The sequence below is a fragment of the Trinickia symbiotica genome (assembly GCF_003028655.1).
GTDB lineage: Bacteria > Pseudomonadota > Gammaproteobacteria > Burkholderiales > Burkholderiaceae > Trinickia > Trinickia symbiotica_A.
Genome location: NZ_PYUC01000007.1, coordinates 55,994 through 113,310 on the forward strand (window position 1 = coordinate 55,994; position 57,317 = coordinate 113,310).

Sequence of the window (57,317 nt, forward strand, 5' to 3'; positions counted from 1 at the left end):
CGCGTGATCGGTACATCGCCGAGTCGCGCCGTTTGCTCAACGTGCTGGAAGGTAGGCTCGAGGGGCGCGCGTGGATCATGGGCGAGCAATACACGATCGCCGATATGGCGACCTTTCCGTGGGTGCGGAATCTCGTCGGTTTTTACGGGGCGGGTGATCTCGTCGGCATCGCCCATTTCCCGAACGTGACGCGCGCGCTGAATGAATTCGTCGCGCGGCCCGCCGTGACGAGAGCGATTGACATCCCCAAGCGCGGTTGACCGGCAGCGGTTGCCATCATTCGGGACGCCGTACGCTTGCGAGCGCCCCGAGGTGCTCGCTATGGAGCGGCCTCGTCAGTCGCGTCCTTCGCTACCCTATCTGGAATGCACCCCATGGAGCGAAGCGTGGCATCGACCGCTTCGTTCCACGCCGTATGAGGTTCCGCGCCGAGTATCCGTATGAGTCTGGCGTTATCCATATGGATCGGCGTTTGCCAAAGGTAGCGCATCTCGCGTAATTCACTCAGGAGTACCGAGAACTTCGATAGCAGCGGCAACGCCCACCAGGGGAACGGGCGTACCTTTGCCGGTCGGCCGATTACGTGCCGGATCGCTCCGAGCATCCGCGTGCCGTCGTCGTCCCAGTGGCCTTTCATGTGGAAGACGGCAAACTTGTCGAGGGCGTCTTCACGCTCGATCAGCCTCACGATCGTCTCCGCTACGTCCGGGATGTAAGCCCATTGATGCCCGATGCCTTCAGCGCCAGGATAGGTGATCGTGCGCACTGGTTTGCCAGGTTTGAGCATTGCTCCGGAAAACCAATTGCTGCCGGAGTTCGGCCCGAAGAAATCGCCCGCGCGCACGACGAGGCTGCGCACGCCTTCCTCGGCCGCCGCTCGCAAGCGGGCTTCCAATTCGACTCGAATTCGGCCCTTGCGCGTGACAGGCCGCTGTGCCGATGCCTCAGTCGGAAGCGGAAAAGCGTCGGGGCCGAAGTTATAGACGGTTCCCGGCAGCACGATGCGCGCGCCCGACCGACGCGCGGCCGCGATGGTGTTGTCGATCATCGGCAGCACTAGTCGATCCCAATCCCGATAACCGGGCGGATTGACGGCGTGGACGATCAGCGCCATGCCGTCGGCTGCCATCGCGACGTCGCAAGCGCTCATCGCGTCGCCGCGCCGCCAATCGAACCCCTTGTTGCGCACCGGTAGCGCTTCGGGGTTGCGGTGCAGGGCGCGCACTTGCCAGCCCTGCGCTGATAGACGCCGCGCGAGTTCGCCGCCAATTCCGCCTGTTGCGCCGAGTACGAGCGCGGTTCGCTTCAAGTCTGCCATTTCGGTCTCTCCGCTGATGAACGGGATGGATGGCGGGCATTTTGGCTTCGCGTATGGTTAAATGGAATTGTTTATCATGTGCGTCTGCTATTCATTTTTGTATGGATAACTCGGATCCTGGCTGGGAGCTCTACCGCAGCTTTCTCGAAGTCATCCGTGAAGGCTCGTTGTCGGGCGCGGCGCGCGCTCTTGGGCTCACGCAGCCCACTGTCGGCCGGCACATCGATGCGCTCGAGCGGGCGCTCGGCTTTTCATTGTTCGTTCGGACGCAGCAAGGTCTGAGTCCGACTGAGGCCGCTCTCTCGTTGAGTCCCTATGCCGAATCGCTCGAGGCCGCGAGCGCGGCGCTTCTGCGTGCCGCGTCGGGCCACGGCGCCGGGATACGCGGCACGGTGAGAATCACGGCAAGCGAAGTCGTTGCCGTCGAAGTTCTGCCGCCTATCCTTGCCGACCTAAGGGGCTCGCATCCCGAGCTCGACATCGAGCTGGTGCCATCGAACCGCTTGACGGATCTGCTGCGGCGCGATGCCGATATTGCCGTGCGGATGCGGCGGCCCGAACAAGGCGTTCTGATCGCGCGCCACATCGGGGGAATCGAGCTTGGCGTCTACGCGCATCGCCAATATTTGCGCCGCAAAGGCACGCCTGCGACGCTGGACGATCTGGCCGGGCATGCGCTGATCGGCTACGACAGGGAAACGGCCTTCCTCCGCAGCGTAAAGGATCAGCTTCCCTGGATTCGGCGCGATCGCTTCGCATTGCGGACCGACAGCGATCTGGCCGGGCTCGCCGCGCTGCGCTGCGGCTTTGGCATTGGTTTTTGCCAGGTTGGGTTGGCCAAGCGGGATCGGGCGCTCGTGAGGCTCTTTGGCGACCAAGTCAGGATGGAGCTCGATACATGGGTGGCCATGCACGAGGACCTGCGAGACAGCCCTCGCTGCCGAGTGACTTTCGATGCGCTCGTGGCTGGGCTCTCGCGATATGTGAATGAGGACTGAACGACTGCGTCACCTGCGCAAAAACACGGGTAGCTGTGTCCGGACCGCAGTCGTTCGCTGCTCGCAATGCGAAATCAGCCGCGCAGCAAGCCCCGTCGACCCAGGTTCCGATAAAGCGCTCTGACGCCGAACGTCCAATGCGGAATTTCGGTCGAGCGCTGCACGGTGTTGACGAGCGCACCGAGCGTCGGTGTCGAAATCGTCACGACGTCGCCGAGATGATGGGTGAATCCGGCGCCGGGCGCGTCGCGATCCTTGATCGGCGAAAACATCGTGCCGAGAAACAGCATGAAGCCGTCCGGGTACTGATGGTGAGGGCCGCAAGTCTGCGCGACGAGGTCGGCCGGATCGCGGCTGATCTCGGTCATATGGCTCACGCCTTCGAGCACGAAGCCGTCGTCGGCGCCGTCGATCCGCAGGGACAGGCTCGCACGGCGCACGGTATCAAGCGTGAACCGCTCGTCGAAGAGGCGAACGAACGGGCCGATCGCGCACGAACCGTTGTTGTCCTTCGCTTTGCCGAGCAGTAGTGCGGAGCGACCCTCGATGTCTCTCAGGTTCACGTCGTTGCCGAGCGTCGCGCCGACGATCCGTCCCGCGTGATTGACGGCGAGCACGATCTCGGGCTCAGGGTTGTTCCATACCGATGTCGGATAAAGTCCCACCGCCGCGCCGAGTCCGACAGACGACATCGGCTGCGATTTCGAGAATACTTCGGCATCCGGCCCGATGCCGACCTCCATATATTGCGACCATGCGCCGCGCCGCTCGAGCTCAGCCTTGAGCTTCCCGGCGGAGTCGGAGCCCGGTTTGATCTTTGCGAGGTCCGTGCCGATGAGCTCGACGAGGAGCCTCCGAACCTCCTCTGCCTTGGCCGGATCGCCGCCTGCCTGCTCCTCGATCACACGCTCGAGCAGACTGACGGCGAACGTCACGCCGCAGGCCTTGATCGCTTGCACGTCGCAGGGCGCAAGCAGACGGAGGCCTTCCTGCGTCTCGCCGGCGGCAAAGCTCGCATTTACCCAGTCGGTGACGGGGCCAAGCGCTTCTCCGCGCGCGTTACGCGCGATATCGAGCGCGTCGTCGCGATCGAAGAGATCGGCGGTGGTCGGCGTGATGGCCGTGATGTCGAAAACTTCACCGCCGCGGACGACGACGACGGAAGGACCATCGACAGGGGCGGGGCGCCAGGCGCGCCCCACCAAAATCGCTTGGTCGAGGTCGTCCGGCAGGCATGAAAGAGGTGCGGGTTGCATGGCGTTGGCAATCGAAATGAAGAAGATTCGACGATCCTAGCCATGCGAGTGCACGGTGTCCACGATATTGATAAGTTATCCAATATGCTGGACACTCACGCGATCAAGCGGCCTGCGAGAGCAAACGATGACGACGAGGAATACCTATGATGTCCCGGCGCTGCGGCGCGCGCACGATGTGCTGATGGTGCTCGCGCGGGCGTCGAAGCCGGTGCGTGCCTCGACGCTCGTGCAGGCGACGGGTTTATCGCGCAGCACGCTCTACTTGCTGCTCGACTCGCTCGAGAGCCGTCATTGGGTCGAAAAGCGTGGCGACGGCTACATCGTCGGCGTGAAGCTTTTCGAGCTCTGCAGCGCCTATGTACGGCACGACGGGCTGCAGGCCGCGTTCAGAGACGAGGCGAGCGCCTACGTCGCGGCCCATAACGAGGTCGTGCAGCTTGCCGTGCTCGATGGCGCCGAAGTCGTCTATATCGCGCGCGAAGACGCGCAACGTCCGGTGCGGCTCGTCTCCGACCTCGGCTCGCGGCTACCCGCGCATTGCTGCGCGCTCGGCAAGGCGTTGCTCTCGAGCCTGCCGGATCAGGAAGTGTCTTCATTGCTGCCGGATCGCCTCGCGGCGATGACGCCGAACACGACGACTCGCCGCGGCGCATTACTGCGCGAGCTCGCGGGTATCCGCGCGTGCGGGCTTGCAACGGAGCGCGAAGAGGTCAGCCTCGGCCTCGCGTGCTTCGCGGCCTATGTGGGCGTGACGCCGCTCGGGAAGCGGGTCGCGGTCAGCACGAGCGTGCCGCTCGAGCGGCTCGATGCACGCCGCGAAAAGCAAATCGCCACGGCGATAGCGCGCGTGGCGAGTCGGATTGCCGCGACGTTGCAGTGAATAGGGCAGGGCGGCTGCGGTGAGCCGCCGTCGCCCGTCAAAATCACTTGTAGAGAACGGCTGCGATCTTCGGATCGTCGATGTTGGACTTGTCGTACCAGTAGAAGCCCGTATCGATCTTCTTCGGCAGCTTTTCTCCCTTCAGCGCCTCGACGGCCGCTTTCACGGTTTCATACCCGATGCCGATCGGATTTTGCGTGATGGCGCCGGCTTCGACGCCGTCCTTGATGGCATCGATTTGCTGCTGGCCGGAGTCGTAGCCGATCACGACGACCTTGCCCTTCATGTTCATTTCAGTAACGCCCTTCACGACGCCGATCGCGGACCCTTCGTTCGTGCCGAAGATGCCCTTGAGATGCGGATGCGAAGCGAGGATCGACTTCGTCAGATCGTCCGATTTCAACTGATCGCCGCCGCCGTACTGAATGGTGACGATCTTGATCTTCGGATACTTCTTCTTGATCTCGTCGACGAAGCCGTCACGACGATCGATGCCGGTGCGGCTCGTCTGGTCGTGCGCGACGACGGCGACCTCGCCCTCGTTGCCGATCAACGCAGCCATCTTATCCGCGGCCAATGCGGCTGCTGCCTTGTTGTCCGTGGCGGCGGTGGTCAGCGGAATATTGCTGTCGACACCCGAGTCGAATGCGATTACCGGAATTTTCTGCGCTTGCGCCTTCTTCAAAAGCGGAATGGCGGCCTGGCTGTCGAGCGCGGCAAAGCCGATCGCGTTCGGCTTGCGCGCAAGGGCGGCAGACAACATATCGATCTGCTTGTCGACCATTGCCTCGGTTTCGGGGCCTTCGAAGCTCACTTTGACGTGGTATTCCTGCCCGGCTTTTTCGGCGCCTTGCTTCACGGCTTGCCAGAACTGATGCTGAAACCCTTTCGAGACCAACGCGACATACGGCTCGGCCGTTTGCGCCCACGCGCCGCTCGTCATGCCAAGCGCGAGCGCCATGCCGACCGCCGCGCCAATCAGTGTTCGCTTCTTCATCTTCATGTCTCCTCTGGTTAAAACGAATTTCGCCTTACCGCTGCTTGCGCCGGCGCAGCATGTCCATATAGACGGCCGCGATGATGATGGCACCGGTCACGACGATTTGCCACTCCTGCGCGACCGACATCACGCGCAATCCGTTGACGAGCACGCTCATGATGAACGCGCCGATCATCGTCCCCGTGATCGTGCCCGTGCCACCCGAAAGCGAGGTGCCGCCGATCACCACGGCCGCGATCGCGTCGAGCTCGTAGCCCTGTCCGAGCGCGGGCTGCGCCGAGTTCAGCCGCGACGCGATGAGCAGGCCCGCGACGCCGCAAATGCAGCCGCCCACGCCGTAGACCGCGATCTTCCACCCGTCGACGTTGACGCCCGACAGTCGCACCGCTTCTTCGTTGCTGCCGAGTGCAAAGGTATAGCGGCCGAACAGCGTCTTGTTGAGGACGACGGAGGCGGCAATCGCGAGCAGAAACAGAATGAGCACGGAGTTCGGAATCGGCACCGAGGGGATCAGCATGCCGATCAGCGAATCCTGCGAGATGCTCGTGAATCCGGGCGTGTCATTGAAGTAAATCGGCCGCGTGCCCGAGATGACGAGGGCGAGGCCCTTCGTCAGCATCATCATGCCGAGCGTCGCGATGAAGGGGGGAATCTTGAGCTTCGCGACGAGAAAGCCCGACGTCGAGCCGACGAGCGCACCGAAGAACAGCGCGGCGAGCACGCCGAGGTACAGGGGCATGCCCCAATTGGTCAGCACGACGCCCGTCATGACGGCGCAAAACGTCATCAGCGTGCCGACGGACAAGTCGATGCCGCCGGTGATGATGATGAACGTCGAAGCGATCGCGAGCACGCCGTTGACGGCGGTTGCCTGCAGGATGCTGACGAGGTTGTCGGTTTGCAGAAAGTCGGGCGACGCTATGCCGAAGAAGACCATCAGCAAGACGAGGCTCGCGAATGCAAGCAGCTTTTGCCGCGCGCCTGCATGGAAGAGTTTGCCGGCGATTGCCGTGACGCTTCGCCCGCGGCCGATCGGCATGGTCTGATCGGCGGGGGGCAGTGGATTCGGTGTGTTTCCCATGTTCGATACCGTGGAGTTACTCGGTGACTAATGACTCGCGTTGGGTGGCGAGCTGCATGATTTTTTCCTGCGTCGCTTCGCCGGCGGCAAGCTCGCCCGTGATGCGGCCTTCGCACATGACGAGCACGCGGTGGCTCATGCGGAGGATTTCGGGCAGTTCCGACGAAATCATCACGATAGCCTTACCTTCCGCCGCCAGGGCGTCGATGAGCTTGTAGATTTCGCTTTTCGCGCCGACATCGATGCCGCGCGTCGGCTCGTCGAAAAAGAGAATGTCGCAGTCGCGCAGCAGCCACTTCGCGATGACGATCTTCTGCTGATTGCCGCCTGAGAGCAGTCGTACTTGCTGATGGATCGAAGGCGTCTTGATGCGCAACTGGCTGACGTAGCGCTCGGCCGCTTGCTGGATCGCCCGCTGATCGAGGAACATGCCGAGCGAGACGAATTCGTTCATGCTCGATAACGCGACGTTGGCCTTCACGTCCATGCCCGTTGCGAGGCCGAATTGCTTGCGGTCCTCGGAAAGATAGCCGATGCCGTGACGGACGGCGTCCTTGGGCGAGCCGATCGAGACTTTGCGGCCGCGCACGTAAATATCGCCGCTGTCCCTTGGGTCGGCGCCGAACACCGCGCGCGCAAGCTCGGTGCGGCCCGCTCCCATCAAGCCGGCGAGCCCGAGGATTTCTCCACGGTGCAAGCGGAAGCTCGCGTCCCTCAGTGTCGTCCCGCGCGTGATCCCCTTGACCTCGAGCAAGATCGCATCGTCGGACTTTTCCGCGACATGGCTCGGATGCCTCGGCGCGGTATCGAGCTGGCGTCCGACCATCATGCTGATGATCGTTTCGACAGGCGTGCTTTCGGCGGGCACGGTCGCCACGTACTGGCCGTCGCGCATGACGGTGACGCGGTCCGCGATCCGCTTGAGCTCGTCCATCTTGTGGGAGATGTAGATGATGCCGACGCCCTCGGATTTGAGTTGGCGGATGATCCGAAAGAGGTCTTCGATTTCGGCATCGTTGAGCGCGGCGGTGGGCTCGTCCATGATCAGCACGCGCGAATGGAACGAAAGCGCCTTCGCGATCTCGACCATCTGCTGCTTCGCCACCGTCAAATCCCCGACCAGCGTGCGCGGATCGAGCTTCAGCCGCATGCGCTCGAAAATTTCGGTGGCTTGGCGATTGAGCTCGCGCTCGTCGATGAAGACGCCGAGGCGTCCTCTCGGCTCGCGGCCGATAAAGATGTTCTGCGCGGCCGACAGATGGTTCATCAGGTTCAATTCCTGATGAACGATGCCGATGCCGAGCGCCTGCGCGCTGCGCGGATCAGGGATATCGACGGGTTTGCCGTCGACGAGAATCTCGCCTTCGTCTTTCTGATAGACGCCTGCGAGCACTTTCATCAGCGTCGATTTGCCGGCGCCGTTTTCGCCCATCAGCGCATGGACTTCGCCGGAACGCAGCTCGAACTGGCAGTTGTCGAGCGCACGCACGCCCGGAAACGACTTGCTCAGGTTGCGGATCGACACCAGCGGACGGCGAGAGCGATCGCCCTCGCGGTTTACTGCCTCCTCAGTCATCTCTCTCTTCCTGTTCTGGACCGTGTTCAGCGTGATCCGAGAGTTTGGATGAAACGTTTCAACAAACGTTCCGGCGTGAGACTAGTTGGCGGGCTTGTCGATGTCAACGTTCCACGACTTAGGATTACCACTAGTGTTGTGCCCCACGAAGACTTGGCTTGGCGACCGCGGCCCCCCTTCTTGCGGCATCGGGGTATCGGTTCAAATATAAACAAAATATTTATAGATGAAGCATCGGGTGTCAAGCGCGACGACGTCCGGGTTTTCCCGGCCAGCGCTTCGAAGCGGAGCAAGGCGGCGTGCTAACTCAAATTGCATTGCGCGCTTCGCCGATTCGCTCTTTTTCGCTGTAGGGGCAGATAGAGAAGCCTGTCGTCACCAGCACGAGCGGTTCGGCGCCGACCCCGGAGATCGCGACGGCACACATGGCGATCGCCGCGAGCGCCGCCACGACAGCGAGGCTGCGGCGCTCGGGACGAGAGTTCGAGCGATGGCTGCGCAGCCGGCTGCCGATTCTGCGCGGGGAGGATAGTCGTTATACTCCGCGGCTGCTCACAACATGGTGTCAGCAACGTCAGGAGACGAGGCCGTGGCGGCGTGTTGGGCCGATTGCCGCGCCCGGTCCCTGATCGGAAGCACGTCGCCTCGCGCAGGCGTCAAGTCATGGAAATCCCGGATGACGAGGCGCTTCGTGTGAAAGCGTGAAGAAGGATTCGGCTCTCTAGAATCCAGCCATCAATCCCCGGCCGCACGCTCAAGGCCTCGATAACAAAGGAGACGTTAGATGTATCCGACCTTCAAGAAAATGCGCACCCTCGCTCTCGCCTCGATGGTCGTCGCCGGCCTCGCGTCGCAGCACGCCGCCGCGGCCGACGATGGCAAGATCACGATCATGGTCGGCGGCATTACGAAGCTCATCTATTTGCCGGCGAAGCTGACCGAGCAACTGGGCTACTTCAAGGACGAGGGGCTCAATGTCGAACTGCTTTCTCAGCCGGCCGGTGTCGATGCCGAGAATGAACTGCTGGCGGGCGCCGTCCAGGGCGTCGTCGGCTTCTACGACCACACCATCGACCTGCAGACGAAGGGCAAGGACGTCGAGGCGATCGTCGTATTCGGCCAGGTGCCGGGCGAAGTCGAAATGGTCTCGACAAAAGCCGCCGATTCGATCAAGTCGATGGCCGACGTCAAAGGCAAGACGCTCGGCGTGACGGGCCTCGGCTCCTCGACGAGCTTCCTTACGCAGTACCTCGCGCACAAGAACGGCATCGAGTCCTCGCAGTACACGATGCTGCCGGTGGGCGCCGACGCGAGCTTCATCGCGGCCGTCAAGCAAGGGCGCATCGATGCAGGCATGACGACGGAGCCGACCGTGTCGAAGCTAGAGAAGACGGGCGACGCGAAGGTGCTCGTCGACATGCGCAGCGTCGACGGCACGAAAGCGGCGCTCGGCGGTACCTATCCCGCGTCGAGCCTTTACGTGCAGTCGGAATGGGTGAAGAAGCACCCCGACGACGCGAAGAAGCTCGCCCATGCGTTCGTGAAGACGATGCAGTTCATCCATTCGCACAGCGCGGAGGACATCGCCGCCAAGATGCCGGCCGACTATCAGAAGGACAAGGACCTTTACGTCGGCGCATTGAAGGCTTCGCTGCCGATGTACACCGCCGACGGCAAGATGCCCGCCGACGGCCCCGAGACGGTGCTGAAGGTGCTGTCGGCTTTCAATCCGTCGGTGAAGGGCAAGCATATCGACCTCGCGCGCACGTACACGAACGAGTTCGTGAGCGCGAAGTGACGTAACAGGGTGGCGCGGGCGTCTCGCCCGCGTCGCCGCCGCGGTGCCGCGTTCGTCGGCACCTCTTATTTCGCTGGGTTTTCTATATGAACCACGTTACCAAAGACGCACCGGTCATCGAGTTCCGCTCGGTCTCGTGCCGGTTCATCTCGCCCGACGGCAAGGCGACGATCGCGCTGCGCGATTTCAGCATGTCCGTCGCCAAGGGTGAATTCATTGCCATCGTCGGCCCCACGGGCTGCGGCAAGTCCACGACGCTCAGCATGATCACGGGCTTGCTCAAGCCTACCTCCGGCGAGGTGCGCGTCATGGGCTCGCCCGTCAACGGCATCGACCCGCGCATCGGTTTCGTGTTTCAAGCCGACGCCGTGTTTCCGTGGCGCTCGGTGCTCGACAACGTCGCGGCGGGTCCGCTCTTTCGCGGGCGCTCCAAGGCCGCCGCGTATGACGAGGCGCGCGATTGGCTGCGCCGCGTCGGTCTCGAGAAGTTCGAGCGCCACTATCCGCACCAGCTCTCGGGCGGCATGAGAAAACGCGTCGCACTCGCCCAGACTTTCATCAACAAGCCCGAAATCCTGCTGATGGACGAGCCTTTCTCGGCGCTCGACATGCAAACGCGCACGCTGATGCAGGACGAATTGCTGCAACTCTGGTCGGCCAACGCCGGCTCGGTCGTCTTCGTCACGCACGATCTCGAGGAGGCGATCGCGCTTGCCGACCGCGTCTTCGTGCTGACCGCGCGCCCCGCGACGCTCAAGAAGGTCTACGAGATCGACCTGCCGCGTCCGCGCGTGACCTCCGAGATCCGCTACGATCCGCGCTTCATCGAAATCTCGCGCGACATCTGGCACGATCTGCGTGAAGAGGTGCAGATCGCATGACCCGACTCGACTCAACTGGAACATTGAAGATGGCAACCCTTGATCATGCTCGGCCGGCAAAGAACGATGCATCGCTCGCCGAAGTGGAACGCATCGCGCAACGCAAGCTCAAGCTACGGCATGCGCTCGTGATCGCGCTGCGAATTCTCGTGCTCGTCGTCGTGCTCGGCGGCTGGGAACTCGGTGGGCGCTTCAAGTGGATCGACCCGTTCTTCTTCTCGATGCCCTCGCTGATCTTCGCGCAGATCGTCGACTGGTTCGTCAACGGCACCTCGCAGGGGCCTTTGCTGGTGCAAGTCTGGGTCACGCTCGAAGAGACGATGCTGGGCTTTCTGATCGGCGCGGTGGGTGGTATCGTCTGCGGCGTCGTGCTCGGCCGCAATCAGCTGCTCTCCGACGTATTTAGCATTTACATCAAGATCGCCAACTCGATTCCGCGCGTCGTGCTCGGCTCCGTGTTCGTGATCGCGCTCGGCCTCGGCATGGCCTCGAAGGTGGCGCTCGCCGTCGTCATGGTGTTCTTCGTCGTGTTCGGCAATGCCTTCCAGGGCGTCCGCGAAGCGGACCGCTACATGATCGCGAATGCGCAGATTCTCGGTGCTTCGAAGCGGCAGCTCACGACGTCGGTCGTCATCCCCTCGGCCCTGTCGTGGATTCTCGCGAGCCTGCACGTGAGCTTCGGCTTCGCGCTCGTCGGCGCCGTCGTCGGCGAGTTCCTCGGCTCGAAGCAGGGTATCGGCCTCTTGATCTCGACGGCGCAAGGCGCGTTCAATGCGAGCGGCGTCTTCGCGGCGATGATCGTGCTTGCCGTCGTGGCACTTTCGACCGACTATCTGTTGACTGCACTAGAGAAGCGCCTGCTGAAATGGAGACCCGCCGCCTTCTGAGTTTGTCCGGCGACGCTGAGAAAACGATCGGCCCGCGCGCGATGGCACCACGGCAACCTGCCGGCCACGCGCGCGGCCGTTTGCATATGCGCGCGAGGAGGGCACGATGATGCCGAGCCTGCGCGCGCGCCTGCTGCTATGGGTGTTGTTGCCGCTTGCCGCGTTCGTTTTCTTGACGGCGTCGCAGGCGTACGAAGCGGCGCGGGAAACCGCAAGCCTCGTTCAGGACAATGCGTTGCTCGCCTCGGCGCGGACGATCGGCGAAGACGTCGGCTGGCAAGACGGAGTGCTGGTCTCCGACATTCCGCCCGCGGCGCTCGAGATGTTCCAATCGCCGTATGGCGATCGGGTCTTCTACAAGGTGGCCACGGTAGACCGTCTGCTCGGCGGCTCGCCCGATTTGCCGCTGCCTGCGCGCGCGACGGGCTTTCCCGTGTTCTACGACACGACGATAGACGGAGAGCCGATTCGCGCCGTGGCCTACCAGAGGCATCTCTACGACTCGGGGAGGGCGTACCCGGTGACGGTCGTCGTCGGCAAGACGGAGGCCTCGCGTGAAGCCATGGTGCGAACGCTCTGGCGTCCGCAATTGATCCGTCAGGCGACGATGCTCGCCCTCGCTGTCGCGCTCGTGCTGATCGGCCTGACGAAGGAGCTCCGCCCGCTGATGAAATTGAAGGACGATGTCGCGGACCGCGAGCCGATGGAGCTGGAGCCGATCCGCGTTGCTCATCTGCATTCGGAGTTGCGGCCGATCGTCGATGCCATCAATCGATGCATTGCGCGCCTGAAGCTGCATGCGACGCGGCAGCGCCAGTTCATCGCCGATGCGGCGCACCAATTGCGCACGCCGTTGACACTGCTCGAAACGCAGGTGCAGTACGCGTGCCAGCGCGAACCCGTCGACCCGGCCGTCGCCGAAGCGCTTTTGGGCATTCGCCGCACGAGCCGCAACATGATCGATATGACCAACCAGTTGTTGCTGCTCGCGCAGGTGGAGTCCGATGCGCCTGCCGCCGCGCAGCAGCCTGTCGATATGGCCGCCGTCGTTTCCGCCGTGCTCGAGGAGCTTCTGGCGGCCGCGCTTCGGCGCGGCATCGATCTCGGCGCCGAGCTCGGTGACGGGCTGCTCGTCGCCGGCAACGAAAATTTGCTCGGGGCGCTCGTCGCGAATCTCGTCGACAATGCGATTCGCTATACGCAGGAGGGCGGTCGCGTAACGGCGGCCTGCCGACGTGAGGACGATACGGTGATGCTGGAAGTGATCGACAATGGCCCCGGGATTCCCGCGGAGAACCGCGAGCATGTCTTCGAGCGTTTCTATCGCGGGCGGACCGATGTGGAAGGCACGGGGCTCGGGCTCGCGATCGTGCGGCACATCGCGCAATCGCATGGGGGAAGCGTGACGCTCGCGCCGGGACCGGGACGCGTCGGGCTCGTCGCGACGGTCCGCTTGCCGGCGTGGCGCGAGGCGGACGCCGCGGCGGCGGAGGGATCGGCTTGAGACTTTTACTCGTTGAAGACAGCGCCGAGCTTGCGCATTGGATCGTCAACCTGCTGCGCAGCGAAAACTTCGCGGTCGATTGCGCGCCCGACGGCGAAACCGCCGACGCGATCCTCTCGACTCAGCGTTACGACGTCGTGCTGCTCGATATGCGCTTGCCGCGCATGAGCGGCAAGGACGTGCTCGCTCGTTTGCGGCGGCGCGGCGACAATGCGCCGGTGTTGATGCTGACGGCGCACGGCTCGATCGACGACAAGGTCGATTGCTTCAGCGCGGGAGCCGACGACTACGTCGTCAAGCCGTTCGATGCGCGCGAGCTCGTCGCGCGCATCAAAGCGTTGATCCGCAGGCAGTCGGGCGGCAAATCGAAGGCGCTCGTCTGCGGCGATCTTCACTACAACACCGATACGCGCGAATTCAGCCACCACGACGTACCGCTCGTGCTGCGCCGCCGCGAACACGCGATCCTCGAGACGCTGATGCTGCGCCACGGCAAGACCGTGTCGAAGTCCGATCTGATGGAAAGCGTATACAGCCTGGAAGACGAGGCGAGCACCGACGCGATCGATATCTACATCCATCGGCTGCGCAAGCACCTCGCTTCGTCGTCCGCGCAGATCATGACGCTGCGCGGGCTCGGCTACATCCTGCGCGCGAAGGAAGATGCGTAGTCGAACGTCGCCGTTAGCGACATCAGTGATATCACTTAGTTGTACTAACGATCCGCGAAAGCGGCGTGAAGGATTCACCCCCGTAGCATCGTCTCCGTTCCGTTCCTAGCCGGGACCGGCGGTCACTCGAAGCTCAGTGCCGCCGCTCAAACAAACAGAAGTTTCCATCGAATGGTTGAGGAGACGAAGGTGAAGAAGACCTATCGTACTTTGGCGGTCGCAGCGGGTGCGTTGGCGACGGCAAGCGTCGCGCACGCGCAGTCGAGCGTGCAGTTGTATGGGCTCATCGATATGAGCTTCCCCACTTATCAGTCGCACGCGGACGCGAACGGCAATCACGTTGTCGGCATGGGATTCGGCGGTGAGCCGTGGTTCAGCGGCAGCCGGTGGGGCTTGAGGGGTGCCGAGGATATTGGCGGCGGCTCGAAGATCATCTTCACTCTCGAGAGCGAATACGTCGTCGCGAACGGGCAGGGAGAGGACCTCGACAAGAACCAGTTGTTCGACCGCGACGCGTGGGTGGGTATCGAAAACCCGACGATCGGTAAGCTGACGGCCGGTTTCCAGAATACGATCGCGCGCGACGCCGCGGCGATCTATGGCGACCCTTACGGCAGCTCGAAGTTGCGGTATGAAGAGGGCGGCTGGACGAATTCGAACAACTTCAAGCAGATGATCTTCTACGCGGCGGGGCCGACCGGCACTCGCACGAGCAATAGCATCGCGTGGAAGAAGTTGTTCAACAACGGCATTTATGCGAGCGCGGACTACCAATTCAGCAACTCGACGCAGTTTGCCAACGGTTCCGCTTATCAGGTCGCACTGGGTTACAACGGCGGCCCTTTCAATGTGTCGGGGTTCTATAACCACGTCAATCACCTCGGGTTCACGAATCAGACTTGGTCGATCGGCGGCAACTATACGTTCGGCATCTTCCGGTTCAACACGGGCTACTTCCACTACCTCGGAGAGCAAGGCGCGCTCGCCGACCGGCACGACGACGCCTGGACCGTTTCGTTCAAGATTGCACCGAAGGGCGCGCTCGACTACGAGCTCGGCTACCAGCAGATGCGCGTGCATGACGCCGCTTACACCAGCGACGGCTTCATCCCGAACGCGAACATGGGCACGCCCGATCTGACCACGGGCCTCCATAACGGCTTCAAGGAAACGCTCTACGGTTCGATCTTCTATCACCTTTCGAAGCGCACCGAGCTCTATCTCGCCGGCGACTACATGAGGCTGCACGGCGGCTACACGGTCAGCTCGACGAACGGCGCGACGAACCAGGTCGAGCTCACGACGGGTATCCGTACACGGTTCTAACCGGCCAGGCAGACTTCGAGACGAGCTGTCGAAAGACGGCAATGACAGGCGGCGGCGAACCTATTCGCCCGCCGCCTTTTTTTCGGGGAGCGGCATGATGGGCAACATCAGCATTCGGAGCGCATTGGCTTCGACGATCGCGGGATATACGGGCGCGCTCGTGCTCGTGATCGCGGCGTCCGTCACCGTGTTGAACGAGTCCAACAGTGCGCTCGAAAAGATCTACAGCGACGAGACGGCCGCGCTCACGCATCTCGGTAACAGCAACGAGGCGCTGCTGCAGGCGCGCGTGGACCTCGGCGCTTACGAGACGCTCGTCGCGCAGGGCAAGCCGACGGACGCCGTCCTCGCGCGGATCCATGGCTTGATTTCCGAAAGCGACCGGGAATATGCGGCATATGGCTCGCGGCCGATCTCGGGCGATGTCGAGGCAGCGCTCGCAAAGGCACTTGCCGCCGTGCGCGAGCAGTGGATGCGGCAGGTGCTGAAGCCGGAGGTCGCCGCGCTCGATCAGGATGACTTCGCCTCGTTCCGGTCAGTCGAGCGCGCGGAGCCGGAGGCGCTCTTTGCCGACTACAAGAAGGCGGTGCACGCCATGCAGGCGTTTCAGGTGCAAGAGCAGCGCGTGCATTTCGAAGACGCGCAGCGGCGCTTCGGCGCATTGCTGTGGCTCTTCGCCGCGGTCGGCGCCGCATCGATCGCTATCGGCTGCGTCGCATTGCGCCTTCTGAGCCGATCCGTCATCAAACCGATCGACGGGGCCATTCTTCATTTCGAGAGAATCGCGTCAGGCGATCTGTCGTCGACGGTCGAAACCTCGCGATTCGGCGAGACCGGCCGGCTGCTCGCCGCGCTTGCGCGCATGCAGGCAAGCCTCGTCGTGACGGTCAAGCGAGTCCGCGAGGGCACCGCGGAGATTCGGCACGGCGTGCACGATATCGCGAGCGGCAACGCGGATCTGTCCGCACGAACCGAGCAGCAGGCCGCCACGCTCGAGGAGACCGCGGCAAGCCTCGAAGAGTTGACGAGCACGGTTCGACAGAACGCGGAGCATGCCCATCATGCGAGCGCACTCGCCGATACGGCATCGACAACGGCGGCGCGGGGCGGCGAGGTAGTCGGCGAAGTCGTCGAAGCGATCGCCGAGATGGCAGCCGAATCGGAGCACATCGTCGACATCATCGGCGCGATCGAAGCGATCGCGTTTCAGACGAACATTCTCGCGCTCAACGCGGCGGTCGAAGCTGCGCGCGCGGGCGAGGAGGGGCGCGGCTTCGCCGTGGTCGCCGGCGAGGTCCGCGCACTGGCGCAGCGCTCCGCGGCCGCCGCGAAGGAGATTCGTGCGCTGATCGGCAGGTCCGTCTCGAAGGTGCAAAACGGCACCGAGCTCGCGGCGCGCGCACGCGTCACGATGGACGAGATCGTGCAAGCCGCTCGCGAGGTGACAGCCATCATCGGCGAAATCAGTGCCGCTTCCGAACATCAATCGAGAGGCATCGAGGAAATCAATCGCGCCGTCGCGCAAATGGATCGCGCGACTCAGCAAAATGCCGCGCTCGTCGAGCAAGCGGCCGCGGCGGCTCAATCGCTCGAAGAGCAAGCTCGTCTGCTCGATGAGACGGTGGCCGTTTTCCGCTTGCACGCCGAGGGCGGCGACGTGACCAGCGGCCACCCGGCAGAAGAGCCGCTCGCGATCGCGCCTTCGGTGGCGCACGCATGAATATGACGATGGGCGTGAGCGCGAGCACCAGCACGATCGATGGTCGAGCCGCTTTCCACCTGATACGCGGGGTGACGCAGGGCGGCAAGGTGTTCCGCCCCAGCGACTGGCCGGAGCGTCTCGCCGGCGTCATTGCGCTCTTCGTCCGTGAGAAGAAGCCCGCCGTCGGGCTTGCGGCCTATTCGTTCGCCGTGCCGCTCGTCGAGGAGGGCGTCAGAGGTTTGAGTGTGGCCCCGGAGCTGGCGTCGGTTTGCCCGGAAGCGTTTGATTTCGTCATTCGATTCGCCGCCGATAACGCATTGCCCGTGCAAACGCGTCATCGGGCGGGCAGCGACGGCGCTGACAAGGCCGATCAGGCCCCGGCGCAGACCACGTGCGGCGCGGTGTAAGAGGTCGGGTAGCCGGATGTCGGGCCGCTCAAAAGGCGCAGAGGCTGCGTGGCCAGAACGTCGGCTTGACGCTGCTCGGTCGTGCTGAGCGCGGCAGCGGCGACACCTTCGGGCAGCGGCTGGTTGACGGCGCAAGAGAGGTTCTTGCCGTCGGGGAGCTGAACCGTCGTCGTATAGACGGAATCGGGCGCGGGTCCGGTGAAGGCGAAGTTCGGGTCCGTTGCGGTATAGCTGTAAGCGGGGGGCGTCTCGGCGAACGCTAAGTTCGCGTCAACGCAGACGAAAGCGGCCGCGGCGGCGAAAAGAGTCAAGGATCGAGTTGACATGATGCGTCCTCCTGATGGTGGATACGCATCGGTTAGACCCGGGCCCGCCAGCCCGATTGCGCCGAGTCGGGAAAGACTGCGTTGTGAGATGCGGCGCCTCGCCCCCGGTCGCTCGGCGCAAAAAATGCGTTTCACAAGTCGCCGATCCGCTGCTAGAGTCGATATCCCTTTTTCTTCCGACGAGAGGTATCGATGCAGCTGATCGGCATGCTGGATTCCCCGCCGGCGTTCGTCGCCACGCCGCTCGAGTGATTCGATGCGTCGTTGATCGATCTACATGTACTCCGTGGCAACGGCGGCGCCATAATGTTGGCATGAACCCCGCTCGCGCCACGGTCCGGATCGGCCTCATCTCGGACACGCACAACCTCTTGCGGCCGGAAGCCCTGGAATGGCTTGCCGGTTGCGAGGCGATCGTGCATGCCGGCGATGTCTGCACGCCCCACGTTCTGCAGGCGCTGACTTCCATCGCGCCTGTGACGGCCGTGCGCGGCAACAACGACATCGGCTCCTGGGCGGATGTCCTGCCCGGCGAAACGACCCTCGCTGTCGCAGGAATCGCGATCCATATCGTTCACGACCTCGCTGATCTCAGCGTCGATCCGCGCGCGGAAGGGATCGACGTCGTCGTGACCGGGCACTCCCATAAGCCGTGCGTCGAAATGCGCGACGGCGTGCTCTTTGTCAATCCCGGCAGTGCAGGTCCGCGCCGCTTCAAGCTGCCGATATCAGCGGGGATGCTGCTCGTCGAAAGCGGGCGGCCGCGCGCCGAGCTGCGAACGCTCGTCGGCTGAAGGCGAAAAAGCAAAGCCGGCGCGCGGAGGCTCCGCGAACCGGCTTACGTTCGATCTGATGCGTTTCGGATGCTTGCCCGTCAGCCTTGCGTCGGCGGCACGTAACCCGATGCCTGGTCGGCGCCTTCGCCGAAGAAAAACTTTTCGGTCTGCTTCATCAGATACTGTCGCGCGCGAGGATCGGCCATGTTCAGCCGGTTTTCGTTGATGAGCATCGTCTGATGCTTGAGCCAGGCCTGCCACGCTTCTTTCGAGACGTTCTCGTAGATGCGCTTGCCGAGCTCGCCCGGAAGCGGCGGAAAATCAAGGCCTTCGGCTTCCTTGCCGAGCTTTGCGCATTGAACCATGCGGGTCATCGTCAGTTTCTCCTGATCCTGATAGTCGATTGTGTGGGGCGGGCGCTGCGTGTCAGAGCTGTTTCATCAGCACGAGCGACTTGCGCTGCCAGTTGTAGAGACGCCGGCGATCCTCGGGCAGATCGTCCACGCTGGCCTTCATGAAGCCGCGCTTCAGGAACCAGTGCTCCGTGCGCGTCGTCAGCACGAAAATGCGCGTCAAGCCGCGTGCCCGCGCGCGTTGCTCGATGCGCTTGAGCAATCGCTCGCCGTCGCCCTGGCCCTGCGCATCGGGCGCGATCGTCAGGCACGCCATCTCGCCGATGCGCTCCTGCGGATAGGGATAGAGCGCCGCGCAGCCGAATAGCACGCCGTCGTGCTCGATGACCGAGAAGTGGTCGATGTCGCGCTCGATCTGGTGACGGCCGCGCTTGACGAGCGTGCCGTCGGACTCGAGCGGCTCGATCAGCGTCAAGATGCCGCCGACGTCGTCCGGTGTCGCTTCGCGCAGGCTCTCGAGGTTCTCGTACGAGATCATCGTGCCGACGCCGTCGTGCAGGAAGAGCTCGAGCAGCAAGCTGCCGTCGAGCGAGTAGGGGATCAGGTGCGCGCGCGGGACGCCGCCGCGGCATGCACGCACGGCATGCTTCAGATAGAACGCCGCATCGCCTTTGATTTCGCCGCTGTCGTTGAGGCGGTAGGCGTCGTCGAGCGACATCTCGCGCACGAGCTCGCCGCTTTCATCGAGAATGCCGGCCGTTTCAGTGAGGAAGATGATCTTGTCGGCGCGCAACGCGATCGCGGCGGCCGACGCGACGTCCTCCATCGACAGATTGAACGCTTCGCCCGTCGGCGAGAAGCCGAGCGGCGAGAGCAGAACGATCTTGCGGCTCGCGAGCGAGTGGCGGATCGATTCGGCATCGATCTTGCGCACGAGGCCCGTATGAGCGAAATCGACGCCGTCGAGGATGCCGACGGGCCGCGCCGTGACGAAGTTGCCCGACACGACGCTGATGTGTGCGTGAGCCATGGGAGTGTTCGGCAGCCCCTGGCTGATCGCCGCCTCGATATCGAGCCGCACTTCGCCCGCGGCTTCCTTCGCCGATTCGAGCGCGCGCGCATCCGTGATGCGCATGCCGTGCGAGAACTCCGAGTTCACGCCGTGCAGGCTCATCTGCTCTTCGACCTGCGGCCGCGATCCGTGCACGAGCACGATCTGGATGCCCATCGCCTGCAGCAGGGCGACATCGGACACGAGCGCGTTCAAGAGACCCTGATGAACGACCTCGCCGCCAAAGCCGACGACAAACGTCTTGTTACGGAACGCGTGAATGTACGGAGCGACGGAGCGCATCCAGTCGACGAACTGCGCGTGGTCGGAATCGGGCTGCGCCGCCGCGGGCCGGTTGGCGAGGGGCTCCTGCGGCGCGTCCTGTGGGGAGACGAGGTCGGTTTGAGCATTCATGCCGGGATTATAATGCGCCCCCATGTCGAACGTACCCAATAGTCCGGCCGCGGCCGACGGGAAACCGCCGCGCGCTTCGCAGCGTTCGCGTCCGGACCGCGCACCCGGCCCGCGCGCCGCGCAGATTCCGCCCAATCCCGTCCCGCCGATCGAGTTTCCCGCCGAGCTGCCTGTTTCCGCGCGGCGCGACGAAATCGCGCGCGCGATCCGCGACAATCAGGTCGTGATCGTGTCCGGCGAGACGGGTTCGGGCAAAACGACGCAACTGCCCAAGATCTGTCTCGCGCTCGGGCGCGGGCGCGGCGCGGGCGGCGCCGGTCTCATCGGGCACACGCAGCCGCGCCGCATCGCGGCCTCCGCGACAGCGAGGCGCATTGCGGAAGAGCTCGGCACGGCGTTCGGCGAGGTGGTCGGCTACAAAGTCCGCTTCACGGACAATCTGGCGCCCGGCGCGTCGGTCAAGCTGATGACCGACGGCATTCTGCTCGCTGAGACGCAGACGGACCCGCTGTTGCGGGCTTACGACACGATCATCATCGACGAGGCCCACGAGCGCAGTCTCAACATCGATTTCCTGCTCGGCTATCTGAAGGAGATTCTGCCGAAGCGGCCCGAGCTCAAGCTCATTGTGACTTCGGCCACGATCGACGCCGAGCGTTTCGCGCGCCACTTTGGCACGGGCGACCGGTCCGCCCCCATCATCGAGGTGAGCGGGCGCCTTTACCCGGTCGAGATTCGCTATCGTCCGATCGACGATGGCTCGGCATCGACAAAGACGGCCGATGCCGGCTCGCCGCGCGCGGCCAAGGCGGCGGGCGAGGGCGCGAGAAGCGAGCGCGCGGCGGCTCGCGAAGCGCAGCGCGAGGCGACGGAAGCGATCGTCGACGCCGTCGACGAGCTCACGCGCGAAGGAGGGGGCGACGTGCTCGTCTTCCTGCCGGGCGAGCGCGAGATTCGCGACACGGCCGAGGCGCTGAGAAAGCACCATCCGCCGCATACGGAGATTTTGCCGCTCTTCGCGCGGCTATCGGCCGCCGAGCAGGCGCGCGTGTTCAAGCCGTCGAACGTGCGCCGCATCGTGCTGGCGACGAACGTTGCCGAGACGTCGCTGACGGTACCGGGCATTCGTTATGTCGTCGATACGGGGCTCGCGCGCGTGAAGCGCTATTCCTACCGGAACAAGGTCGAGCAGCTTCAGGTCGAGCCCATTTCGCAAGCGGCCGCGAACCAGCGTGCGGGGCGCTGCGGCCGCGTGGCCGACGGCATCTGCATTCGCCTTTACGACGAAATCGACTTTCAGGCGCGCCCGCGCTTCACGGATCCCGAGATTTTGCGCTCGTCGCTCGCATCGGTGATTCTGCGCATGAAGTCGCTGCACCTCACGGCGATCGAGACGTTCCCTTTCATCGAGCCTCCGCCGGGACGCGCCATCGCCGACGGTTATCAGCTCCTCAACGAGCTCGGCGCCGTTGACGACGAGAACGCGCTGACGCCGCTCGGCAAGGAACTCGCGCGGCTGCCGCTCGATCCGCGCGTCGGCCGCATGATCCTCGCCGCGCGCGATCTCGGCTCGCTGGCCGAGGTGCTCGTGATCGCGAGCGCGCTTTCGGTGCAGGATCCGCGCGAACGCCCTGTCGACGCCCAGGAGCAGGCCGACCAGGCCCATAAGCGCTTTGCCGACGAGCGTTCCGAGTTCTTGCAATGGCTCAAGATCTGGCGTTGGTTCGGCGAAGCCGTCGAGCACAAGAAGTCGAACCGCCAGCTCGCAGACGCGTGCCGCGAGCATTTCCTCTCGCACGTGCGGCTGCGCGAGTGGCGTGATGTCCACTCGCAACTGCTGACGGTGGTGCGCGAGCAGGGTTGGCGCATCGGTGAAAGCGAAGCGACATACGAGCAAGTGCACCTCGCGCTGATGACGGGGCTCTTCGGCAACCTGGGCTTGAAAGCGGACGACGAGCCGCACTATCTCGGCGCGCGCGGCATCAAATTTTTCCTCTGGCCCGGCTCGACGCTCGCGAAGAAGGCGGGGCGCTGGGTCATGGCGGCCGAGCTCGTCGAGACGAGCCGTCTTTACGCGCGCTGCCTCGCGAAGATCGAGCCGGAATGGATCGAAAAAGTCGGCGCGCACCTGCTGAAGAAATCGCTGTCGGAGCCGCATTGGGAAAAGCGCGCGGCTCAGGTGACCGCGTTCGAGCGGGCGACCTTGTATGGATTGCCTGTCTACCAGCGCCGGCGTGTCGCGTTCGGTTCACAGGATCCGGCCCGCGCGCGCGAACTCTTCATTCGCGGGGCGCTCGTCGAAGGCGAGTTCGAAACGAAGCTCGCGTTCTTCGCGCACAACCGCAAGCTGCTCGCCGACATCGAGCAGCTCGAGCACAAATCGCGTCGCCAGGACGTCCTTGTCGACGACGAGCTCATCTTCGCCTTCTATGACGAGGTGCTTGCGCCCGGCATCTACACCGGAGCGGCATTCGAGCGGTGGTATCGCAACGAGGTCGAGAAGAGCGGGCAGCCCGAGGACAAGCTGCGTCTGCTTTACCTGTCCCGCGACGATCTGATGCGGCACGAAGCGGCCGGCATCACGACCGACCTTTTTCCGAAGCGCCTCGCGATGGCGGGCGTCGAGATGGGCGTTTCCTATCATTTCGAGCCAGGCTCCCCCCGCGACGGGGTGACGCTCGCCGTGCCGCTTTACGCGCTGAATCAAGTCGACGCGCGGCGGACCGAATGGCTCGTGCCGGGTATGGTGAAGGAGAAAGTGCAGCTGCTCTTGAAGTCGCTGCCGCAGAAGTTGCGCCGGCATTGCGTGCCGCTGCCCGAGTATGCGGCGGGTTTTGTCGAGCGCAATGAGACGCGTTTCGGAGCGGCAGGGCTCGTCGATGCGCTCATCGCTGACGTGAGAGAGACGACGCAAGTCGCGCTGAAACCGACCGACTTCAAGCTCGAGACGCTGCCCGCGCATCTTTTCATGAACTTCAAGGTCGTCGACGAGCACGGCAGGCAGCTCGCGATGGGGCGCAATCTCGCACAACTGCGCGGCGAGCTCGGCGCCGAAGCGCAGCGGCAGTTCCAGAAACTGGCGGCGCGAGCCTCGGTCGTCGCGGGGGCAGACGTTGCGGCCCCGCAGCCAGGCGCACGCGCGCAGGCCGGCGGAAGGGCGGCAGCCATTCAAGAGGGCGGCGGCGCCGCGCGCCCGACTGGCGCCGCAACGGATGCAGCGCCGGGCCGCTTGGCACCTGGAGCGCGGCCGACGGGAGTCGGCGAAGGCGGCGAAAGTGGCGGCGCCGCGACAGCGCTTTACGAGAACCTGACGACCTGGAACTTCGGCAAACTGCCCGAGCTGCTCGAGATCCGGCGCGGTGGCCAGACGCTTTTCGGCTATCCGGCCCTCGTCGACCGGACGACGCACTGCGATGTCGAAGTGTTCGACTCGCCCGAGGAAGCGGCGCGCATCCATCGCGCCGGCCTGAGGCGGCTGTTCGCGCTGCAATTGCGCGAGCCGATCAAGTATCTGGAAAAGAACCTGCCCGGCCTGCGTGAAATGGCGCTCCAGTTCATGCCGCTCGGCACGCAAGAGATGCTGCGCGATCAATTGATCGACACCGCGCTCGATCGCGCATGCCTGCGGGAACCGCTGCCCGACGACGATACGAGCTTTCACGCGCGCCGCGATGAGGGCAAAAGCCGGCTGTCGCTGCTTGCGCAGGAGATCGCGCGTCTCGTCGGGCAGATCCTCGCCGAGTATTCGGCGGCGACCAAAAAGCTCGCCCAAGCGAAGTCTCAAGCCGCGGCGCACGCCGATATGCAGCAGCAGCTTCAGACGCTTATCGGCAAGCGCTTCATCGTCGACACGCCTTACGCGCAGCTCGCGCACTTCCCGCGTTACCTGAAGGGGATTGCGCTGCGCATCGACAAGCTGAAGGCGGACCCGGCCCGCGACGCGCGCCAGCTCGCCGAGTTGCAGCCGCTGCTCACGCAGTATCAAAGAGCGCAGTCGGCGCGTGGCGGCGTGGCCGACGCGCGGCTCGCGGAATTTCGCTGGCTGCTCGAGGAATTGCGTATTTCGCTTTTCGCGCAGGAACTGCGGACACCGATGCCGGTCTCTGTCAAACGTCTGCACAAAGTCTGGGAATCGATGCAGCGTTGATATGGGTCATATCGGCGCTCGATTTTGCGTTTATGATTCGCCGTTGCCTGCGCCCGCGTTTTTCTCGCGCTGCGGTCAACCGCCCGGACCGCGCAAGCGTTTTAGCATGAGCGTCGGCCTTCTCATCGAGTTCACATGCACAAGAATTTCCTCTCCCGCGCGAAGGGCGCGAGCGGCGTGCTCGCCGCGGCGCTTTTTGCCTCGCTCGCCGTCGGGTTTTCTCCGGCCGCACGCGCCGATAATGTCATCGTGCTCAATTCGGCCGAAGCGACGCTCTCGCTCGTGAACGAAGCGACGCACCAGGTGATCGGCACGATTCCGACGGGCAAGGAGCCGCACCATCTGATGGCGACGCCCGACAACAAGTTGCTGATCGTCGCGGATTCCGTCTCGAACGACCTGATGTTCCTCGATCCGAAGACGGGCAAAGTCCAAAACAGGCTGGAAGGAATCGAGGATCCGTATCAGCTTGGTTTCTCGCCCGACGGCAACTGGTTCGTCACGACGGGGCTGCGGCTCGATCGGCTCGACGTCTATCACCGCGACCCGCGCACGAACGCGCTGACGCTCGCGAAGCGCCTGCCGCTCGCGACGATGCCGAGCCACATGGCGTTCAGCAACGACAGCCGGACCGTCTTCGTCACGCTTCAGATTTCGGGCGAGGTGGCCGCCGTCGATCTGCCGACGCAAACCGTGCTTTGGAAGATGCACGTCGGCAAAACGCCCGCGGGACTCTGGATGACGCCCGCCGACAAATATCTGCTCGTCGGCATGACGGGCGAGGACGATGTCGCCGTTGTCGACTGGCGTCACCAGACCGTCGTCAAGCGCATCCATACGGGTGCCGGCGCGCACAACTTCCGCTCGCTCGACGACGGCCGCCACGTTGCCGTGACGAACCGCGTCGCGAGTACCATCAGCATCCTCGACGAAGACACGCTGACGAACGTCGGCGACATCACGGGCCTGTTGCCCGGTCCGGACGATATGGAGCTTTCGGCCGACAAGCGCTATCTGTGGGTCACGTTCCGCTTCGCGAAACACGTCGGCATCATCGACCTGACGACGAAAAAGCTCGTGCAGACGATCGCGGTCGGGCGCTCGCCGCACGGGATCTATTTCTTCGATCGCGCACCGGTGACGGCGCCCAACGGCGCATAGCGTCGAGACGGTCGAAAGTCGAAAGGTTGCAAGATCGAAAGACGAACGACGAGAGAAAAACGGATACGAGGCGCACGATTTCATGCTTCATCTGATCACGGCTCCGCTCGATACACTGGTCTCGACGCTGCAGACCTGGGTCTACATTCACGCGGTGCAGCCGCTTCTTTTCAAGTTCGGCTGGATGGACTACGACGAAGATTCGTACGATGCGCTCTATCCCGTCATCGTCGGTTTCCTGACCATCGTCGCGATGTACTTGCTGCTGAGGCCGCTCGAGGCGCTGCGGCCCGTCGAGCGCTGGGAAACCCGCAAGGCCGTGCGTGTCGACATCTTCTATACGTGGATCAGCAAGCTCGGCCTCTTCAACCTGTTTTTCTTTCTGGCGTTCCAGCCCCTTTTCGATAACCTGCAGGTCTGGCTGCGCTACCGCAACATCGACAATATCAACCTCGACAACCTGTGGCCGGGCGTGACCTCGCAGCCGCTTGTCGCATTCGCGATCTACTTCGTCGTGCTCGACTTCGCCGGCTACTGGTATCACCGCTGGCAGCATCGATTCGGCGTCTGGTGGGAGCTGCATGCCGTGCATCACAGCCAACGCCAGATGTCGCTCTGGTGCGACGATCGCAATCACCTGCTCGACGATGTGATCCAGGCCGGCTTTTTCGCCGCGATCGCGCTTGCGGTCGGCGTGGCGCCGACGCAGTTCGTCGTGCTCTCGGCCGTCACGAACTTCCTGCAGAGCATCCAGCACGTCAACGCGCGGCTCGAGTACGGGTGGCTGCTCGAACGCTTCATCGTGAGCCCGACATTCCATCGGCGCCACCATGCCGTAGGCTACGGGCATGAGGGTACCGCATACGGCTGCAACTTCGGCGTCGTCTTTCCGTGGTGGGATATCCTGTTCAAGACGGCCTCGTGGAATCGCACGCCGGAGCCGACGGGTATTCGCCAGCAGATCGAAGGTGAATCGTATGGAGAGGGTTTTCTATCGCAACATTGGCTTGCCTTCGTGCGGATCGCCCGGCGGCTTTCTTCCGCGCGCGGCGGCGACGCGGCGGCGCTTTGAGCGCGGCGTTGGGAACCGCTTCGAGAACCGCTTTGAGAATCCTTTGACGGACCCCGGGCCAGCCAGCCGGAAACGACGATGAACGACCTGCTGCGCGCATTCGTTCGGGCCGTCGCGAGCATGCTCCATCCGCGCATGCTCTGGCTCACGTTCATGCCGTTTTTCGTCGCGGCGCTCGGGTGGGGCGTCGTCTTCTGGTTTACGTGGCAGGACCTCGTCGGAATGGTGCGTGCCTGGCTCGCCGGCTCGACGTTCGGCACGACGCTCTTTCATGCGTTCGATTGGGTGGGATTCACGGCGCTTCATGCGGCGATCGCGCCGTTCATCGTCATCGCCATGGCGATTCCGCTCATCGTCGTGACCGTGCTGCTTCTCATCGCGACGATCTCGATGCCGCTCGTGGTGCGCCAGTTATCGGCGCGTCGTTTCGCCTCGCTCGAGCAGCGCCGGGGCGGCACTTGGTACGGCAGCCTCGTCTACGCGCTCGCGACGACTTTCATCTGCCTCACGCTGACGATCGTCACGCTGCCGCTCTGGCTGATACCGCCGTTGTTCGCCTTCATTCCTCCGCTCCTCTGGGGATGGCTCACTTACCGGGTGATGACCTACGACGCCCTCGCGCTGCATGCGAGCCGCGCGGAGCGCATCGCGTTGATGCGCCGCCACCGGTGGCCGCTCCTTGCGATCGGCGTCGCGAGCGGATTGATGAGCACGTTGCCGACACTGATTTGGGCCTGGTCGCTCTGGCTCATCGTGCTCTTTCCCGCGATCGCGGCGGTGACGATCTGGATCTATGCGGCGATCCTCGTTTTCTCGGCACTCTGGTTCGGCCACTATTGCCTGCACGCACTGCAGGTCATGCGCGACGAAGCCGGCCATGGCATGTCCGGCCCCACGAGGCACTTGCCGTCGTCACAATCATCGACGACCATGAACGATCTTCATTCCTCTTGAGGCGGCGGCCATGGCATTTGGCGTCATCATCATCGGCGACGAGATCCTGTCCGGCAGGCGGAGCGACAAGCATCTGCCGAAGGTCATCGAGCTCTTGAACGCTCGCGGGCTTTCGCTGGCCTGGGCCGAGTATGTCGGTGACGACCCCGAACGGATCACGGCCACGCTCGCACGCACGTTCGCTTCGGGCGACATCGTCTTTTCGACGGGAGGCATCGGCGCGACGCCGGACGACCACACGCGCCAATGCGCGGCGAAGGCGCTATCCGTACCGCTCGAGCTGCATCCGGAGGCGGCGGAGCTCATTCGCCAACGGATTCTCGAGATGCATGCGGCGGCGGGAACGCCCGTCGATCTGGAGGCGCCCGACAACAAGCACCGATTCAACATGGGCGTGTTTCCGCGCGGAGCATCGATCATTCCGAACGGCTACAACAAGATCCCAGGGTTTTCCGTCGGCGATCACCACTTCGTGCCGGGTTTTCCCGTGATGGCTTGGCCGATGATCGAATGGGTGCTCGATACGAAGTACGCGCACCTGCACCATCAGGTGCCGCGTGCCGAACGCTCGCTGCTCGTCTTCGAGCTGATGGAATCGACGCTCACGCCGTTGATGGAGAAGATTGAGGCGGACTTTCCGGGCGTGCGCGTGTTCAGCTTGCCGAGCGTCGGCGACGCCGAGCGCGGCGGCGTGTTTGCGCGCAGGCACATCGATCTCGGCGTGAAAGGCGAGCCCGAGGCCGTCGCGGCCGCCTACGTCAAGCTACGCGAAGGCGTTCACTTGCTCGGCGGCGATATCGTCGAGCCGGAAACGCCGCCGTTCGAAGGGCAATAACCCGGCAAGGCGGCGCGCCGTTACGCGCCGATCCAGGGCAGGCCGCGGTGGCACCATCCTTCGAACGTCTTGCGATGACCGCTCCCGTCCTTGCCGCCTTCGAATCCTTCGAGGACGTCGAATGCTTTCGTGAAGCCGGCATGATGTGCCGCAACGGCGGCCAGCTTCGAGCGCGCCGCGCTGCGGCACAAGAAGAGTACGGGGACATCGGCTGATGCGAACCCTCGCAGTTGCTCGATGAACTCGGGGTTCGGGATGCCGCCCGGGTAGCGCGTCCATTCGACGTGAACGTATTGGCCGTCGCCGACGATGGGCCGGCCTACCCAGTCCAGTTCCGCGCGCGTGCGCACGTCGACGAGCCGCGCCGCCGGATCGAGTTGCATGAGCTCGAACGCTTCGGCGGGCGAGAGCGCCCCCGCATAGGGCAACTGGCTTTCGGTGCGGCGCTTGTCGGCCTGCGCCAGGATTTGTTCGAGCGTGCTCATACCACGGGTTCCTCCACGAGAAAGACACATTCTAGCGCCACCCTTTCACGGCGGACCCTCGGCACGAGAGGGATGCACGAAATCGCGCCGGCGTCCCAAAACGGTGCAAAATGTGGTGCGGTGCACCGTTTCGGCTCGCTGTGAGTCGGCTCGTATCTGGTGTGCACCGTTTATGTGCATCTCGCGTGAAAGCGGCGAAGCCGGTATGCCTGGCGGTGCACGGCCGCGTTCCACCAAGGGGCGCGCGCTCGCCGACGCTCGAGAGTGCCCGCTACCCCGAATGTGGGTGGTTGAGCAATTGGCATGAAAGATGCTCTAATCGCCCGCGTTTCGCTCGAACGCCGGCTTCCGGTATCGGCAGTCAGCCGAAGCGGGCACGAAGAAGCGAAGAACCGCCGAACCTATCAAATGGAGAAGAGGATATGAGTAAAACCGTGGCCGACGTCATGCAGCTCGTCAAGGACGAGGACGTCAAGTTTGTGGACTTTCGCTTCACCGATACGCGCGGCAAGGAGCAGCACGTCTCCGTTCCGCTGTCGGCGTTCGAAGAAGACAAGTTCGAAAGCGGCCATGCGTTCGACGGTTCCTCGATTGCCGGCTGGAAGGGCATCGAAGCCTCGGACATGTTGCTCCTGCCGGACCCCAACACGGCATTCATCGATCCGTTCTACGAAGAGCCCACGCTGGTTCTGACCTGTGACGTGATCGAGCCGTCCGACGGCAAGGGCTACGAGCGCGATCCGCGCTCGCTCGCGAAGCGCGCCGAAGCGTACCTGAAGAGCACGGGCCTCGGCGACACGGCCTTCTTCGGTCCGGAGCCCGAGTTCTTCATTTTCGACTCGGTCCAGTGGAGCGCCGACATGTCGGGCTGCTTCGTGAAGATCGGCTCGGACGAGGCATCGTGGTCGTCGGGCAAGGAATTCGAAGGCGGCAACCCGGGTCACCGTCCGTCCGTGAAGGGCGGCTACTTCCCCGTCGCTCCGGTCGATTCGTTCCAGGACATGCGCTCGGAAATGTGTCTGCTGCTCGAGCAGATCGGCATTCCCGTCGAAGTCCATCACCATGAAGTGGCCGGCGCCGGCCAGAACGAAATCGGCACGAAGTTCTCGACGCTCGTGCAGCGCGCCGACTGGACGCAGCAGCTCAAGTACATCGTCCAGAACGTCGCGCACACGTACGGCAAGACGGCGACGTTCATGCCGAAGCCCGTCGTGGGCGACAACGGCTCGGGCATGCACGTGCACCAGTCGATCTGGAAGGACGGCCAGAACCTGTTCGCGGGCAACGGCTACGCAGGCCTCTCCGAGTTCGCGCTGTTCTACATCGGCGGCATCATCAAGCATGCTCGCGCGCTCAACGCGATCACGAATCCGGGCACGAACTCGTACAAGCGTCTCGTGCCGCACTTCGAAGCGCCCGTGAAGCTCGCTTACTCGGCGCGTAACCGTTCGGCTTCGATCCGTATTCCGCACGTCTCGAATCCGAAGGGTCGCCGTATCGAAACGCGCTTCCCGGATCCGCTCGCGAATCCGTACCTCGCGTTCTCGGCGTTGATGATGGCCGGCCTCGACGGCGTGCAGAACAAGATCCATCCGGGCGAAGCCGCGGACAAGAATCTGTATGACCTGCCGCCGGAAGAAGACGCGAAGATCCCGACCGTCTGCGCAAGCCTCGATCAGGCGCTCGACGCACTCGACAAGGATCGCGAATTCCTCACGCGCGGTGGCGTGTTCACGGACGGCATGATCGACGCTTACCTGGAGCTCAAGGAAGGCGAACTGCAGCGATTCCGCATGACGACGCACCCGGTCGAGTTCGACATGTACTACTCGCTCTAAGCTGTGCGATGCGCTTCGCCTTCGACAGTCGGCGGAGCGGATACGCCGCTTACGAACGGTAGTCTCGAAGGGACGGCGGCGCCGTCCCTTTTTTGTGAATCTCGTTCATTGCTCTTCATTGCAGCCCCTGCCCGATAGGCCGGACTCCACGATGGTTCTCAAGAATCTGATCAAGCCGAAGAAGGGGCATGCCGAACCCCTCACCGACGATGCGGCGCTCGCGTCATCGGGGCTGTTGCCAGGGCTGGAGGCGTTGCCGACGGTTGCGCTCGTGCTGGAAAAGCGCACGTTGCGCGTGGCGTTCGCAAACCCTTCGGCCGAGTCGATGCTCGACTTGTCGCGGCGTCAGCTCATGCAGATGTCGTGGCCCGACATCTTCGCGAACGGCGACGAGCTCGTCGAAACGATCGCGGCCATCGCCGAGCAGCGTTTTCACGCGACGCACCTCGATGCCGTGCTCGAGCGGCCGGGACGCGAGGCACTGCACGTGCATGTCGTCGTCGGATTTCTCGAGAGCGCGTCGGATTACGTCCTCCTCGAGCTGTTCGAGAACGAGCGCCACTTGCGCACCGATCGCGAGGAGCGCATTCACGACCTGGCAACCGCGAACAAGCAACTGATTCGCAACCTCGCGCACGAGATCAAGAACCCGCTCGGCGGCATTCGCGGCGCCGCGCAACTGCTCGAGCTCGAGCTCGGTGCGCGCGAGCGTCATGAGCTGCGCGAGTACACGCAGGTCATCGTGAAGGAATCGGACCGCCTGCAAACGCTCGTCGATCGTCTGCTGGAGCCGCACCGGCATCCGCATATTGTCGGCGACGTCAACATTCATGAAGTCTGCGAGCGGGTGCGCGCCGTCATCATGGCCGAGTTTCCGCGCGGGCTCACGATCGAGCGCGACTATGACGTGAGCGTGCCCGAGCTGCGCGGCGATAAGGAGCAGTTGATCCAGGCGCTGCTCAACATCGTGCGCAACGCGGCGCAAGCCCTGCGTGCACGCATCAGCGAAGGCGATGCGCGCATCGCGCTGCGTACGCGCGTGGCCCGCAAGGTCACCATCGCGAAACGACTTTGCAAACTGGCATTGGACTTGCGTGTCATCGACAACGGTCCGGGGATTCCCGAAGAGATTCGCGATCGCATCTTCTATCCGCTCGTGTCCGGGCGCGAGGACGGCAGCGGATTGGGTCTTACGCTCGCGCAGACTTTCGTGCAGCAGCACGACGGGATGATCGAGGTGGAAAGCCGGCCCGGACACACGGAGTTTCAGATTTTGTTGCCGCTCGATAATTGACTAACGACCACTCTATGAAGCCGATCTGGATAGTAGACGACGATCAATCGATCCGCTGGGTGCTCGAGAAAGCCCTTGCGCGCGAGAGTCTCGCTACACGCAGTTTCGCCAATGTGCGCGAGGCGCTTGGCGCACTCGATCACGAGACGCCTCAGGTGCTCGTGTCGGACATCCGCATGCCGGGCGCCTCCGGGCTCGAATTGCTGCAGTCGATTCGCGAGCGGTTGCCGGAGTTGCCCGTCATCATCATGACCGCCTACTCCGATCTCGACAGTGCTGTCGCGGCCTTTCAGGGCGGCGCGTTCGAATATCTCGCGAAGCCTTTCGATATCGATCGGGCCGTCGAGCTCATTCATCGCGCGGTCGACGAAAGCCTGCGCGGCACGCATGCGGCCGACGTATCGCTGGCCGATGCGCCCGAGATGCTTGGCCAGGCGCCGGCGATGCAGGACATGTTTCGCGCGATCGGCCGTCTCTCGCATTCGTCGGCGACGGTTCTCATCACGGGTGAGTCGGGTACGGGCAAGGAACTCGTTGCCCGCGCGCTGCATCGACACAGCCCGCGCGCGAACGGCCCGTTCATCGCGCTCAATACGGCCGCGATTCCGAAGGATCTTCTGGAGTCCGAACTATTCGGCCATGAGCGCGGTGCGTTCACGGGCGCCCAGGCGATGCGGCAGGGCCGCTTCGAGCAGGCCGAGAACGGAACGCTCTTTCTCGATGAAATCGGCGACATGCCGTTCGATCTGCAAACGCGGCTGCTGCGCGTGCTGTCGGATGGACAGTTTTATCGCGTCGGCGGACACAACCCGTTACGCGCGAACGTGCGCGTGATCGCGGCCACGCACCAGAACCTCGAGTCGCGCGTGCGACAAGGGCTCTTTCGCGAGGATCTCTATCACCGGCTCAACGTCATCCGGCTGCGCCTGCCGCCGCTGCGCGAGCGCAAAGAGGACATTCCGCTGCTCACGCGGCACTTTCTGCAAAAGAGCGCGCGCGATCTCGGTGTCGAGCCCAAGCGCGTCTCCGAGGCGACGCTTGCCTACCTCGCCTCGCTGCCGTTTCCGGGCAACGTGCGTCAGCTCGAGAACCTCGCGAACTGGCTGACCGTCATGGCGCCCGCGCAAACGATCGAGATCAAGGACCTGCCGCCCGATCTCGTGCCGCCCTCGGGAGAAGGGGCCGGCGAGATTGTCGCGGGACCTGCCGCCGTGCCGCAGGCTGCCACGGGCGTCATGTCGTTCGATGGCGGCGGCAGCAATGGTGTCGCAATCGCGGCGCCTCCATCGGCCGGCGCCTTGAGCGGCGTATCGACTGCAGTGCCCGTGAGCGTCTGGGAAAGCGGATTGCGCGCCGAAGTCGCGCGGATGCTGCGCGAAAACACCGCCGACGTGATGGACGAGCTGGCGCGCCGATTCGAGGCCGCGGTCATTCGCGAAGCGCTCGATTTCACGCGCGGCCGCAAGGTCGAGGCGGCCGAGCGGCTCGGCATCGGGCGCAATACGATCACGCGCAAGATCCAGGAGCTGCACCTCGAGCCGTGATGCATCGTTGACTGGGTTCCGGAGCGTTTCCTCGCTCGTTGCTCCGGTCCAGTCGCTCGTTGTGTCGCCTGCGTTAGCCGATCTGCGCGATCACGGGCGCGTGATCCGATGGCTGGTCCCACTTGCGCGGCGTCTTGTCGACTTCACAGTGCGTACAGGTGGCGGCGAGCGCTGGAGACAGCAGGATATGATCGATGCGCAGGCCCGCGTTGCGTCTGAACGCGAGCATTCGATAGTCCCACCATGTGAACGTCTTCTCGGGTTGTTCGAATTGGCGAAACGAGTCGACGAAGCCGAGCTCGATCAACTTCGAGAATGCCGCGCGCTCGTCCGGCGAGACGAGATTCTGCCCCTGCCATGCTTGCGGATCGTGAACGTCGCGATCTTCGGGTGCGATGTTGTAATCGCCCAGTAGCGCGAGCGACGAGTAACGCGTGAGTTCGCCGGCGAGCCAGCCGGCCAGCGCCTCGAGCCAGCGCAATTTGTAGGCGAATTTCTCGGTGCCGGGTGCTTGGCCGTTCGGGAAATAGGCCGACACGATCCGCTTGCCGCCGACGGTGGCGGCGATGACGCGCTGCTGCGGATCGTCGAAGCCCGGAATGTTGCGCACGATGTCGGTTTCGTCGACTTCGATCCCTTCGCGCACGAGAATACCTACGCCGTTATAAGTCTTTTGTCCGGCGCACCAACTGCGATATCCCTTGGCCGCGAATTCCGCGTGCGGGAATTTCTCGTCGGGCAGTTTCAGCTCTTGCAGACAGAGCACATCGGCATGGCTCAACTCGAGCCAATCGATGACATGCTGCTGGCGCACCTTCAAGGAATTGACATTCCAAGTTGCGATTTTCATGTTTGGAGTGATGCGGTCGGTCTTGTCGGCGAGCCGCGACGGGTCGTATTTTCGCGAGAAGCGTATCACAGTCCCTTGAGCCAACAAGGTTTTGAAGTCGGGACTACAATGGGTTCGTGACGCCGATGTCGAGCGAATTGGGGCGACGAGCACGGGATTCAAAGGCTGCATTGCCGCCCGAAAGACGCTGAAGTCCGCAATGTGATTCCTGTCGGTTCTTGTTTTTGGGTGCGGATCGTCGGCAGCTCAATCAGGACCTTTTGGGTACTGATTAGGAGTACTACGTAATGCTGCGAATGAGCAAGCTTGCCGATTACGGCACGGTGATCCTGGTCGCGATGGCACGCGACGTCGAAGTCGTGCAAAGCGCCGGCAGCCTGGCGGGCGCGACGGGCATCCCGCTGCCGACCGTCGCCAAAGTTATGAAGATTCTCACGCGCGGCGGCCTGACGAGAGCACTGCGGGGCGCGAGCGGCGGCTATCTGCTTCAGCTCGCGCCGCGGAGTATCACGCTCGCCGACGTCATCATTGCAATGGACGGCCCATTTGGCATGACCGAATGCAGCGCGGCGCCGGGCCTCTGCATGCAGGAGGCGATGTGCGGTGCACGCGCGAATTGGCAAAAGGTCAATCGTGTCGTGCTCGAAGCATTGAGGCAGGTATCGCTTGCCGATATGGCCGGCCCGGTGTTGTCCGAGGCCGACCTCGGCGCCATTCGGACACGGGCTCCACGCAGCGAAGGCGTTCAGTTTGCCGCGCAGCCCGCGCGCAACCCGAAGTCCACACGAGACGCACTCTCGACGTCGCGCGCGACACCGCGCCCGCGTTGACATAGCGGAGGTCACGCATGAGTTCACCGATGACTTCACCCTCGACAAGCATCGATCAATTGATTCGTCGCGAATATCGGCACGGATTCGTCAGCGACATCCTGTCCGATACGCTGCCGCGCGGATTGTCCGAAGACGTGGTTCGGCTCATCTCGGCGAAGAAGAACGAGCCCGAGTTCATGCTCGAATGGCGGCTCGCCGCCTACCGGCACTGGCTCACGATGAAGGAGCCCGGCTGGGCCACCGTTCGCCACCCGCCGATCAACTATCAGGACATCGCCTACTATTCTTCGCCGCTCTCGGGCAAAGAGCGCCCGAAGAGCCTCGACGAAGTCGATCCGGAGTTGCTGCGCACGTACGAAAAACTCGGCGTGCCGCTCGCGGAGCGCGAACTTCTTGCTGGCGTGGCAGTCGACGCTGTGTTCGACAGTGTATCGGTCGCGACTACGTTTCGCGAAAGACTCGGCGAGCTCGGGATTATTTTCTGTTCATTCTCCGAAGCGGTCGAGCGGCATCCCGACCTGGTACGCCAGTATTTAGGCTCGGTCGTTCCGCACACGGACAACTTCTTTGCCGCGCTGAATTCGGCCGTCTTCAGCGATGGGTCGTTTTGCTACATTCCGCCCGGCGTACGCTGCCCGATGGAGCTGTCGACGTACTTCCGCATCAACGCGCGCAACACCGGCCAGTTCGAGCGCACGCTGATCATCGCGGACAAAGGTTCATACGTCAGCTACCTCGAAGGCTGTACGGCGCCGATGCGCGACGAAAATCAGCTGCATGCGGCGGTCGTCGAACTCGTCGCGCTCGAGGACGCACAGATCCGTTACTCGACTGTGCAGAACTGGTACCCGGGCGACGAAGAGGGTCGTGGCGGCATCTACAACTTCGTGACGAAGCGCGGCGACTGCCGCGAGGCCAACGCAAAGATCTCATGGACGCAGGTCGAGACGGGGTCCGCCATCACGTGGAAGTACCCGAGCGTCATCTTGCGCGGGGACAACTCGATTGGCGAGTTCTATTCCGTCGCGCTGACGAATCACTATCAGCAGGCCGACACCGGCACGAAGATGGTGCATCTCGGACGCAACACGCGCAGCACGATCATCTCGAAGGGGATCTCGGCGGGGCGCGGCAAGAATGCGTACCGCGGCCTCGTGAGAATCGGACGCGGCGCCGAGGGCGCGCGCAACTATACGCAATGCGATTCGCTGCTGCTGGGCGAGCGTTGCAGCGCACATACGTTTCCGTACATCGAGGTCAAGAATCCGACTGCCAACGTGGAGCACGAAGCATCGACTTCACGCATTGGCGAAGATCAACTGTTCTACTGCAGACAGCGCGGCCTTTCCGAGGAAGACGCCGTTTCGATGATCGTCAACGGCTTTTGCAAGGAAGTGTTCAAAGAGCTGCCGATGGAATTCGCCGTCGAGGCGCAGAAGCTGCTCGGCGTGAGCCTCGAAGGCAGCGTCGGGTGAGATGGAACGTGGCTGAAAGGACGACAATGATGCTCGAGATCAGCAATCTGAACGTCGAAGTCGAAGGCAAACCGATTCTGCGCGGCCTGGACCTCAGCGTCGGCGCAGGCGAAGTGCACGCGATCATGGGCCCGAATGGGTCGGGCAAGAGCACGCTCGCCCATGTGCTGGCAGGGCGTGATCACTACGTCGTGACGGGCGGAACGGTTCGTTATCGCGATCGCGATCTGCTCGCGCTCGCGCCCGAAGAGCGTGCGAAAGAGGGGCTCTTTCTTGCATTTCAGTATCCCGTCGAAATACCGGGTGTCAGCAACGTCTATCTGCTGAAGGCCGCGCTCAACGCGCAGCGCCGGCATCGCGGCGAGCCCGAGCTCGATGCGATGGAATTCCTCCAGATCGTCAAGGAGAAGATGGCGCTGATGCAGATGGACGAGAGTCTGCTTTATCGTGCCGTCAACGAAGGATTCTCGGGCGGTGAGAAAAAGCGCAACGAAATTCTTCAATTGGCCGTGCTCGAGCCCAAGCTTGCGATCCTCGACGAAGCGGACTCAGGTCTCGATATCGATGCGCTGCAGACGGTCGCGAACGGCGTGAACCGGATGCGCAGTCCGGAGCGCGCGATCGTGATCGTCACGCACTATCAGCGGCTGCTCGACTACGTCGTGCCCGATCGTGTCCATGTCCTTTCGCAGGGCCGCATCGTCAAATCGGGTACGCGCGAGCTCGCGCTCGAGTTGGAGAGCAAGGGTTACGGTTGGGTGGCGGAGGCTGATGCCCGGCGGGAGGCATCGCAATGACCGACTCGACCCTCGACCTCTATCGCCACGCGTTCCGTACGCTCGCGAAGACGCTGCCGGGCGCGGAGCTCGGGTGGCTGCGCAGCGCGCGGCGCCACGCGTTTGAACGGTTCGAGGCGCTGCGCTTTCCGACCACGCACGCCGAGGAATGGAAGTACACGAACGTCGCGCCGATCGAGCAGCACGCTTGGCATTTCGCATCCCCGCGCGGTGACAATGTCGACGTATCGTCGATCGTCGACGATCTGGTGTTGGAGAAATCAGCGGTACGCCTCGTGTTCGTCAACGGACGGCACGCGCCCAAGCTTTCGCAATTGCAAGGCTTGCCCGAAGGCGCTTTCGTCGGCAGCCTCACGCGCGCGCTCCGTGAATTCCCCGAACGCATGGAGCCGTTGATCGCGCGCGTGATGCCGCACGACGGATTCGCCGCGCTCAATACCGCCTTTCTCAGCGACGGCTACGTCGTCGTGTTGCCGCCGGATTGCCGGATCGAGCGACCGATGCAGATGCTGTTCATCGCGGACGAAGCGGGTCTCGCCACGCATCCCTTCAATGCGGTGCTCGCCGCGCGAGGCTCGCGCTGTTCCATCGTGGAACAATTCGTCGGCATCGCGGACGACAGCTATCTGACGAACGCGGTGACGCATATCGCCGCGGCCGTCGGTGCCGAGGTCGAGCACTGCCGCGTCCAGGAAGAGGCGCGCCGCGCGTTTCATGTCGCTCGTGTCGACATCGCCGAGGAGCGCGCGAGCCATGTCGCATCGCATTCGTTTGCATTTGGCGGCACGCTCTCGCGAGTCGAAATCGATGTCCGCTTTGCCGGAACCGACGCGCGCACGGAGTTGACGGGGCTCTACTTCGCCGGTTCGCGCCAGCACCTCGATCATCACACGCGCATCGACCATGAGGTGCCGCGCTGCACGAGCCGCGAGCACTACCGGGGCGTGCTCGACGGCGCATCGCACGGCGTATTCGATGGACGCGTGATCGTCCACCAGGGCGCCCAGCAGACCGATGCGCATCTCGAGAACCAGAATCTGCTGCTTTCGCGCGATGCCGAGATCGACACCAAGCCGCAGCTCGAAATTTATGCCGACGACGTGAAGTGCACGCACGGCGCGACGGTTGGCCGGCTCGACGATAACCAGCTCTTTTATCTGCGGGCGCGCGGAATCGACGAGCCTGTCGCGCGCGCGACGCTCGTCTGGGCGTTCGCGCGCGATGTCATCGATCGCGTCGGCGCCGATTCGGTGCGCGCGCGGCTCGCGAAGCTGCTGCTGGCGCGCACGCCTGAAGCCGAACGTATCCGCGAATTGACATGAAGCTGATCGAACCCTTGACGACGAGTCCCGACCGCGACGCGGTGGCGCGCTGGCGTGAAGATTTCCCGATCCTGCGCGAACGCGTGCACGGCAAGCCGCTCGTCTACCTCGACAACGGTGCAACGACGCAAAAGCCCGCGACCGTCATCGCAGCGGAGCGCCGCTACTACGAGCATACGAATTCGAATGTCCATCGCGGCGTGCACCTGCTCTCGCAGCGGGCGACGGAAGCTTATGAGGCGGCGCGCGCGCGCATTGCGCGCTTCATCAACGCGGCGCGGCCGGAAGAAATCGTCTACGTGCGCGGTACGACCGAAGCCATCAATCTCGTCGCGCAAAGCGACGTCCGGCCGCGCGTCGCGCCCGGCGACGAGATCCTGATCAGCGCGATGGAGCATCATTCGAACATCGTGCCATGGCAGATCGTCTGCGAGCAAACCGGTGCCCGGCTCGTCGTCGTGCCGATCGACGACCGGGGCGTGCTCGACATGGCCGCATATGAGCGCATGATCGGCGAGCGTACGCGCATCGTCGCTCTGACCCATGTATCGAACGCGCTTGGCACGATCAACCCGGTCGGGCGGCTCATCGAGATCGCGCACGCCCGCGGCGTGCCGGTGCTGCTTGACGGCGCGCAGGCCATCGCGCATCTGCCGGTGGATGTCCGGGCGCTGGACTGCGATTTCTACGCGTTTTCAGGGCACAAGGTCTACGGTCCGACGGGCATCGGCGCGCTGTACGCCAAAGCGGACCGGCTCGAGGCGATGCCGCCGTGGCAAGGCGGCGGCGACATGATTCGCTCGGTGACGTTCGAGCAGACGGCCTACAACGCGATCCCGTGGAAATTCGAGGCGGGCACGCCGAATATCGCCGGCGCGATCGCGCTCGCGGCGGCGCTCGATTACGTCGACACGATCGGCGCGGATGTCATCGGTGCGCACGAGGCCGCGCTGCTCGCCTACGCGACGGACGCGATGGGTGCTTTGCCGCGCGTTCGGCTGATCGGGACCGCGGACGACAAAGCCGGGATTGTCTCGTTCGTTCATGAGGACGTTCATGCACACGACGTGGGGACGATTCTCGATCACCACGGCGTGGCGGTGCGCGCGGGGCATCATTGCGCGATGCCGGTCATGCAGCGCTTCGGCGTGCCGGCCACTGTGCGTGCCTCGTTCGCGCTTTACAACACGCGCGACGATATCGACGCGCTAGTCGCGGCAATGACGCAGGTGGAGGAGGTCTTCGGACGATGAGCGATTTGCGCGACCTCTATCAAGAAGTGATCTTCGACCACTACAGGCAGCCGAGGAATCGCGGCGTGCTGGCTCACGCGAACCACAAGGCGGACGGCTACAACCCGCTTTGTGGCGATCGCATCACGCTTTATCTGCTCGTGGAAGAGGGCATTGTGAAGGATGCGCGGTTCGAAGGCACCGGGTGCGCCATCGCGACGGCCTCGGCGTCGCTGATGACAGAAGCGCTCAAGGGTCGGACCGAGGCCGAGGCCGAAGCGTTGTTCGGGCGCTTCCACGAGATGGTGACGACGCCTCCTGGTCAGGCTGTCGCCGACGAGGCGGCGCTCGGCAAGCTCGCGACGCTCTCGGGCGTCCGTGAGTTTCCGGCGCGCGTGAAATGCGCGACGCTGGCTTGGCATACGCTACATGCGGCGCTGCGCGATGAAACAGGAACAGTCTCCACGGAATGATGGGCGAATGCGATGAAGGCTATGAAGGCGATGGATTGGTTGCGGCGCGGCAACAAGGCCGATGATGCCGGTTACGGCGATCTGCAGACGCGTGTGATCGAGGCGTTGCGGACCGTGTTCGATCCCGAGATTCCCGTCAACATCTACGATCTCGGGCTCGTCTATGAACTCGCCATCGACGAGGACGAGGGCCGCGTCGGCGTGCGCATGACGCTGACCGCGCCCGGTTGCCCCGTTGCGCAGACGTTTCCCTCGATCGTCGAGGACGCGGTGCGCTCAGTGGATGGCGTCAACGATGCGGTGGTCGAGCTCGTTTGGGATCCGCCCTGGTCGAGGGAGCGGATGTCGGAAGCCGCTCGCCTGCAATTGGGCCTCGTTTGAAGACTACCCCATGTCAGACTGGTTCAACGTAGCGAAGCTCGATGAATTTGCGCCGGGGTCCGTGCGCAGCGTCACCATCGACGGCACGCAAGTCGCCGTGTTCAACGTCGGCGGCGACTATTTCGCGATCGAGGATCTCTGCACACACGACGGCGGCGTGCTGACGGGTGGGACTTTTGAGGGCGATGTCGTCGTTTGCCCCAGACACGGCGCGCGCTTTTGCGTGAAAACCGGAAAGGCGCTCAGCCCGCCAGCCTATGAGGACGTTGCGGTTTTCCCGGTCCGCGTCGAGGCCGGCGTCATCCAGGTGCGCGATGCGCGTTGGGATTGAGCGGCGAGGGTTGCCGTGTGGCGACAAGGCACGCCGAAGCCGGGCATGATTGATGCAGGGACGTCGCGTCGGCGGCCCCCTGGACGAATCCGCCACATTGCAGGATGATGCGATTGTCGTCATTGGCCTGGGGGTTGCCATGAGCACCTATGAGACCAAGCTGATCGCGCGCGACATCGTCGCCGCCGATACGATGATCTTCGAGTTCGAGCGGCCGCAGGGCTTCGAATTCAAAGCCGGGCAGGCGATCGACGTGATTCTCCTGGAGACGGAGGTTGCCGAGGCGAAAGGCGCCCGTCATACGTTTTCGATCGTCAGCGCACCGTTTGAAAACAAGCTCGCCATCGCCACGCGCATGCGCGCCGCGAGCACGTTCAAGCTGGCGCTCAAGCGGCTCATGGTCGGCACGCCGGTGCGCATCCAAGGGCCGTATGGCTCGCTGACGCTGCACGACAACTCGCGGCGCGCCGCCGTGATCATCGCGGGCGGCATCGGCATCACCCCGTTCCTCAGCATGGCGCGTCAGGCCGCGAACGACCAATCCGCTCACTACCTCATGCTCGTCTATTCGAATCGCCGGCCGGAAGACGCACCGTTTCTTTCCGAACTGACGCAACTCGAGCGGCTCAATGTCAACTTCCGCCTCGTCGCAACGATGACGCAAGCGAGCAAATCCAATATCCATTGGAACGGCAAGACGGGGCCTGTCGACGAAAATCTCTTGCAGCAGGCGGCGGGCCATTTCCCCGAGCCTGTCTACTATGTCGCCGGCCCTCCGATGTTCGTCGAGGCAATGCGCGCGACCCTTGCCGACATGGGCATCGCCGAGAGTTCGATACACAGCGAGGACTTTTTCGGATACTGAGCCGTTGAGCCCTTATTCGGTCACGCCGAGCCGGTACGTCGTGACTTGCCGGTATGGCTTGCCGGGGCGCACGATCAGGTGATCGCGGCTCGCCGTATTGATTTCGTTCGGAAACGCCCCCGCTTCCAGACAGAGCCCGGCGTGACGCGCATAGCGATGCCCGTTGCGGCCGCGCACGCCGTCGAGATAATTGCCCGTATAGAACTGGAGGCCGCGCTGATCGGTCGATACCGTCAGCTCGCGGCCGCTGCCGGGATCGTAGGCGCGCGCGACCGGTCGAACGGTACCCGCCGTGCCACTCGTTTCGCCGTTGTTTTGCCCATGCGCTAGCACGTAGCAATGGTCGAAGCCACCCGCAAGCGAAAGCTGCGCATGCGGCCATTCAAGGCGCGCGCCGATCGGCGCGCTTTGGCGGAAGTCGAAAGCATTTCCCGCGACGGGACTTTCGCGCAACGGAATCAGCGAGGCATCGACTTCGAGAAAGCGGTCGGCATCGATCGTCATCAAGTGCCCGCGAATATCGGCGTTCGGTTCGGCCGTCAGATTGAAATAGGCATGGTTCGTCAGATTCAGCGGTGTCGGCGAATCCGTGTGAGCCTCGTAGTCGATCGTCAGTTCGCCATCGTCGTCGAGCGCATAACGAACCGACACGGCCACGTTGCCGGGAAAGCCGGCCTCTCCTTCGTCTGAATTCAAGCGCAGCACGAGCGCGCCGTCATCTTCCTCGGTATCCCAGAGCGCTCGATGAAAACCGGCGCCGCCGCCGTGCAGCAGATTGTCGCCCTCATTGCGATCGAGGGTGTATTCGATGCCGTCGAGCTTGAAGCGCGCACCGGCGATTCGGTTCGCCCAGCGACCGACGATGGCGCCCATGTACGCCGTCGATTCCAGGTAGTCGGCGGGCGAGTCGTGCCCGAGCAGCACGTCGCCGAGCCGGCCCGCCCGATCCGGCGCATGCCATGAGACGAGTGTTGCGCCAAGGTCGCTGATGGCAATTCTCATGCCCTGAGCGTTACGAAGCGTGAAGAGGCGGGCGAGGTCGCCGCCGGGGAGGGTGCCCCAGGGCTCGGAAGACAATGTTGCGGTGCTCATCATCGAGGAATTCGAAAGAAAGGGCGAGAGGTCAGGCCACGAAACAGAAAGCCGCCGGCGCGCGGATCATTGGACCGCCATTTTCGCGCGATCCTGAAATTCGCGCGGCGTGCAGCCCAGCTCACGGCGAAAGACGGCGTACATATATTGCAACGAAGTGAAGCCGCAGCGAATCGCGACGTCGGCGCTCGATGTATCGCCCTTCGCCAGCAGCGCCTTGGCCGCATCGAGCTTTTGCCGCAGGATTTCCTGGTGGATCGTGCACTGGAGCTCGCGGCGGAAATGCTCTTCGAGCGACGAGCGCGACACGCCCACATAGTCGGCGACCTGCTCAGTCCGGATCCCCCGGCAGGCGTATTGCCGGATGAAATGCCGGGCGCGCGCGACATACGGGCTTGCAACGGGCGTGTGCTTAGTCGATTCGAGCACGTTGATGCCGACGGGCGGCACGAGGATACGCCGCCCGGGGAAGCGTGCGCCGCGCAACATCTGGTGCAGCACATGCGCGGCCGTACGTCCCATTTCCTCGGTGCCTTGCGCCACGGACGAAAGCGGGATGCGCGTGAGCGTGCGCGCGAGCGGATCGTTGTCGATGCCGATGATCGCCACATCCTCGGGCACCGGAATGCCGGCGATCAGGCAGGCCTGCAACAGATGCCGCGCACGTGCGTCCGTCACCGCGATGATGCCGACGGGCTTCGGCAATGCATGGAGCCATTGCGTCAACTGATCGATTGCCTGATTCCAGGTCGGCGCGCTCGTGGAAAGGCCGCGATAGATCTCGGCGTCGATGGCTTCGGGCGCGCGGCCGTCGGCGGCCCGCAAGCGAGCGAACGCGAGCTCGCGCTGGTGCGACCAGCGGTTGTTCGGTGAAAGCGGCAGGCTGTACAGCGCGAAGTTTGTGAGCCCCGCGCCGATCAGATGCGTATAGGCAAGCGAGACGAGCTTCGTGTTGTCCGTCGCAATATATGGGACGTCCGCCGGATAGTGCGATGCGTCTTCGTACGAAGAGCCGACCGCGACGACGGGCAGCGGGCAGCCGCTGAGCGCCTCGCAGACAGCCGGGTCGTCGAAGTCGGCGATGATGCCGTCGCCGTCGAAACGCTCGATGCCGCCGAGACGACAGCGGAAATCCTCTTCGAGAAAGACGTCCCAGCCGATCCGGGTGGAGAGCAGATAGTTGCCGACGCCCGTGATGATCTCGCGGTCGTAGACCTTGTTGGCATTGAAAAGCAGGGCGATGCGGTGGGCCTTTTGCGCGCGCTGCGGTGCGTCCCGCTTCGTCATCGGCGCCCTCGTCCTCGGGCCACGTGCACCAGCGCACGTCCGGCGTCATGCATGCTCGTCTCCTTATCTGGCGCGGGCGCGCTCCGATGGGGTGATCGGCGGCCCGTTCGGCGTTGGTAGCGATTCTATGCGGGAAAGCCGATGCGCGCGAGCCGTGTGCTCCGCACCGGCAAGAAACATTATCGGCGCTGCGCAATTTCGCAATTGTCGCTCGCCGGTGTGCGCGGCAGTATGGCCGGCGTCCCCCAAGGGGACATCCTTCGGGAATCTCCGAACGGCTCTCTCTCGAGGGCGCCCCCGGGTGACTTCGTTCGGGAGCCCCAACAAGCCGCTTTTTCGGGGCCGCCAATACCAACAAGCAAGGAGTGAGACATGAAATTCACTGCACGCCGTTCGTTCCTGGGTTCGCTCGTCAGTGCAGCGATACTCGCGGGCCTGACCTTTGCCGCGCCGCTCGCGCACGCGAGCAAGGACCATCCTGAGATCGGCTTTTGCATCGACGATCTGCGCGTCGAACGCTGGTCGAAAGATCGCGATTATTTCGTGGCCGCGGCGAAACAGCTCGGTGCGACCGTGTCGGTTCAATCGGCCGATGCGAGCGAGGAGCGTCAGATATCGCAAATCGAAAACCTGATTTCGCGCGGCGTCGATGTCATCGTCATCGTGCCTTTCAATTCGAAAACGCTCGGCAATGTCGTTGCCGAGGCCAAGAAGGCCGGCATCAAAGTCATCTCGTATGACCGGCTGATTCTCGACGCCGATGTCGACGCTTATATCTCCTTCGACAATGAAAAGGTCGGCGAGCTGCAGGCGAAGGGCGTCTACGATGCGAAGCCGAAAGGCAACTACTTCCTGCTGGGCGGCGCGCCTACCGACAACAACGCGAAAATGCTGCGTGAGGGTCAGCTGAAGGTGCTCCAACCCGCGATCGATCGCGGCGATATCAAGGTCGTCGGCCAGCAATGGGTGCCCGAGTGGAGCGCTTCGACGGCGATGCGGATCGTCGAGGACGCATTGACGGCCAATGGCAACAAGATCGACGCGATTGTCGCGTCGAACGACGGCACGGCCGGCGGAGCGATCCAGGCGCTCGCGGCCCAGCATCTCGCGGGCAAGGTGCCGATCTCGGGACAGGACGCCGATCTCGCGGCGGTCAAGCGCGTGATGGCGGGCACGCAGACGATGACGGTGTACAAGCCGATCAAGACCATCGCAAGCGAAGCGGCCAAGCTGGCCGTCGAGCTCGCGAAGGGCGAGAAGCCGGCTTATAACGCGCAGTACGACAATGGTAAGAAGAAGATCGACACCATCTTGCTGCAGCCGATCCTCTTGACGAAGAAAAACGCCGACGTCGTCGTGAAGGACGGTTTCTACACGCAGGCTCAGCTCGCGAGCCAGTGAGGCCCAGCAACGCGGGAGGCTGATACTGCGCGCGGCGTCGCCCGGCGTCCCGGTCCCGACGGATCGGGGCGCGAGCACGCGCCGCGCATTGGAGCGAGACAGATCGAATGACGCAACCTCTGCTGACGATGAAGGGCATCGTCAAAGCATTCTCCGGCGTGAAGGCGCTCGACGGCATCGACCTGAGCGTCTCCCCCGGTGAATGCGTCGGCCTTTGCGGCGAGAACGGCGCGGGCAAATCGACCCTGATGAAAGTACTGTCGGGCGTTTATCCGCATGGCACGTGGGAAGGCACGATCCTCTGGGAAGGGTAGGAGCTGAAGGCGGCGAGCGTGCGCGATACCGAGCGGGCGGGTATCGTCATCATCCATCAGGAATTGATGCTCGTGCCCGAGCTTTCGGTGGCCGAGAACATTTTTCTCGGCAACGAAATCACGCTGCCCGGCGGGCGGATGAACTATGCCGCGATGTATCGGCGTGCCGACGAGCTGCTGCACGGACTCGGCATTCATGGCATCAATGCCGCGCAGCCTGTGATGAACTATGGCGGCGGCCATCAGCAATTGATCGAGATCGCCAAGGCGCTCAACAAGAAAGCGCGCCTCTTGATCCTCGACGAGCCTTCGTCGTCGCTGACGGCCTCCGAAACGAAGATCCTTCTCGACATCGTCCGCGACCTGAAGCGGCGCGGCGTGGCGTGCGTTTATATCTCGCACAAGCTCGATGAAGTCGAAGCCGTCTGCGACACGATAACCGTCATCCGCGACGGCCGGCACGTGGCGACAGAGCCGATGCGTGCGCTTTCGACGGATCGAATCATCTCGTTGATGGTGGGCCGCGAGATCAAGAATCTCTTTCCGCGCGAACCGCACGAGATTGGCGAGGTTGTCTTCGAAGCGCGCAACGTCACTTGTTTCGACGTGACGAATCCGCGGCGCAAACGCGTCGACGACGTGTCGTTCAGCGTGCGCCGCGGCGAAATCGTCGGCGTCGCCGGGCTCGTCGGGTCGGGGCGGACCGAGTTGATGTCGGCGGTCTTCGGTGCCTATCCCGGGCCGAGTTCCGCCGCCGTCGTGCTCGAGGGCAAGCCTCTGGCGATTCGCTCACCCTCCGATGCCATACGCGCGGGCATCGCCATGGTGCCGGAGGATCGCAAGCGCCACGGCATCGTGCCGCAGTTGGGCGTCGGGCACAACATCACGCTCGCCGTGCTGAAGCGGTTCGCTAAGCGCGGCGCGATCGACGCGGCCGCCGAGCTCGATACGATCCGCAAAGAGATGCAGCGGCTATCGGTTCGGGCGGCGCACCCGATGCTCTCGATCGCGAGCCTTTCCGGCGGCAATCAGCAAAAGGCCGTTCTCACGCGCATGCTGCTGACCGAGCCGAAGGTGCTGATACTCGACGAGCCGACGCGCGGCGTCGATGTCGGCGCGAAGTACGAGATCTACAAATTGATTTTCCAACTCGCCAAGGCCGGCATGGCGATCGTGATGGTGTCGTCGGAGCTCCCCGAAGTGCTCGGCATCAGCGATCGCGTGCTCGTGATCGGCGAAGGCGAGCTGCGTGGCGATTTCATCAACGACGGTCTCACGCAGGAACAGATACTCACGGCCGCGATTCAGCCCGTCGGGGACGCCGTGGACTTAAACGAGGCGCATGCATGACACCCGATACGATTTCTTCGCGCGCGAGCGGCGGCGCATCGCCCGCGGGCCTCGCCGGCACGCAGCGCGTTCAGCAACTTTTTGCACGCTACAAGATCCTCGCGCTGCTTTTTGCCGTCGCGGCCATCTGGCTTTTCTTTTCCGTACTCACGCATGGCGCGTTCGCGACACCGCGCAATCTCTCCAATCTGCTGCGGCAAATGTCGATCAGCGGCATGCTCGCCTGCGGCATGGTCTTCGTGATCATCGCGGGCGAGATCGATTTGTCGGTGGGCTCGCTGCTCGGTCTGGCGGGCGGCGTCGCGGCGATCCTCGACGTGAACCGGCAATGGCCGATCGCGCTGACGGTGCCGATCGCGCTTGCGCTCGGCGTGCTGGCGGGCATGTTCAACGGCTGGCTCTCGACGTATCGGCGCGTGCCTTCGTTCATCGTCGGGCTCGGCGGCATGCTCGCTTACCGTGGCGTATTGCTGGGCCTGACCGGCGGCTCGACGATCGCACCGGTATCGGACCACTTCGTCTTCATCGGGCAGGGCTACTTGCCCCGCTTCGCCGGCGACGCTCTCGCCGTCGTTTTGTTCGTACTCCTTGCGATTCTGACGGTCCGGCAGCGTAGCAACCGGCGCCGCTATGAGCTGCCCGTGCTGCCGATGTGGCAGGACGGCATGAAGATCGTGGGCGCGGGCGTCATTTTGGCCGTCTTCGTGGCCGTGCTCGACAGCTACGGCGGCATTCCGGTGCCGGTCTTGCTCGTGCTCGCGTTGCTCGGCATCTTCACATGGATCGCGACGCAGACGGTGTTCGGGCGCCGCATCTATTCGGTCGGCTCGAATCTGGAAGCCACGCGTCTTTCGGGCGTCGATACGAATCGGGTCAAGCTTGCCGTCTTTGCGTTGATGGGCCTCATGTGCGCGATCGCCGGCATCGTCAACACCGCGCGGCTCGCGGCGGGATCGCCGTCGGCGGGCACGATGGGCGAACTCGACGCGATCGCCGCGTGTTTCATCGGCGGCACGTCGATGCGCGGCGGATCGGGCACGGTCTACGGCGCGCTGATCGGCGCGCTCGTCATGGCCAGCCTCGACAACGGGATGTCGATGCTCGATGTCGACGCTTACTGGCAAATGATCGTCAAGGGCGGGATCCTCGTGCTCGCCGTGTGGATCGATGTCGTATCCGGATCGAATAAGCGCTGAAGCGGGATGTCCCTAAAGGGACTTCCTTCGGGGACCTCCAAGGGTGCTCCCGCGCGCCGATAGCGCCGATAGGCAGGGCGCCCGGTGCGGCGTAACATCAAGCACTACTAACGAACTGATCGGAACTCGCATGTCGTATGCAATTTACCCCAGCTTGAGCGGGAAGACCGTCGTCGTGACGGGGGGAGGAAGTGGTATCGGCGCGGCGATCGTCGAAGCGTTCGCGCAACAGGGCGCCCGGGTGTTCTTCGCCGATGTGGCCGAAGCCGATTCGGTCGCGCTCGAGCAAAAGCTTGCCGGTTGCGCGCATCCGCCGCGTTTCTACCGTTGCGACCTGCGCGATGTGGCGGCGATAGCGCGCTTGTTCTCCGAAGTCGAGGCTCACGCGGGTACGATCGACGTTCTCGTCAACAACGCGGCGAACGACGATCGGCACGAGTTCGCGACCGTCACGGCCGAGTACTGGGACGAGCGCATCGCGGTCAACCTGCGGCATCAGTTCTTTTGCGCGCAGCATGCGGCTGACGTGATGAAAAAGTCCGGCAACGGCGCCATTTTGAATCTCGGTTCGATCTCATGGCATCTTGCTTTGCCCAGCTTGTCGATCTACATGACAGCGAAGGCGGGCATCGAAGGCCTGACGCGTGGGCTCGCCCGCGATCTCGGCGGCTTTGGCATCCGCGTCAACGCGATCATTCCCGGCGCCGTGAAGACGCCAAGGCAAATGAAGCTCTGGCAGTCGCCCGAAAGCGAGGCAAAGCTCGTCGCCGATCAGTGTTTGCCGCAGCGCATCGAGCCTCACCATGTCGCGCGCATGGCGCTCTTTCTCGCATCGGACGATGCCGAGCGCTGCTCGGGACGAGAGTATTTTGTCGATGCGGGGTGGTACGGCGGCCTTTGACGCCGAACGTGCTGGTCTGCGATCAAAGCCGGATTGCGACGAGCGCATTTCCGTGCAAAGAATTGCAATAGTGCTTAACCTGGGTTCCCCGGCAAAGGCTCGGCAAAGGAATACAACATGTCATCGACGACACGAAGACTGAGAAGCCAGAAATGGTTCGACGACCCGGCCCACGCGGACATGACCGCGCTGTACGTCGAGCGCTTCATGAATTACGGCCTGACGCGCGAGGAATTGCAGTCGGGTCGCCCCATCATCGGCATCGCGCAGACGGGCAACGACCTCACGCCCTGCAATCGACACCATATCGAACTCGCGCAACGCACGAAGGCGGGGATTCGAGACGCGGGCGGCATTCCGATGGAGTTTCCCGTCCATCCGCTTGCCGAGCAGAGCCGCCGGCCGACTGCGGCGCTCGATCGCAATCTCGCTTATCTCGGCCTCGTCGAGGTGCTGCACGGCTATCCGCTCGACGGCGTCGTGCTGACGACGGGGTGCGACAAGACGACGCCAGCCAGCCTGATGGCGGCCGCGACGGTCGACCTGCCTGCGATCGTGCTCTCCGGCGGGCCGATGCTCGATGGCTGGTTCCAAGGCAAGCGCGTGGGGTCCGGCACCGTCATCTGGCACGCGCGCAACCTGCTTGCGGCCGGCGAGATCGACTACGAAGGCTTCATGGAGCTCACCGTCGCGGCATCGCCTTCGGTCGGTCATTGCAATACGATGGGCACGGCGCTTTCAATGAACAGCCTGGCCGAAGCGCTCGGCATGTCGCTGCCCGGGTGCGCTTCCATCCCGGCGGCTTATCGCGAGCGCGGGCAGATGGCCTATGCGACGGGCAAACGTATTGTCGAACTCGTGCGCGAGGACGTGCGCCCATCGAAGATTCTCACGCGCGAAGCGTTCGAAAACGCGATCGTCGTCGCTTCCGCGCTCGGCGCCTCGACGAATTGTCCGCCGCATTTGATCGCCATCGCGCGCCATATGGGAATCGAGTTGAGCCTCGAGGATTGGCAGCGCCTCGGCGAGGACGTGCCGCTGCTCGCGAACTGCATGCCCGCGGGCGAATATCTCGGCGAGGGTTTCCATCGAGCGGGCGGCGTGCCCGCGGTACTGCGCCAATTGCACGCGGCCGGTTCGGTGCATGGTGAGTGCGTCACGGTGTCGGGGCGTACGATCGCTGAGATCGCCAGCGCGGCGCCTGATGCGGATGGGGATGTCATTCGCCGATTCGACGAGCCGCTGAAGCAGCGTGCTGGCTTCATCGTGCTGACGGGCAATTTCTTCGATAGCGCGATCATGAAGATGTCGGTTGTGGGCGACGCGTTCCGGAAGACGTATCTCAGCGAGCCCGGCGCGGAGAATACGTTCGAGGCCCGTGCGATCGTATTCGACGGCCCGGAGGACTACCACGCGCGGATCAACGATCCGTCGCTCGCTATCGACGAGCATTGCATACTCGTGATTCGCGGCTGTGGCACTGTCGGCTATCCCGGCAGCGCCGAGGTCGTGAATATGGCGCCGCCCGCGGCGCTCGTGAAGCGCGGCATCGACTCGCTGCCATGCATGGGCGATGGGCGGCAAAGCGGTACGTCGGCGAGCCCCTCGATTCTCAATATGTCGCCGGAAGCGGCCGTGGGTGGCGGCCTCGCGTTGCTGCGCACAGGCGACCGCGTGCGGGTGGACCTCAATGCGCGGCGTGTCGACGTACTCGTCGACGAAGCGGAGTTAGCGCGCCGCCGCGGTGAGGCAACGCTGCAGGTTCCGCCATCGCAGACGCCGTGGCAGGAAATCTACCGGCAATTCGTGGGGCAACTTTCGACAGGCGGATGTCTCGAGCCCGCGACGCTCTATCTGAAGGTCGTCGAAACGCATGGCGATCCGCGTCATTCGCATTGAGGTGTCACCCGGAGTCGTTTTGTCCGATCGTAGGGGCGGGCAACCGGGCCCGCTACATGCGACGGAGATGATGACGGTGCGCGGCGCGATGCACCGATGAGAGCAAAGCATCTGAGCGTTTGACGGAATGCGAAATTCGCGCTATAGTTTCATTTCTCTGACGCGGGGTGGAGCAGTCTGGCAGCTCGTCGGGCTCATAACCCGAAGGTCGTAGGTTCAAATCCTACCCCCGCAACCAATCGAAAAACCCGCCTACGTATGGCGGGTTTTGTCTTTGTGCGCTCCCGATCCGGGCGTGCTCCCCCTCTGCCAAAGCTGTTGCTAGGCGACACGCTCGCGAATCGTTGCATAGACGCGGGTGTCGCCCAACGTGCTGTCGGCGTCAACGCGTTGATTACGCAGTACGCAGCGCAGCTTCCATGTTCCTCAGTTGGTCCGGTTTTCGTGCTTCATGCGCCTGACTTGCGACGCCAGTTCGTAAGATCCGAAAAAACAAAAGCCCACCTTTCGGTGGGCTTTTGAACTTTCGTGTGTCCTCGGGGGGAGGCTTACGCCCGCAAGTCCCGTGGCTAGCTAAAGCAGTATAAAGCCCAATCAACTATGTCGTCAACGTCAGAAACTGTCCAGGCCATTAAGCGGACGCTGTCCGCGCCCAGAATGAGCACCTACGCAATCGGATAGCGCACCATGAACCGATTTTTTCACGCGATCTGCAACGCGATTTCGAGTGCATAGTGGAATTGATCCGTTTTCGGTGCGGGGTGACGGCTAACTGGATGTTAGAGAATCAGCAGGCCGTCAGACTCATAAAGAACCGGCCCTAACGCCTCGGCGAACTGCTTGAAACCTGGACTGTGTTTTTGTACAGTATCGCCACCTTGAGCACGCGCGACCGGTCCCCCACATCTGCCGTCGATCCCGAGTCTGCGCCCCCGGGCGCCCAGGCGGTACTTGCTCGCGCAGATTTTTCACGCAAGATTATCCACTGCGATTGCGACTGCTTCTACGCGTCCGTCGAGATGCGCGACGACCCGAGCCTGCGCGGTCGGCCGCTTGCCGTCGGCGGCCGGCCCGAGCAGCGCGGCGTCATCGCCACTTGCAACTACGAGGCACGCCGCTTCGGCATTCATTCGGCCATGTCGTCGGCGCTCGCCATGCGCAAGTGTCCCGAGCTGTTGATCCTGCCGTCGGCGATGGAAAAATACCGCACGGCCTCGCGCCAGATCATGGCCATCTATCGCGATTACACGGCCGACGTGGAACCCCTCTCGCTCGACGAAGCCTATCTCGACGTCACACACTCCACACGCTGCAAAGGCAGCGCCACGCTGATGGCGGCCGAGATCCGCGAACGGGTGCGCGAGACCGTCGGCGTGACAGTGTCAGCGGGCGTCGCACCGAACAAGTTCGTCGCGAAGATCGCATCGGATTGGAACAAGCCCGATGGGCTTTTCGTGGTGCGGCCGGAGGAGGTCGATGCATTCGTCGCGGCGTTGCCCGTGCGCAAGATTTTTGGCGTCGGTAAGGTGACGGCGGCAAAGCTCGAAAAACTCGGCATCGTGACATGTGCCGATTTGCGGCAATGGGCGCTCGTGGATTTGCATCGCCGCTTCGGGAAATTCGGCCGGCGCCTCTACGAGCTCTCGCGCGGGATCGATCATCGTCCCGTCGAAGCGGACCAGGAGCGCAAGTCGATCAGCGTCGAGACGACCTACGTGACGGATTTGCGCACGCTCGAGGAGTGCGCGAGCGAAATCCGGCGTCTTGCCGAGCAGCTCGATACGCGCATCGGCCGGGCGAGCGCCGCTGCCGCGGTGCGCAAGCTCTTCGTCAAGATCCGCTTCGCCGATTTTCAGCGGACGACGGTCGAATGCGTGGCCGAAGCGACGGACCTGCCGACGATACTATCGCTGCTCGAGAAAGGCTTTGCACGACGTAACAAGCCGGTGCGGCTGCTCGGTGTCGGCGTGCGTCTGGAAGAGGAAGACGATGCCGCGAACAACGGGCAGTTTCCCCTCTTCGACGTCGATTGAACCTACGGCGGCTCTACAATCGACGCCGAGCCATCTCCAATCAACGAGCGAGGAGTCGCCGATGCTGGACCTGATCATTCGCCGCGCTGCATTGCCTTCATACGTCGCGGGACGCGACGCGCTCGTCGACATCGGCATAGCGGGCGAGGGCATCGCGGCTATCGAACGCCACCTCGCCGTGTCGGCTCGTGACGAGATCGACGCGGCGGGCTCGCTCGTCACGCCGCCGTTCGTCGACGCGCATTTCCACATGGACGCGACGCTCTCGTACGGTCTGCCGCGCGTGAATCAATCGGGAACCTTGCTCGAAGGCATTGCGTTGTGGGGTGAGCTGAAGCCGCATCTGAAGCAGGAAGCCCTGATCGAACGGGCGCTCGAGTATTGCGATTGGGCGGTAGCTCGAGGATTGCTCGCGATCCGTTCGCATGTCGATGTCTGCGACGAGCGCCTTCTGGCAGTCGAAGCGTTGCTCGAAGTCAAGCGCCGCGTCGCGCCCTACCTCGACTTGCAGCTCGTCGCATTTCCGCAAGACGGGCTGCTGCGCAGCGCAGGCGCCTTTGAAAACCTCAAGCGTGCGATCGCCATGGGTGTGGACGTAGTGGGCGGCATCCCGCACTTCGAGCGCACCATGGCCGATGGCGCGCAATCGGTGCGCATGCTCTGCGAGTTCGCCGCCGACAAAGCACTGCCGGTCGACGTGCACTGCGACGAATCGGACGATCCGCTATCGCGCCACATCGAGACGCTATGCGCCGAGACACACCGGCTCGGACTTCACGGTCGCGTGACCGGCTCGCATCTTACGTCGATGCATTCGATGGACAACTACTACGTGAGCAAGCTGCTGCCGCTCATGCGCGAATCGGGCGTGGCCGCCATCGCCAATCCGTTGATCAACATTACGCTTCAAGGCCGCGCCGACACGTATCCGAAGCGACGCGGCATGACACGCGTGCCGGAAATGATGGCGGCCGGTATCGACGTGGCGTTTGGCCACGATTGCGTGATGGACCCTTGGTACAGCCTTGGGTCGGGCGACATGCTCGAAGTGGCCCACATGGGCTTGCACGTCGCGCAGATGACGGGACAAGCGGCGATGCGTGCCGCGTTCGATGCCGTCACGGCGAACCCCGCGCGCATTCTCGGCTTAGAGGACTATGGGATCGCGGTAGGCTGTCGGGCTGACTGCGTGCTGCTCGACGCTCGCGATCCGGTCGAGGCGATCAGATTGCGCGCGGCGAGGCTAGCCGTCATTCGGCGTGGCCGCGTGATCGCGCGCTCGCCTGCCGCTCGTGCCTCGCTATCGATCGAAGGGCGGCCAGCCGAAGTCGACTTCAAGCTGCATCGCTGAGCACCACGCGAACTTGCCGCGAGGCAAGCGCCGGCGCCTTGCGCCGACACCAGGCGCCTGCGCCACGCCATCATCAATGCGCCGTCGGCGCGCCGGCCATGCCGTTGTGCCGCAAGAGCGCGTCGATCGTCGGCGCGCGGCCGCGGAACGCCTTGAACGACTCCATTGCCGGCCGGCTACCGCCTACTTCGAGTATCTCGCGACGATAGCGGCGGCCCGTGTCCGAGTCGAGCACGCTGCCATTCGCCGCGCGCGCGGCATCTTCGAATGCGGCATAAGCATCGGCGGACAGTACTTCAGCCCACTTATAGCTGTAATAGCCGGCCGCATAGCCGCCCGCGAAAATGTGACTGAACGTGTTCGGCCAACGCGAGAACGGTGCCTGCGGAATCACGTGGTAGCGTTCGTTGATCTCGCGAGCGAGATCGTTCGCGCTGCGCGCGGCGGCCGCACTTGAGCCGGCCGCGCCGAAGTCCGTATGCAGGCGCATGTCGAAGATCGAAAACACGATCTGCCGCAACATGCCGAGCCCGCTCTGGAAGTTCTTGGCTGCGAGCATTTTGTCGAAAAGCTCGCGGGGCAGGGCAGCGCCGGAGTCGACATGAGACGTCATGCCGGTGAGCACATCCCACTCCCAACAGAAGTTCTCCATGAATTGCGAAGGCAGTTCGACCGCATCCCATTCGACGCCGTTGATGCCCGACACCGCGAGTTCTTCGACGCGCGTCAGCATGTGATGCAGCCCGTGCCCGAACTCATGGAAGAGCGTGATGACTTCATCGTGCGTGAAGCACGCCGGCTTGCCGCCGACGGGCGCCGAAAAATTGCAGGTGAGGTAGGCGACGGGCGTTTGTACGCCGTGCTCCGTCCTGTGACGCGAGCGCGCGTCGTCCATCCAGGCGCCACCGCGCTTGCCTTCGCGCGCATAGAGATCGAGATAGAACTGGGCGACGAGCGAGCCGTCGCGATTCTCGACGCGGAAGAAGCGAACATCGGGATGCCAGACAGGCGCTTCGTCACGGCGGATCGAGACGCCAAAGAGCGTCTCCGCCACCCGGAAGAGACCGTTCAGCACGACGGGCTCCGGGAAGTATTGCTTGACCTCGTTTTCGGAGAATGCGTAGCGCTTCTCGCGCAGGCGTTCGCTCGCGAACGCGACGTCCCACGGCTCGAGCTGTGCCAAGCCCAACTCACCGGCGGCGAATTCGCGCAGCTCGCGCCAATCCTCGTCGGCGTACGGGCGTGCGCGTTGCGCGAGATCGTCGAGGAATGCGACCACCTGATCGGGCGAATCGGCCATCTTCGGCACGAGCGAGACTTCGGCGAAGTTGCGGTAGCCGAGCATCTGAGCCTCTTCGCGGCGCAGCTTCAGCAGCTCGGCCATGATCTCGGTGTTGTCCCATTCGGACTTGCCCGCGCCGTAGACGCCGCCAAGCTCCGACGCCCGTGTCACATAGGCCCGGTACATCGCCTCGCGCATCGGGCGGTGAGCGGCGTACTGCATCACGGGGAAGTACGACGGGAAGTGCAGCGTGAACTTCCAGCCTTCGGCGCCCGCCGCCTGCGCGGCCTGGCACGCGGCTTCTACGACGTCTTCGGGCAGTCCGGCGAGCTCGGCCTCGGACTTGGCGATATAGGCGTAGGCGTTCGTCGAGTCGAGCACATGATCGGAGAACGCCTTCGCGAGCGCCGCTTGCCGCTCCTGCAACTCGCTGAAGCGCGGCTTGCTTTCCTCGGGCAGCTCGGCGCCCGACAGCCGGAAGTCGCGCAGCGCGTTTTCGAGAATCTTCTTGCGCTCGACGTTGAGCGTCGCATACTCGGCGCTCGCCGCGATCGCCTTGTATTTCTCGAACAGTGCGAGATTCTGGCCGACGCTCGACCAGAACTCGGTCACGCGCGGCAGGTTTTCGGAGTAGGTCGCGCGCAGCTCGGGCGTATCGGCGACGGCATTGAGGTGGCCGACCACGCTCCAGGCGCGCGAAAGCGGCTCGGTCGCGCGCTCGGTGGCGTCGATGACGTCGGACCAGCTGGCGGGCGTTTGCGGGTCGACCGCGCGTTCGATGGCCGCTTTCGCATCGGCGAGCAGAACATCGAGCGCGGGCGTGACATGCTCGGGGCGGATTTCTCCGAAGCGCGGCAGGCCCGAGAAGTCGAGCAACGGGTTGCCCGACGCGTTCGGCGGTTGCTGCGCTTCGGTCGGATGAGACGTGTGCTGGGCCATGGAGCTTCCTGTCTGTCGTGAATGGGATAACGGGCATCATGCACCCGAATCACCAGTTTGGGACGCCGCGCGAGATTTCCAGCGGCCCGCGTCGTTTTCGCTCGAAAGCCTACTAAGCCCGTTTCGCTTCGGCCGACGCCGCCATGCGCTCGGCCGCTTCGATGGTATTGACGAG

50 protein-coding genes, 1 tRNA gene and 1 pseudogene (2 of these 52 running past the window's edge) are annotated in these 57,317 nt (G+C 63.5%); 37 read left to right on the forward strand and 15 right to left on the reverse strand.

The features are described from left to right. Positions 1 to 260, forward strand: partial view of a glutathione S-transferase N-terminal domain-containing protein gene (locus C9I57_RS14975; RefSeq protein ID WP_107151472.1) — the 3' end only. It extends 445 nt beyond the left edge of the window; only the last 260 of its 705 coding nucleotides appear in the window; its start codon lies beyond the left edge, outside the window; its stop codon occupies positions 258 to 260. Positions 261 to 319: 59 nt separating this feature from the next. Here C9I57_RS14975 and C9I57_RS14980 read toward each other — a convergent pair whose 3' ends face one another. Then, entirely contained in the window at positions 320 to 1,318 is a 999-nt protein-coding gene (locus C9I57_RS14980; RefSeq protein ID WP_107151473.1) for an NAD(P)H-binding protein, read from the reverse strand. Between the two features lie 101 nt (positions 1,319 to 1,419). Here C9I57_RS14980 and C9I57_RS14985 point away from each other — a divergent pair, with 101 nt between their 5' ends. Further along, complete coding sequence (locus C9I57_RS14985; protein WP_107151474.1) at positions 1,420 to 2,316, forward strand: LysR family transcriptional regulator; 897 nt, start codon at positions 1,420 to 1,422, stop codon at positions 2,314 to 2,316. 74 nt (positions 2,317 to 2,390) lie between these two features. On the opposite strand, the gene C9I57_RS14990 is transcribed toward C9I57_RS14985, so the two are convergent. Next, positions 2,391 to 3,572, reverse strand: a complete 1,182-nt coding sequence (locus C9I57_RS14990) for a fumarylacetoacetate hydrolase family protein (RefSeq protein ID WP_107151475.1) — start codon at positions 3,570 to 3,572, stop codon at positions 2,391 to 2,393. 127 nt (positions 3,573 to 3,699) lie between these two features. Between C9I57_RS14990 and C9I57_RS14995 the strand changes: the two genes are divergently transcribed. Further along, positions 3,700 to 4,455, forward strand: a complete 756-nt coding sequence (locus tag C9I57_RS14995; RefSeq protein ID WP_107151476.1) for an IclR family transcriptional regulator — start codon at positions 3,700 to 3,702, stop codon at positions 4,453 to 4,455. Between the two features lie 43 nt (positions 4,456 to 4,498). On the opposite strand, the gene C9I57_RS15000 is transcribed toward C9I57_RS14995, so the two are convergent. The 4 genes from C9I57_RS15000 to C9I57_RS32775 form a co-directional block, all read right to left on the reverse strand. Further along, positions 4,499 to 5,452 (reverse strand): ABC transporter substrate-binding protein, encoded by a 954-nt coding sequence (locus C9I57_RS15000; protein WP_107151707.1) that lies wholly within the window; start codon positions 5,450 to 5,452, stop codon positions 4,499 to 4,501. Between the two features lie 34 nt (positions 5,453 to 5,486). Beyond that, entirely contained in the window at positions 5,487 to 6,494 is a 1,008-nt protein-coding gene (locus C9I57_RS15005) for an ABC transporter permease (RefSeq protein ID WP_223258717.1), read from the reverse strand. Positions 6,495 to 6,552: 58 nt separating this feature from the next. Next, positions 6,553 to 8,112, reverse strand: coding sequence for a sugar ABC transporter ATP-binding protein (locus tag C9I57_RS15010; RefSeq protein ID WP_107151477.1), 1,560 nt, complete (start codon positions 8,110 to 8,112; stop codon positions 6,553 to 6,555). Between the two features lie 307 nt (positions 8,113 to 8,419). Then, positions 8,420 to 8,563, reverse strand: a complete 144-nt coding sequence (locus tag C9I57_RS32775; RefSeq protein ID WP_181321850.1) for a hypothetical protein — start codon at positions 8,561 to 8,563, stop codon at positions 8,420 to 8,422. Between the two features lie 333 nt (positions 8,564 to 8,896). Between C9I57_RS32775 and C9I57_RS15015 the strand changes: the two genes are divergently transcribed. The 8 genes from C9I57_RS15015 (at position 8,897) to C9I57_RS15050 (ending at position 17,288) form a co-directional block, all read left to right on the forward strand. After that, positions 8,897 to 9,910 carry an ABC transporter substrate-binding protein gene (locus C9I57_RS15015; RefSeq protein WP_107151478.1) on the forward strand — a complete coding sequence of 338 codons (1,014 nt, stop codon included), beginning with the start codon at positions 8,897 to 8,899 and terminating at the stop codon, positions 9,908 to 9,910. Between the two features lie 86 nt (positions 9,911 to 9,996). After that, positions 9,997 to 10,791 (forward strand): ABC transporter ATP-binding protein, encoded by a 795-nt coding sequence (locus C9I57_RS15020; protein WP_018440280.1) that lies wholly within the window; start codon positions 9,997 to 9,999, stop codon positions 10,789 to 10,791. Between the two features lie 29 nt (positions 10,792 to 10,820). Further along, positions 10,821 to 11,678: an ABC transporter permease gene (locus tag C9I57_RS15025; protein WP_107151479.1), complete on the forward strand. Its 858-nt coding sequence runs from the start codon at positions 10,821 to 10,823 to the stop codon at positions 11,676 to 11,678. 106 nt (positions 11,679 to 11,784) lie between these two features. Further along, the gene (locus C9I57_RS15030; protein ID WP_107151480.1) at positions 11,785 to 13,182 is read left to right on the forward strand and encodes a sensor histidine kinase; all 1,398 of its coding nucleotides are present in this window, start codon (positions 11,785 to 11,787) and stop codon (positions 13,180 to 13,182) included. Beyond that, positions 13,179 to 13,853, forward strand: a complete 675-nt coding sequence (locus C9I57_RS15035) for a response regulator (RefSeq protein WP_107151708.1) — start codon at positions 13,179 to 13,181, stop codon at positions 13,851 to 13,853. Before C9I57_RS15030 ends, C9I57_RS15035 begins: the two co-directional genes overlap by 4 nt. A 171-nt stretch (positions 13,854 to 14,024) precedes the next feature. Continuing rightward, a complete protein-coding gene (locus tag C9I57_RS15040; protein WP_181321851.1) occupies positions 14,025 to 15,179 on the forward strand; it encodes a porin in 1,155 nt (384 codons plus the stop codon). A gap of 94 nt (positions 15,180 to 15,273) precedes the next feature. Next, positions 15,274 to 16,899, forward strand: coding sequence for a methyl-accepting chemotaxis protein (locus tag C9I57_RS15045; RefSeq protein WP_308836358.1), 1,626 nt, complete (start codon positions 15,274 to 15,276; stop codon positions 16,897 to 16,899). Between the two features lie 2 nt (positions 16,900 to 16,901). Further along, positions 16,902 to 17,288, forward strand: coding sequence for a DUF3579 domain-containing protein (locus C9I57_RS15050; protein ID WP_258187677.1), 387 nt, complete (start codon positions 16,902 to 16,904; stop codon positions 17,286 to 17,288). Here C9I57_RS15050 and C9I57_RS15055 read toward each other — a convergent pair. Beyond that, positions 17,252 to 17,614, reverse strand: a complete 363-nt coding sequence (locus tag C9I57_RS15055; protein WP_146166227.1) for a hypothetical protein — start codon at positions 17,612 to 17,614, stop codon at positions 17,252 to 17,254. The two genes, C9I57_RS15050 and C9I57_RS15055, sit on opposite strands and share 37 nt — an antisense overlap. 314 nt (positions 17,615 to 17,928) lie before the next feature. On the opposite strand from C9I57_RS15055, the gene C9I57_RS15060 reads away from it, so the two are divergent. After that, positions 17,929 to 18,408, forward strand: coding sequence for a metallophosphoesterase family protein (locus C9I57_RS15060; RefSeq protein ID WP_107151482.1), 480 nt, complete (start codon positions 17,929 to 17,931; stop codon positions 18,406 to 18,408). 80 nt (positions 18,409 to 18,488) lie between these two features. On the opposite strand, the gene C9I57_RS15065 is transcribed toward C9I57_RS15060, so the two are convergent. Together C9I57_RS15065 and argA are read right to left on the reverse strand one after the other, a co-directional pair. Continuing rightward, positions 18,489 to 18,764, reverse strand: coding sequence for an oxidative damage protection protein (locus C9I57_RS15065; protein WP_026229597.1), 276 nt, complete (start codon positions 18,762 to 18,764; stop codon positions 18,489 to 18,491). A gap of 52 nt (positions 18,765 to 18,816) precedes the next feature. Next, on the reverse strand, positions 18,817 to 20,208 hold the full coding sequence (gene argA / locus C9I57_RS15070; RefSeq protein WP_107151712.1) for an amino-acid N-acetyltransferase: 1,392 nt from the start codon (positions 20,206 to 20,208) through the stop codon (positions 18,817 to 18,819). 22 nt (positions 20,209 to 20,230) lie between these two features. On the opposite strand from argA, the gene hrpA reads away from it, so the two are divergent. The 5 genes from hrpA to C9I57_RS15095 all read left to right on the forward strand — a co-directional run bounded on the left by hrpA (position 20,231) and on the right by C9I57_RS15095 (position 28,377). Next, a complete protein-coding gene (hrpA, locus tag C9I57_RS15075; protein ID WP_107151483.1) occupies positions 20,231 to 24,355 on the forward strand; it encodes an ATP-dependent RNA helicase HrpA in 4,125 nt (1,374 codons plus the stop codon). 135 nt (positions 24,356 to 24,490) lie between these two features. Beyond that, complete coding sequence (locus C9I57_RS15080) at positions 24,491 to 25,516, forward strand: YVTN family beta-propeller repeat protein (protein ID WP_107151484.1); 1,026 nt, start codon at positions 24,491 to 24,493, stop codon at positions 25,514 to 25,516. A gap of 82 nt (positions 25,517 to 25,598) precedes the next feature. Then, complete coding sequence (locus C9I57_RS15085) at positions 25,599 to 26,588, forward strand: sterol desaturase family protein (RefSeq protein ID WP_107151485.1); 990 nt, start codon at positions 25,599 to 25,601, stop codon at positions 26,586 to 26,588. 78 nt (positions 26,589 to 26,666) lie between these two features. Beyond that, positions 26,667 to 27,542: an EI24 domain-containing protein gene (locus tag C9I57_RS15090; RefSeq protein ID WP_107151486.1), complete on the forward strand. Its 876-nt coding sequence runs from the start codon at positions 26,667 to 26,669 to the stop codon at positions 27,540 to 27,542. A gap of 10 nt (positions 27,543 to 27,552) precedes the next feature. Then, positions 27,553 to 28,377, forward strand: coding sequence for a competence/damage-inducible protein A (locus tag C9I57_RS15095; RefSeq protein ID WP_107151487.1), 825 nt, complete (start codon positions 27,553 to 27,555; stop codon positions 28,375 to 28,377). A 20-nt stretch (positions 28,378 to 28,397) separates the two neighbouring features. Here the strand turns inward: C9I57_RS15095 and C9I57_RS15100 are convergent, their stop codons facing one another. Beyond that, positions 28,398 to 28,862, reverse strand: coding sequence for a rhodanese-like domain-containing protein (locus C9I57_RS15100; RefSeq protein ID WP_107151488.1), 465 nt, complete (start codon positions 28,860 to 28,862; stop codon positions 28,398 to 28,400). 422 nt (positions 28,863 to 29,284) lie between these two features. Here C9I57_RS15100 and glnA point away from each other — a divergent pair, with 422 nt between their 5' ends. From glnA to ntrC, 3 genes are all read left to right on the forward strand, one after another. After that, positions 29,285 to 30,700: a type I glutamate--ammonia ligase gene (gene glnA, locus C9I57_RS15105; RefSeq protein WP_018440261.1), complete on the forward strand. Its 1,416-nt coding sequence runs from the start codon at positions 29,285 to 29,287 to the stop codon at positions 30,698 to 30,700. 151 nt (positions 30,701 to 30,851) lie between these two features. Beyond that, a complete protein-coding gene (glnL, locus tag C9I57_RS15110; RefSeq protein WP_107151489.1) occupies positions 30,852 to 31,994 on the forward strand; it encodes a nitrogen regulation protein NR(II) in 1,143 nt (380 codons plus the stop codon). 14 nt (positions 31,995 to 32,008) lie between these two features. Beyond that, the gene (ntrC, locus tag C9I57_RS15115; RefSeq protein WP_107151490.1) at positions 32,009 to 33,538 is read left to right on the forward strand and encodes a nitrogen regulation protein NR(I); all 1,530 of its coding nucleotides are present in this window, start codon (positions 32,009 to 32,011) and stop codon (positions 33,536 to 33,538) included. A gap of 73 nt (positions 33,539 to 33,611) precedes the next feature. Here ntrC and xth read toward each other — a convergent pair whose 3' ends face one another. Continuing rightward, entirely contained in the window at positions 33,612 to 34,388 is a 777-nt protein-coding gene (gene xth / locus C9I57_RS15120; protein WP_107151713.1) for an exodeoxyribonuclease III, read from the reverse strand. 287 nt (positions 34,389 to 34,675) lie between these two features. Between xth and C9I57_RS15125 the strand changes: the two genes are divergently transcribed. From C9I57_RS15125 to C9I57_RS15165, 9 genes are all read left to right on the forward strand, one after another. Continuing rightward, entirely contained in the window at positions 34,676 to 35,218 is a 543-nt protein-coding gene (locus C9I57_RS15125; protein ID WP_107151491.1) for an SUF system Fe-S cluster assembly regulator, read from the forward strand. A gap of 29 nt (positions 35,219 to 35,247) precedes the next feature. Beyond that, positions 35,248 to 36,696 carry a Fe-S cluster assembly protein SufB gene (gene sufB / locus C9I57_RS15130; RefSeq protein WP_107151492.1) on the forward strand — a complete coding sequence of 483 codons (1,449 nt, stop codon included), beginning with the start codon at positions 35,248 to 35,250 and terminating at the stop codon, positions 36,694 to 36,696. Between the two features lie 29 nt (positions 36,697 to 36,725). Continuing rightward, entirely contained in the window at positions 36,726 to 37,493 is a 768-nt protein-coding gene (sufC, locus tag C9I57_RS15135; RefSeq protein WP_107151714.1) for a Fe-S cluster assembly ATPase SufC, read from the forward strand. Continuing rightward, entirely contained in the window at positions 37,490 to 38,815 is a 1,326-nt protein-coding gene (sufD, locus tag C9I57_RS15140) for a Fe-S cluster assembly protein SufD (protein WP_107151493.1), read from the forward strand. The genes sufC and sufD overlap by 4 nt, the downstream gene beginning before the upstream one ends. After that, positions 38,812 to 40,068, forward strand: a complete 1,257-nt coding sequence (locus C9I57_RS15145; RefSeq protein WP_107151494.1) for a cysteine desulfurase — start codon at positions 38,812 to 38,814, stop codon at positions 40,066 to 40,068. The genes sufD and C9I57_RS15145 overlap by 4 nt, the downstream gene beginning before the upstream one ends. Further along, entirely contained in the window at positions 40,065 to 40,520 is a 456-nt protein-coding gene (sufU, locus tag C9I57_RS15150) for a Fe-S cluster assembly sulfur transfer protein SufU (protein ID WP_107151495.1), read from the forward strand. Before C9I57_RS15145 ends, sufU begins: the two co-directional genes overlap by 4 nt. Positions 40,521 to 40,541: 21 nt before the next feature. Next, positions 40,542 to 40,901, forward strand: a complete 360-nt coding sequence (locus C9I57_RS15155; RefSeq protein ID WP_107151715.1) for an SUF system Fe-S cluster assembly protein — start codon at positions 40,542 to 40,544, stop codon at positions 40,899 to 40,901. A gap of 10 nt (positions 40,902 to 40,911) precedes the next feature. After that, positions 40,912 to 41,232 (forward strand): non-heme iron oxygenase ferredoxin subunit, encoded by a 321-nt coding sequence (locus C9I57_RS15160; protein ID WP_107151496.1) that lies wholly within the window; start codon positions 40,912 to 40,914, stop codon positions 41,230 to 41,232. Positions 41,233 to 41,371: 139 nt separating this feature from the next. Next, positions 41,372 to 42,097 carry a ferredoxin--NADP reductase gene (locus C9I57_RS15165; RefSeq protein WP_107151716.1) on the forward strand — a complete coding sequence of 242 codons (726 nt, stop codon included), beginning with the start codon at positions 41,372 to 41,374 and terminating at the stop codon, positions 42,095 to 42,097. Between the two features lie 12 nt (positions 42,098 to 42,109). Here the strand turns inward: C9I57_RS15165 and C9I57_RS15170 are convergent, their stop codons facing one another. Further along, a complete protein-coding gene (locus C9I57_RS15170; RefSeq protein WP_107151497.1) occupies positions 42,110 to 43,192 on the reverse strand; it encodes an aldose epimerase family protein in 1,083 nt (360 codons plus the stop codon). A 63-nt stretch (positions 43,193 to 43,255) separates the two neighbouring features. Beyond that, entirely contained in the window at positions 43,256 to 44,476 is a 1,221-nt protein-coding gene (locus C9I57_RS15175) for a XylR family transcriptional regulator (protein WP_107151498.1), read from the reverse strand. A gap of 372 nt (positions 44,477 to 44,848) precedes the next feature. Here C9I57_RS15175 and xylF point away from each other — a divergent pair, with 372 nt between their 5' ends. The 8 genes and pseudogenes from xylF to C9I57_RS15215 all read left to right on the forward strand — a co-directional run bounded on the left by xylF (position 44,849) and on the right by C9I57_RS15215 (position 54,921). Continuing rightward, positions 44,849 to 45,877 carry a D-xylose ABC transporter substrate-binding protein gene (xylF, locus tag C9I57_RS15180; RefSeq protein WP_107151499.1) on the forward strand — a complete coding sequence of 343 codons (1,029 nt, stop codon included), beginning with the start codon at positions 44,849 to 44,851 and terminating at the stop codon, positions 45,875 to 45,877. A gap of 107 nt (positions 45,878 to 45,984) precedes the next feature. Next, positions 45,985 to 47,541, forward strand: a pseudogene (xylG, locus tag C9I57_RS15185) (D-xylose ABC transporter ATP-binding protein). Continuing rightward, positions 47,538 to 48,737 (forward strand): sugar ABC transporter permease, encoded by a 1,200-nt coding sequence (locus tag C9I57_RS15190; protein WP_107151500.1) that lies wholly within the window; start codon positions 47,538 to 47,540, stop codon positions 48,735 to 48,737. Before xylG ends, C9I57_RS15190 begins: the two are co-directional and overlap by 4 nt. A 130-nt stretch (positions 48,738 to 48,867) precedes the next feature. Further along, on the forward strand, positions 48,868 to 49,638 hold the full coding sequence (locus C9I57_RS15195; protein ID WP_107151501.1) for an SDR family NAD(P)-dependent oxidoreductase: 771 nt from the start codon (positions 48,868 to 48,870) through the stop codon (positions 49,636 to 49,638). A 117-nt stretch (positions 49,639 to 49,755) separates the two neighbouring features. Further along, positions 49,756 to 51,537 (forward strand): IlvD/Edd family dehydratase, encoded by a 1,782-nt coding sequence (locus C9I57_RS15200; protein WP_107151502.1) that lies wholly within the window; start codon positions 49,756 to 49,758, stop codon positions 51,535 to 51,537. A 161-nt stretch (positions 51,538 to 51,698) separates the two neighbouring features. Next, positions 51,699 to 51,775 (forward strand) — tRNA-Met (locus C9I57_RS15205). Positions 51,776 to 52,514: 739 nt separating this feature from the next. Continuing rightward, positions 52,515 to 53,570: a DNA polymerase IV gene (gene dinB / locus C9I57_RS15210; protein WP_440130214.1), complete on the forward strand. Its 1,056-nt coding sequence runs from the start codon at positions 52,515 to 52,517 to the stop codon at positions 53,568 to 53,570. Between the two features lie 64 nt (positions 53,571 to 53,634). Further along, complete coding sequence (locus C9I57_RS15215; protein ID WP_107151717.1) at positions 53,635 to 54,921, forward strand: amidohydrolase family protein; 1,287 nt, start codon at positions 53,635 to 53,637, stop codon at positions 54,919 to 54,921. A 73-nt stretch (positions 54,922 to 54,994) separates the two neighbouring features. Here the strand turns inward: C9I57_RS15215 and C9I57_RS15220 are convergent, their stop codons facing one another. Continuing rightward, the gene (locus tag C9I57_RS15220; RefSeq protein ID WP_107151504.1) at positions 54,995 to 57,142 is read right to left on the reverse strand and encodes a M3 family metallopeptidase; all 2,148 of its coding nucleotides are present in this window, start codon (positions 57,140 to 57,142) and stop codon (positions 54,995 to 54,997) included. Between the two features lie 112 nt (positions 57,143 to 57,254). After that, positions 57,255 to 57,317: the end of a bifunctional methylenetetrahydrofolate dehydrogenase/methenyltetrahydrofolate cyclohydrolase FolD gene (gene folD, locus C9I57_RS15225; protein WP_107151505.1), read on the reverse strand. Its footprint extends 810 nt past the window's final position; 63 of the gene's 873 nt are visible here — the last part of the coding sequence; its start codon lies off the right edge, out of view — the gene reads right to left on this strand; it ends in the stop codon at positions 57,255 to 57,257.

Bases quoted from the DNA above. Each gene is read 5' to 3' on its own strand.
- C9I57_RS14980 (WP_107151473.1), bottom strand. From the start codon at position 1,318: ATGGCAGACTTGAAGCGAACCGCGCTCGTACTCGGCGCAACAGGCGGA.
- C9I57_RS14985 (WP_107151474.1), top strand. From the start codon at position 1,420: ATGGATAACTCGGATCCTGGCTGGGAGCTCTACCGCAGCTTTCTCGAA.
- C9I57_RS14990 (WP_107151475.1), bottom strand. From the start codon at position 3,572: ATGCAACCCGCACCTCTTTCATGCCTGCCGGACGACCTCGACCAAGCG.
- C9I57_RS14995 (WP_107151476.1), top strand. From the start codon at position 3,700: ATGACGACGAGGAATACCTATGATGTCCCGGCGCTGCGGCGCGCGCAC.
- C9I57_RS15000 (WP_107151707.1), bottom strand. From the start codon at position 5,452: ATGAAGAAGCGAACACTGATTGGCGCGGCGGTCGGCATGGCGCTCGCG.
- C9I57_RS15005 (WP_223258717.1), bottom strand. From the start codon at position 6,494: ATGCCGATCGGCCGCGGGCGAAGCGTCACGGCAATCGCCGGCAAACTC.
- C9I57_RS15010 (WP_107151477.1), bottom strand. From the start codon at position 8,112: ATGACTGAGGAGGCAGTAAACCGCGAGGGCGATCGCTCTCGCCGTCCG.
- C9I57_RS15015 (WP_107151478.1), top strand. From the start codon at position 8,897: ATGTATCCGACCTTCAAGAAAATGCGCACCCTCGCTCTCGCCTCGATG.
- C9I57_RS15020 (WP_018440280.1), top strand. From the start codon at position 9,997: ATGAACCACGTTACCAAAGACGCACCGGTCATCGAGTTCCGCTCGGTC.
- C9I57_RS15025 (WP_107151479.1), top strand. From the start codon at position 10,821: ATGGCAACCCTTGATCATGCTCGGCCGGCAAAGAACGATGCATCGCTC.
- C9I57_RS15030 (WP_107151480.1), top strand. From the start codon at position 11,785: ATGATGCCGAGCCTGCGCGCGCGCCTGCTGCTATGGGTGTTGTTGCCG.
- C9I57_RS15040 (WP_181321851.1), top strand. From the start codon at position 14,025: ATGGTTGAGGAGACGAAGGTGAAGAAGACCTATCGTACTTTGGCGGTC.
- C9I57_RS15045 (WP_308836358.1), top strand. From the start codon at position 15,274: ATGATGGGCAACATCAGCATTCGGAGCGCATTGGCTTCGACGATCGCG.
- C9I57_RS15050 (WP_258187677.1), top strand. From the start codon at position 16,902: ATGACGATGGGCGTGAGCGCGAGCACCAGCACGATCGATGGTCGAGCC.
- C9I57_RS15055 (WP_146166227.1), bottom strand. From the start codon at position 17,614: ATGTCAACTCGATCCTTGACTCTTTTCGCCGCCGCGGCCGCTTTCGTC.
- C9I57_RS15060 (WP_107151482.1), top strand. From the start codon at position 17,929: ATGAACCCCGCTCGCGCCACGGTCCGGATCGGCCTCATCTCGGACACG.
- C9I57_RS15065 (WP_026229597.1), bottom strand. From the start codon at position 18,764: ATGACCCGCATGGTTCAATGCGCAAAGCTCGGCAAGGAAGCCGAAGGC.
- argA (WP_107151712.1), bottom strand. From the start codon at position 20,208: ATGAATGCTCAAACCGACCTCGTCTCCCCACAGGACGCGCCGCAGGAG.
- hrpA (WP_107151483.1), top strand. From the start codon at position 20,231: ATGTCGAACGTACCCAATAGTCCGGCCGCGGCCGACGGGAAACCGCCG.
- C9I57_RS15080 (WP_107151484.1), top strand. From the start codon at position 24,491: ATGCACAAGAATTTCCTCTCCCGCGCGAAGGGCGCGAGCGGCGTGCTC.
- C9I57_RS15085 (WP_107151485.1), top strand. From the start codon at position 25,599: ATGCTTCATCTGATCACGGCTCCGCTCGATACACTGGTCTCGACGCTG.
- C9I57_RS15090 (WP_107151486.1), top strand. From the start codon at position 26,667: ATGAACGACCTGCTGCGCGCATTCGTTCGGGCCGTCGCGAGCATGCTC.
- C9I57_RS15095 (WP_107151487.1), top strand. From the start codon at position 27,553: ATGGCATTTGGCGTCATCATCATCGGCGACGAGATCCTGTCCGGCAGG.
- C9I57_RS15100 (WP_107151488.1), bottom strand. From the start codon at position 28,862: ATGAGCACGCTCGAACAAATCCTGGCGCAGGCCGACAAGCGCCGCACC.
- glnA (WP_018440261.1), top strand. From the start codon at position 29,285: ATGAGTAAAACCGTGGCCGACGTCATGCAGCTCGTCAAGGACGAGGAC.
- glnL (WP_107151489.1), top strand. From the start codon at position 30,852: ATGGTTCTCAAGAATCTGATCAAGCCGAAGAAGGGGCATGCCGAACCC.
- ntrC (WP_107151490.1), top strand. From the start codon at position 32,009: ATGAAGCCGATCTGGATAGTAGACGACGATCAATCGATCCGCTGGGTG.
- xth (WP_107151713.1), bottom strand. From the start codon at position 34,388: ATGAAAATCGCAACTTGGAATGTCAATTCCTTGAAGGTGCGCCAGCAG.
- C9I57_RS15125 (WP_107151491.1), top strand. From the start codon at position 34,676: ATGCTGCGAATGAGCAAGCTTGCCGATTACGGCACGGTGATCCTGGTC.
- sufB (WP_107151492.1), top strand. From the start codon at position 35,248: ATGACTTCACCCTCGACAAGCATCGATCAATTGATTCGTCGCGAATAT.
- sufC (WP_107151714.1), top strand. From the start codon at position 36,726: ATGCTCGAGATCAGCAATCTGAACGTCGAAGTCGAAGGCAAACCGATT.
- sufD (WP_107151493.1), top strand. From the start codon at position 37,490: ATGACCGACTCGACCCTCGACCTCTATCGCCACGCGTTCCGTACGCTC.
- C9I57_RS15145 (WP_107151494.1), top strand. From the start codon at position 38,812: ATGAAGCTGATCGAACCCTTGACGACGAGTCCCGACCGCGACGCGGTG.
- sufU (WP_107151495.1), top strand. From the start codon at position 40,065: ATGAGCGATTTGCGCGACCTCTATCAAGAAGTGATCTTCGACCACTAC.
- C9I57_RS15155 (WP_107151715.1), top strand. From the start codon at position 40,542: ATGAAGGCGATGGATTGGTTGCGGCGCGGCAACAAGGCCGATGATGCC.
- C9I57_RS15160 (WP_107151496.1), top strand. From the start codon at position 40,912: ATGTCAGACTGGTTCAACGTAGCGAAGCTCGATGAATTTGCGCCGGGG.
- C9I57_RS15165 (WP_107151716.1), top strand. From the start codon at position 41,372: ATGAGCACCTATGAGACCAAGCTGATCGCGCGCGACATCGTCGCCGCC.
- C9I57_RS15170 (WP_107151497.1), bottom strand. From the start codon at position 43,192: ATGATGAGCACCGCAACATTGTCTTCCGAGCCCTGGGGCACCCTCCCC.
- C9I57_RS15175 (WP_107151498.1), bottom strand. From the start codon at position 44,476: ATGACGAAGCGGGACGCACCGCAGCGCGCGCAAAAGGCCCACCGCATC.
- xylF (WP_107151499.1), top strand. From the start codon at position 44,849: ATGAAATTCACTGCACGCCGTTCGTTCCTGGGTTCGCTCGTCAGTGCA.
- C9I57_RS15190 (WP_107151500.1), top strand. From the start codon at position 47,538: ATGACACCCGATACGATTTCTTCGCGCGCGAGCGGCGGCGCATCGCCC.
- C9I57_RS15195 (WP_107151501.1), top strand. From the start codon at position 48,868: ATGTCGTATGCAATTTACCCCAGCTTGAGCGGGAAGACCGTCGTCGTG.
- C9I57_RS15200 (WP_107151502.1), top strand. From the start codon at position 49,756: ATGTCATCGACGACACGAAGACTGAGAAGCCAGAAATGGTTCGACGAC.
- C9I57_RS15220 (WP_107151504.1), bottom strand. From the start codon at position 57,142: ATGGCCCAGCACACGTCTCATCCGACCGAAGCGCAGCAACCGCCGAAC.